Origin of the sequence: Micromonospora sp. CPM1 (genome assembly GCF_023896895.1) — a bacterium.
Lineage (GTDB): Bacteria > Actinomycetota > Actinomycetes > Mycobacteriales > Micromonosporaceae > Micromonospora > Micromonospora tulbaghiae.
Genome location: NZ_JAMHIU010000011.1, coordinates 171535 through 214204, shown reverse-complemented (window position 1 = coordinate 214204; position 42670 = coordinate 171535). Strand labels below are relative to the sequence as shown.

At 73.5% G+C, this 42670-nt stretch carries 46 protein-coding genes and 1 pseudogene (1 of these 47 cut by a window edge); 24 read left to right on the top strand and 23 right to left on the bottom strand.

Annotated features, from left to right (window positions below):
- The first annotated feature begins 60 nt into the window (after positions 1 to 60).
- Positions 61 to 1107, top strand: a complete 1047-nt coding sequence (locus M8C11_RS16205; RefSeq protein ID WP_120570768.1) for a zinc-dependent alcohol dehydrogenase family protein — start codon at positions 61 to 63, stop codon at positions 1105 to 1107.
- 62 nt (positions 1108 to 1169) lie between these two features.
- Here the strand turns inward: M8C11_RS16205 and M8C11_RS16200 are convergent, their stop codons facing one another.
- On the bottom strand, positions 1170 to 4400 hold the full coding sequence (locus tag M8C11_RS16200) for an Ig-like domain-containing protein (protein WP_252450164.1): 3231 nt from the start codon (positions 4398 to 4400) through the stop codon (positions 1170 to 1172).
- 255 nt (positions 4401 to 4655) lie between these two features.
- The gene (locus M8C11_RS16195) at positions 4656 to 5207 is read right to left on the bottom strand and encodes a winged helix-turn-helix domain-containing protein (protein ID WP_120570770.1); all 552 of its coding nucleotides are present in this window, start codon (positions 5205 to 5207) and stop codon (positions 4656 to 4658) included.
- Positions 5208 to 5465: 258 nt separating this feature from the next.
- On the opposite strand from M8C11_RS16195, the gene M8C11_RS16190 reads away from it, so the two are divergent.
- On the top strand, positions 5466 to 9863 hold the full coding sequence (locus M8C11_RS16190) for a S8 family serine peptidase (protein ID WP_252450163.1): 4398 nt from the start codon (positions 5466 to 5468) through the stop codon (positions 9861 to 9863).
- Positions 9864 to 10012: 149 nt separating this feature from the next.
- On the opposite strand, the gene M8C11_RS16185 is transcribed toward M8C11_RS16190, so the two are convergent.
- The gene (locus M8C11_RS16185; protein WP_120570772.1) at positions 10013 to 10504 is read right to left on the bottom strand and encodes a winged helix-turn-helix domain-containing protein; all 492 of its coding nucleotides are present in this window, start codon (positions 10502 to 10504) and stop codon (positions 10013 to 10015) included.
- Between the two features lie 242 nt (positions 10505 to 10746).
- Between M8C11_RS16185 and M8C11_RS16180 the strand changes: the two are divergent.
- Positions 10747 to 10980: pseudogene (locus M8C11_RS16180) on the top strand (hypothetical protein); the annotation flags it as partial.
- A gap of 30 nt (positions 10981 to 11010) precedes the next feature.
- On the opposite strand, the gene M8C11_RS16175 reads toward M8C11_RS16180, so the two are convergent.
- Positions 11011 to 12045 carry a sigma-70 family RNA polymerase sigma factor gene (locus tag M8C11_RS16175; protein WP_252450162.1) on the bottom strand — a complete coding sequence of 345 codons (1035 nt, stop codon included), beginning with the start codon at positions 12043 to 12045 and terminating at the stop codon, positions 11011 to 11013.
- Positions 12046 to 12141: 96 nt separating this feature from the next.
- Here M8C11_RS16175 and M8C11_RS16170 point away from each other — a divergent pair, with 96 nt between their 5' ends.
- Both M8C11_RS16170 and M8C11_RS16165 read left to right on the top strand, forming a co-directional pair.
- Positions 12142 to 12969, top strand: coding sequence for an alpha/beta fold hydrolase (locus tag M8C11_RS16170; protein ID WP_252450161.1), 828 nt, complete (start codon positions 12142 to 12144; stop codon positions 12967 to 12969).
- A gap of 68 nt (positions 12970 to 13037) precedes the next feature.
- Complete coding sequence (locus M8C11_RS16165) at positions 13038 to 13265, top strand: hypothetical protein (protein ID WP_120570774.1); 228 nt, start codon at positions 13038 to 13040, stop codon at positions 13263 to 13265.
- Between the two features lie 52 nt (positions 13266 to 13317).
- On the opposite strand, the gene surE is transcribed toward M8C11_RS16165, so the two are convergent.
- From surE to M8C11_RS16130, 7 genes are all read right to left on the bottom strand, one after another.
- Positions 13318 to 14148 carry a 5'/3'-nucleotidase SurE gene (gene surE / locus M8C11_RS16160; protein ID WP_252450160.1) on the bottom strand — a complete coding sequence of 277 codons (831 nt, stop codon included), beginning with the start codon at positions 14146 to 14148 and terminating at the stop codon, positions 13318 to 13320.
- A complete protein-coding gene (locus tag M8C11_RS16155; protein WP_252450159.1) occupies positions 14138 to 15079 on the bottom strand; it encodes a 1-phosphofructokinase family hexose kinase in 942 nt (313 codons plus the stop codon). The genes surE and M8C11_RS16155 overlap by 11 nt, the downstream gene beginning before the upstream one ends.
- 42 nt (positions 15080 to 15121) lie before the next feature.
- A complete protein-coding gene (locus tag M8C11_RS16150; protein WP_120570776.1) occupies positions 15122 to 15334 on the bottom strand; it encodes a hypothetical protein in 213 nt (70 codons plus the stop codon).
- Between the two features lie 155 nt (positions 15335 to 15489).
- Entirely contained in the window at positions 15490 to 16032 is a 543-nt protein-coding gene (locus tag M8C11_RS16145) for a hypothetical protein (protein ID WP_252450158.1), read from the bottom strand.
- A 54-nt stretch (positions 16033 to 16086) separates the two neighbouring features.
- The gene (locus M8C11_RS16140; RefSeq protein WP_308212751.1) at positions 16087 to 17040 is read right to left on the bottom strand and encodes an FAD-dependent oxidoreductase; all 954 of its coding nucleotides are present in this window, start codon (positions 17038 to 17040) and stop codon (positions 16087 to 16089) included.
- A 70-nt stretch (positions 17041 to 17110) separates the two neighbouring features.
- Positions 17111 to 18022 carry a CU044_5270 family protein gene (locus M8C11_RS16135; RefSeq protein WP_252450156.1) on the bottom strand — a complete coding sequence of 304 codons (912 nt, stop codon included), beginning with the start codon at positions 18020 to 18022 and terminating at the stop codon, positions 17111 to 17113.
- The gene (locus tag M8C11_RS16130; RefSeq protein ID WP_252450155.1) at positions 18015 to 18629 is read right to left on the bottom strand and encodes an RNA polymerase sigma factor; all 615 of its coding nucleotides are present in this window, start codon (positions 18627 to 18629) and stop codon (positions 18015 to 18017) included. The genes M8C11_RS16135 and M8C11_RS16130 overlap by 8 nt, the downstream gene beginning before the upstream one ends.
- 178 nt (positions 18630 to 18807) lie before the next feature.
- Between M8C11_RS16130 and M8C11_RS16125 the strand changes: the two genes are divergently transcribed.
- The 6 genes from M8C11_RS16125 to M8C11_RS16100 are packed head-to-tail and all read left to right on the top strand — an operon-like array spanning position 18808 to position 21640.
- The gene (locus M8C11_RS16125) at positions 18808 to 19221 is read left to right on the top strand and encodes a YbaB/EbfC family nucleoid-associated protein (protein WP_252450154.1); all 414 of its coding nucleotides are present in this window, start codon (positions 18808 to 18810) and stop codon (positions 19219 to 19221) included.
- Positions 19218 to 19547 (top strand): hypothetical protein, encoded by a 330-nt coding sequence (locus M8C11_RS16120; protein ID WP_091423449.1) that lies wholly within the window; start codon positions 19218 to 19220, stop codon positions 19545 to 19547. Before M8C11_RS16125 ends, M8C11_RS16120 begins: the two co-directional genes overlap by 4 nt.
- 3 nt (positions 19548 to 19550) lie before the next feature.
- Positions 19551 to 20045 carry a hypothetical protein gene (locus M8C11_RS16115; protein ID WP_252450153.1) on the top strand — a complete coding sequence of 165 codons (495 nt, stop codon included), beginning with the start codon at positions 19551 to 19553 and terminating at the stop codon, positions 20043 to 20045.
- Positions 20038 to 20565 (top strand): endonuclease, encoded by a 528-nt coding sequence (locus M8C11_RS16110; RefSeq protein WP_252450152.1) that lies wholly within the window; start codon positions 20038 to 20040, stop codon positions 20563 to 20565. The genes M8C11_RS16115 and M8C11_RS16110 overlap by 8 nt, the downstream gene beginning before the upstream one ends.
- Positions 20562 to 21107, top strand: coding sequence for an SUKH-4 family immunity protein (locus tag M8C11_RS16105; RefSeq protein WP_252450151.1), 546 nt, complete (start codon positions 20562 to 20564; stop codon positions 21105 to 21107). The genes M8C11_RS16110 and M8C11_RS16105 overlap by 4 nt, the downstream gene beginning before the upstream one ends.
- Complete coding sequence (locus M8C11_RS16100; protein ID WP_252450150.1) at positions 21104 to 21640, top strand: SUKH-4 family immunity protein; 537 nt, start codon at positions 21104 to 21106, stop codon at positions 21638 to 21640. The genes M8C11_RS16105 and M8C11_RS16100 overlap by 4 nt, the downstream gene beginning before the upstream one ends.
- A 2-nt stretch (positions 21641 to 21642) precedes the next feature.
- On the opposite strand, the gene M8C11_RS16095 is transcribed toward M8C11_RS16100, so the two are convergent.
- Together M8C11_RS16095 and M8C11_RS16090 are read right to left on the bottom strand one after the other, a co-directional pair.
- Positions 21643 to 22533 (bottom strand): hypothetical protein, encoded by an 891-nt coding sequence (locus M8C11_RS16095; RefSeq protein ID WP_252450149.1) that lies wholly within the window; start codon positions 22531 to 22533, stop codon positions 21643 to 21645.
- Between the two features lie 47 nt (positions 22534 to 22580).
- Positions 22581 to 23195: a dihydrofolate reductase family protein gene (locus M8C11_RS16090; protein ID WP_121683122.1), complete on the bottom strand. Its 615-nt coding sequence runs from the start codon at positions 23193 to 23195 to the stop codon at positions 22581 to 22583.
- Positions 23196 to 23355: 160 nt separating this feature from the next.
- Between M8C11_RS16090 and M8C11_RS16085 the strand changes: the two genes are divergently transcribed.
- Positions 23356 to 23718: an ADP-ribosylation/crystallin J1 gene (locus tag M8C11_RS16085; RefSeq protein WP_252450148.1), complete on the top strand. Its 363-nt coding sequence runs from the start codon at positions 23356 to 23358 to the stop codon at positions 23716 to 23718.
- Positions 23719 to 23766: 48 nt separating this feature from the next.
- On the opposite strand, the gene M8C11_RS16080 is transcribed toward M8C11_RS16085, so the two are convergent.
- On the bottom strand, positions 23767 to 24504 hold the full coding sequence (locus M8C11_RS16080; protein ID WP_252450147.1) for a VOC family protein: 738 nt from the start codon (positions 24502 to 24504) through the stop codon (positions 23767 to 23769).
- 143 nt (positions 24505 to 24647) lie between these two features.
- Here M8C11_RS16080 and M8C11_RS16075 point away from each other — a divergent pair, with 143 nt between their 5' ends.
- Positions 24648 to 25073, top strand: coding sequence for an iron chaperone (locus M8C11_RS16075; protein ID WP_252450146.1), 426 nt, complete (start codon positions 24648 to 24650; stop codon positions 25071 to 25073).
- A gap of 24 nt (positions 25074 to 25097) precedes the next feature.
- Here M8C11_RS16075 and M8C11_RS16070 read toward each other — a convergent pair whose 3' ends face one another.
- Positions 25098 to 26051 carry an FAD-dependent oxidoreductase gene (locus tag M8C11_RS16070; RefSeq protein ID WP_252450145.1) on the bottom strand — a complete coding sequence of 318 codons (954 nt, stop codon included), beginning with the start codon at positions 26049 to 26051 and terminating at the stop codon, positions 25098 to 25100.
- Between the two features lie 162 nt (positions 26052 to 26213).
- Between M8C11_RS16070 and M8C11_RS16065 the strand changes: the two genes are divergently transcribed.
- Positions 26214 to 27353, top strand: coding sequence for a zinc-dependent alcohol dehydrogenase (locus M8C11_RS16065; RefSeq protein WP_252450144.1), 1140 nt, complete (start codon positions 26214 to 26216; stop codon positions 27351 to 27353).
- Between the two features lie 17 nt (positions 27354 to 27370).
- Complete coding sequence (locus M8C11_RS16060; RefSeq protein WP_120570790.1) at positions 27371 to 27940, top strand: hypothetical protein; 570 nt, start codon at positions 27371 to 27373, stop codon at positions 27938 to 27940.
- Here the strand turns inward: M8C11_RS16060 and M8C11_RS16055 are convergent.
- Positions 27937 to 28659 carry a hypothetical protein gene (locus M8C11_RS16055; protein ID WP_120570791.1) on the bottom strand — a complete coding sequence of 241 codons (723 nt, stop codon included), beginning with the start codon at positions 28657 to 28659 and terminating at the stop codon, positions 27937 to 27939. The genes M8C11_RS16060 and M8C11_RS16055 overlap by 4 nt on opposite strands.
- Before the next feature lie 214 nt (positions 28660 to 28873).
- On the opposite strand from M8C11_RS16055, the gene M8C11_RS16050 reads away from it, so the two are divergent.
- The 3 genes from M8C11_RS16050 to M8C11_RS16040 are packed head-to-tail and all read left to right on the top strand — an operon-like array spanning position 28874 to position 30025.
- Positions 28874 to 29206: a helix-turn-helix transcriptional regulator gene (locus M8C11_RS16050; protein WP_252450143.1), complete on the top strand. Its 333-nt coding sequence runs from the start codon at positions 28874 to 28876 to the stop codon at positions 29204 to 29206.
- Positions 29203 to 29679 carry an SRPBCC domain-containing protein gene (locus M8C11_RS16045; protein WP_252450142.1) on the top strand — a complete coding sequence of 159 codons (477 nt, stop codon included), beginning with the start codon at positions 29203 to 29205 and terminating at the stop codon, positions 29677 to 29679. Before M8C11_RS16050 ends, M8C11_RS16045 begins: the two co-directional genes overlap by 4 nt.
- Positions 29657 to 30025 (top strand): nuclear transport factor 2 family protein, encoded by a 369-nt coding sequence (locus M8C11_RS16040; RefSeq protein ID WP_252450141.1) that lies wholly within the window; start codon positions 29657 to 29659, stop codon positions 30023 to 30025. Before M8C11_RS16045 ends, M8C11_RS16040 begins: the two co-directional genes overlap by 23 nt.
- On the opposite strand, the gene ftrA is transcribed toward M8C11_RS16040, so the two are convergent.
- Positions 29992 to 30993, bottom strand: coding sequence for a transcriptional regulator FtrA (gene ftrA / locus M8C11_RS16035; RefSeq protein ID WP_071095981.1), 1002 nt, complete (start codon positions 30991 to 30993; stop codon positions 29992 to 29994). The two genes, M8C11_RS16040 and ftrA, sit on opposite strands and share 34 nt — an antisense overlap.
- Positions 30994 to 31055: 62 nt before the next feature.
- On the opposite strand from ftrA, the gene M8C11_RS16030 reads away from it, so the two are divergent.
- Both M8C11_RS16030 and M8C11_RS16025 read left to right on the top strand, forming a co-directional pair.
- Positions 31056 to 31520, top strand: a complete 465-nt coding sequence (locus M8C11_RS16030) for a rhodanese-like domain-containing protein (protein WP_252450140.1) — start codon at positions 31056 to 31058, stop codon at positions 31518 to 31520.
- Positions 31521 to 31574: 54 nt separating this feature from the next.
- Positions 31575 to 32153 carry a dihydrofolate reductase family protein gene (locus M8C11_RS16025; protein ID WP_071095982.1) on the top strand — a complete coding sequence of 193 codons (579 nt, stop codon included), beginning with the start codon at positions 31575 to 31577 and terminating at the stop codon, positions 32151 to 32153.
- Here the strand turns inward: M8C11_RS16025 and M8C11_RS16020 are convergent.
- The 3 genes from M8C11_RS16020 to M8C11_RS16010 form a co-directional block, all read right to left on the bottom strand.
- Positions 32135 to 32845 (bottom strand): helix-turn-helix domain-containing protein, encoded by a 711-nt coding sequence (locus M8C11_RS16020; protein ID WP_071095984.1) that lies wholly within the window; start codon positions 32843 to 32845, stop codon positions 32135 to 32137. The genes M8C11_RS16025 and M8C11_RS16020 overlap by 19 nt on opposite strands.
- 72 nt (positions 32846 to 32917) lie before the next feature.
- The gene (locus M8C11_RS16015; RefSeq protein ID WP_252450139.1) at positions 32918 to 33292 is read right to left on the bottom strand and encodes a hypothetical protein; all 375 of its coding nucleotides are present in this window, start codon (positions 33290 to 33292) and stop codon (positions 32918 to 32920) included.
- A 27-nt stretch (positions 33293 to 33319) separates the two neighbouring features.
- Entirely contained in the window at positions 33320 to 34213 is an 894-nt protein-coding gene (locus M8C11_RS16010; RefSeq protein WP_252450138.1) for a sulfotransferase domain-containing protein, read from the bottom strand.
- A gap of 244 nt (positions 34214 to 34457) precedes the next feature.
- On the opposite strand from M8C11_RS16010, the gene M8C11_RS16005 reads away from it, so the two are divergent.
- Together M8C11_RS16005 and M8C11_RS16000 are read left to right on the top strand one after the other, a co-directional pair.
- Entirely contained in the window at positions 34458 to 37730 is a 3273-nt protein-coding gene (locus M8C11_RS16005) for a hypothetical protein (protein WP_252450137.1), read from the top strand.
- A gap of 45 nt (positions 37731 to 37775) precedes the next feature.
- A complete protein-coding gene (locus M8C11_RS16000; RefSeq protein WP_071095991.1) occupies positions 37776 to 38201 on the top strand; it encodes a VOC family protein in 426 nt (141 codons plus the stop codon).
- A 3-nt stretch (positions 38202 to 38204) separates the two neighbouring features.
- On the opposite strand, the gene M8C11_RS15995 is transcribed toward M8C11_RS16000, so the two are convergent.
- Both M8C11_RS15995 and M8C11_RS15990 read right to left on the bottom strand, forming a co-directional pair.
- Positions 38205 to 39194, bottom strand: a complete 990-nt coding sequence (locus tag M8C11_RS15995) for a BtrH N-terminal domain-containing protein (RefSeq protein ID WP_252450136.1) — start codon at positions 39192 to 39194, stop codon at positions 38205 to 38207.
- The gene (locus tag M8C11_RS15990) at positions 39191 to 40273 is read right to left on the bottom strand and encodes a hypothetical protein (protein ID WP_252450135.1); all 1083 of its coding nucleotides are present in this window, start codon (positions 40271 to 40273) and stop codon (positions 39191 to 39193) included. The genes M8C11_RS15995 and M8C11_RS15990 overlap by 4 nt, the downstream gene beginning before the upstream one ends.
- Positions 40274 to 40622: 349 nt before the next feature.
- On the opposite strand from M8C11_RS15990, the gene M8C11_RS15985 reads away from it, so the two are divergent.
- Both M8C11_RS15985 and M8C11_RS15980 read left to right on the top strand, forming a co-directional pair.
- Positions 40623 to 41564 (top strand): ATP-binding cassette domain-containing protein, encoded by a 942-nt coding sequence (locus tag M8C11_RS15985; RefSeq protein ID WP_252450134.1) that lies wholly within the window; start codon positions 40623 to 40625, stop codon positions 41562 to 41564.
- Entirely contained in the window at positions 41561 to 42307 is a 747-nt protein-coding gene (locus tag M8C11_RS15980) for an ABC transporter permease (protein ID WP_252450133.1), read from the top strand. Before M8C11_RS15985 ends, M8C11_RS15980 begins: the two co-directional genes overlap by 4 nt.
- Here M8C11_RS15980 and M8C11_RS15975 read toward each other — a convergent pair.
- A protein-coding gene (locus M8C11_RS15975) for a BTAD domain-containing putative transcriptional regulator (RefSeq protein ID WP_252450132.1) crosses the window boundary here: on the bottom strand, positions 42291 to 42670 show its 3' end. Its footprint extends 2758 nt past the window's final position; the window shows 380 of its 3138 coding nt (coding positions 2759-3138); its start codon lies beyond the right edge, outside the window; its stop codon occupies positions 42291 to 42293. The genes M8C11_RS15980 and M8C11_RS15975 overlap by 17 nt on opposite strands.

Below are 42670 nucleotides of genomic sequence, written 5' to 3'. Positions count from 1 at the left end.
GGGTGGGAGGCGCGGAGGGTGGGAGGAGGGCCGTGGGGTGGGGGTGTGAGGATCGGGGGCATGCGTGCGGTGGTGTTCGAGCGGTTCGGGGTGCGGCCGGAGGTCCGGGAGGTGGACGATCCGGTGCCGGCGCCGGACGGGGTGGTCGTCCGGGTCGGCGCGACCGGCCTGTGCCGCAGTGACTGGCACGGCTGGCAGGGCCACGACCCGGACATCCAAGTGCCACACGTACCGGGGCACGAGTTCGCCGGTGTGGTCGTGGCGGCCGGCGCGGACGTACGCGGCTGGCGGCCCGGCGACCGGGTGACCGCGCCGTTCGTCTGCGCGTGCGGGCGGTGCCCGTCGTGTCTCGCGGGCGACCAGCAGGTCTGCGAGCGGCAGACCCAGCCGGGCTTCACCGGGTGGGGCTCGTTCGCCGAGCTGGTCGCGGTGCGGCACGCCGACGTGAACCTGGTCCGGCTGCCGGACGAGCTGGACGAGGCGGCAGCCGCCGCGCTCGGCTGCCGGTTCGCCACCGCGTTCCGGGCCGTCGTCGCGCAGGGCCGGGTGGCGGCGGGCGAGTGGGTCGCAGTGCACGGCTGCGGCGGCGTCGGCCTGTCCGCGGTCATGGTCGCGGCGGCGAGCGGCGCGCGGGTGGTGGCCGTGGACGTGTCGCCCGGCGCGCTGGAGCTGGCCCGCCGCAGCGGTGCCGCGGTGTGCGTGGACGCGAGCACGCTGGGCGGTCCCGGCGACGTGGCCGCCGCGGTCCGGGAGGCCACCGGTGGGGGCGCCCACCTGTCGCTGGACGCGCTCGGCAGTCACGCCACCTGCGTGGCGTCGATCGAGGGCCTGCGCCGGCGCGGCCGGCACGTGCAGGTCGGGCTGCTGCCCGCCGCGCAGGGCCGGCCCGCGCTGCCGATGGACCTGGTGATCGCGTACGAGCTGGAGCTGCGCGGCAGCCACGGCATGCCGGCGCACGCGTACCCGGAGATGCTGCGGCTGGTCACCGCCGGGGTGCTGCGCCCGGCCGAGCTGGTCACCCGCACCGTCGACCTGGACGCCGCGCCGGATGCGCTGGCCACCATGGACCGGCCGGCCACGGCCGGGATGTGCCTGATCCGTCCCTGAACGGGCACGGGCCGGCCCGGCGCCGGGAGACCCGGCGCGGACCGGCCCGCGAGCCTGCCCGGTCAGTCGGTGACGGTCACCGTGACGGTGCGGGGCGGCTGCTGGTACTGCCCCCGGTTGTCCATGCCGCGGATCGTCACCGTGTACGTGCCGGCCGGGATCACCGGCGACGTGTACGCGAAGTTCGATCCCGGCGAGCCCGGGCTGGTGAGGAACGTGGCGATCCACGGCCAGCTGGTCGGCGTGCCCGCCCGGCCGAACGTGCCGGCCGAGTTCATGCCCTGCCCGGCGCTGTTGCCGATCTGCACCTCGACCTTCTGCATCCCGCCGTCGTCCACCGCCCGGCCGGTGATCACGATCCGGCCGCCGGTGTACGCCTGCCCCTCGACCGGCGTGATGCTCGGCTCCAGCGTCGGGTCGGTGTCACCCGGGTAGACGAGGTAGCGGGCGGTCGCGCCGTTCGTCGAGTTGTCCTGCTGACCCGCGGTGTCCACGGCCCACGCCTCGACGCTGTACGTGCCCCGGGTGGGCAGGTCGATCGACAGCGTGAACGCGGTGCTGGTCGCGCCGGGCGCGGCGAGCGTCGCGTCGACTGTGGCGAACGCGGCGGCCATGGTGCCGTTGGGCTGCACGTACCGGCCGGTGTCGAGGTCGCGCAGCGCGATCCGGACCGCCCGGACCCCCTTGTCGTCGGTGGCGGTGCCGGCCAGGTCCAGGTGCAGCTGGTCGATGTCCTGGCTGGTGCCGGTGAAGCTGAGCAGCCCGTTCGGGAAGGCGTCGCCTGGCACCTGGGCGGTGACGGTGAGCCGGCCCATGTTGGTGCTGGACGTGGTCAGGCCGAGCTCGTCGGTCGCCCGTACCCGGAAGTCGTAGACGCCTGGGGTGAGCGGCACCGTGGTGAACGACCAGTCGAACGTCGCGGCGTCGAGGTTCGTCGGGGAGATCCGGTGGTAGCCGGCGACCGAGTCGGCGCCCCACGTGCCGTCGCTGGCGAGCGCCTCACGGGTGGTGTTGTTGCGCAGGTAGATCTCGACCGACTTGAGGGCGTCGTCGTCATTTGCCGTACCGGCGAACGTGACCGCCCCGCCGGGCGCGACGGTGAACGGCGCCGGGTTGCCCGGCGGGGTCATCGCCACCGGCGAGGTGATCGCCACCGTCGGCGGTACGCCGTTGGCGGAGACGGTCCAGTCGCGGGTGTCGCCGCGCAGGTCGCTCTGCCCGGTCGTGTCGACGGCGGTGGCGGTCATCTTCCACTGCCCCTCGACGGGCAGCGTGACCTCGTACTGCCAGGACGTGGACGTCGCGCCGATCACGTCCGGCTCGCCGCGGAAGGTGTTGTAGACCGCGGCGACCGTGCCGTCGTCCTGGAGGTACCGGTTGTCCGCCGTGCGGAACGAGTAGATGAGCGAGTTGACGCCCTTGTCGTCGGTGGCGGTGCCGGAGGCCACGAACGTCTGCGTGGCGAGCAGGCCGGCCGCCGGCGAGCTGATCCGGGTCGTCGGCGGCAGGTCGTCGAAGCGGAACGCCTCGATCTTCTTGACCGCCTTGGTGGTGTCGCCGGCCCCGTTGCGGTCGAACGTCTTGGCCTGCAACTGGTAGACGCCGGCCGGCAGCGTCACCGGCAGGCTCCACGTGGTGGAGGTGGCGTTCGGCGCGGCGACCGTCGTGTTGATCGCCTTGAACGCGCCCCAGGTGGTCAGGTCGGCCTGGAGGTACTTGCCGCTGTTGCGGTCCTGGATCTCCAGCTGGACGCGGGCCACGCCGGCCGGGGCGAGCGCCTGGCCGCTGATCGTGAACGACTCGCCGGCCGGCTTCACCGCACCCTCGATCGGCGTGGTGATCGTGGTGTCCAGCGCCGCCGGGGTGGGCTCCTTGGAGAGGTCGAAGAAGGCCACCCGGCCGGTGGTCTTGCCGCCCTTGACGTTGCCGTCGCCGCCGACGAGCAGGCCGCGCGAGGTGGCGAGCATCGCCTTCTCGCCCTCGTACGAGTTGGAGCCGGGGTTCCACTCCAGCGCGGTGCCGGTGAGCGGGTCCAGCGCGCCCAGGTGGTCGCGACGGACCACCTGGTCGCCGAGGCCGTAGCCGCTGAGTCCCTGGCCGGTGCCGTAGCCGACGTTGTCCAGGCCGGGCCACGGCACGTTCGACGTGGGCGACTCCTGCCAGCTGAAGTGGCCGCCGACGTAGACGGCGGTGTCGGTGATCGCGACCGAGTAGATGCTGTCGAAGTGCCGGGAGATCCAGAGCGGCTCGACGTGGTCGTTCCCGGTCAGCGGGTACGCGATGGCGGTGTCGTTGATCGGCGGCCGGTCGCCGCCGGAGCCGCTGGTGACCACGAAGTACGAGTCGTCCGGCGCGATGTCACCGGCGAAGACCCGCTGGATGCCGCCGACGAAGGAGAGGTTGTCCTCCCACAGCCGGGTACGCCACGGCAGCAGCGCCTTGCTCGCCGTACCGATGAGGGCCACGCCGTAGCGGTCCTGGCCGGCGATCTGGCGGCCGGTGTGCACGACCAGCAGCTTGCTGCGGTCGTGGGTGAGCTTGAGCTGCTGCACGGTGAGCATGCCGCCGACGCCGATGCCGCCGGTGAGCGGCAGGTTGAAGCCGGTGTCGACGGCGCCGGTGGTGGGGTTGAGCGCGGCCAGGCCGCTGCGGGCGACCCCGTTGACGGTGGCGAACTGGCCGCCGACGTAGACGGCGTTGCCGCTGACCGCGAGCGCGGTGGCCCGCGCGTTGGCGGTGGCGGTGAACGCGGCGACCGGCGCGCCGGTGGTCGGGTTCAGCCGGGCGATCTTGCGCTTGGTGACGCCGTTGATCGTGTTGAACGAGCCGGCGATGTAGAGCGACGAGCCGTCCGGCGACGCCTCCACCGCGGCGACCGCGCCGTCGACGACCGGCTTGAAGCCGGTGTCCACCTTGCCGGTGTCCAGGTTGTACGACGCCAGGGACCGCTGCGCGATCGTGGACCCGCCGACGTTCGCGATCGAGGTGAACGTGCCGGCGATGAAGACGCGGTTGCCGATCACCTCGATGTCGGTGATCTCGCCGTTGTTGATCCGCGGCGTGTCGGTGCGGGGCGTGGTCGGCATCAGCCGGGTGTCCCCGGGGGTGACCAGCGCACGGGTCGCGGTGGTACGCGCGGCGCCCAGCGCGGCGCTGCTTCCGGTCGCCTGTGCGCCGGTCTGGCCGGCCACGCCGGCGTCCCGCACGGTGACGGTGGCGGCGAGCGCCGGCACTCCCGCCACCACGATCGCGCCGGCGGCGAGCACCGCCACCGCGCGAAGCCAAACTCGCATCGAGACAACTCTCCCTGTCCGCCGGGACGGCCCCCTCGGGTGATTCCCGGGTCCCCTCCGTCCGCGTGCCGGACGCCACCGTAGGAGGCAAAGACTTCTCGCGATACGTGCCGCACCGGTAATCGACCGGTCGCCATCAATTCCGGCCACACCGGCGGCGCGGCTCCACCGATCGGGTCACCGGCTGTCACCGTCCGGCGGTGCGCCCGTCCGGTCCGCGACGTGCGGTCTTCCACAGCGGAACCAAGGGGTGGGTCAGTCGCCCCGTACCCGGGGGTGGCGGTGGTCGGTGAGCCGCAGGCCGACGCCGCGTACCGCCGCGATGGTGACGCCGGTGCCCAGCTCGTCGAGCTTGCGGCGCAACCGCTTGACCAGGGACTGCACGTCGGCCCGGCCGTGCGTCGGCGCGTCGTGCCAGACCGTGTGGTGCAGTTCGGCGTAGCTCCACACCCGTACCGGCTCGGCGGTCAGGCAGGTCAGCAGGTCGCGCTCCAGCCGGGTCAGGGCGGTCTCGCGGTTGCCCCACCGGGCGGTCGACCGGGCCGCGTCGATCACCAGCGCGCCGTCCGGCGCGGGCCTGTCCCGGGGTACGGGCCGGGCCGGCGCGCCGGCCGGGGCCGGCGCATCCGTGATCAACTCGCGTAGCTCGTCCAGATCGGCGACCATCAGAAGGGGCGCGACGCCGTCCAGCAGCTCGGTCAGCCGCAGCCGCTCGGCCGGGGACGACGTCACCCCGATGACGAGCGAGAAGGGGTGCTCCGGCGGGTCGGTGCCGGAGTTCGCCGCGTTCGTGCCGTCAGTCGTCACCGCGCCCCACCGTGACAAAAACTGTCAACAGGCCGCTCGATCCGGGGGCCTGTTGGTGACATGTTGCTCACGTACGGTCATTGATCGTTCCTTATGTCGATCATAGTGTCCACTCAGGCGTCCGGCGCAGACCCGCACGGCGCCTAGGGGGCCTGGGGGGTTCTTTTCACACCGGTGTCGTAGTCGGGAGAGCATGTCTCCTGGCCCTTCTGCCATGGCTCGATCATCCGCGGGTCATCGGAACAGGAGGCAGCACCGATGCTGAGACGTCCACACAGATGGGGCCCGGCCCGGCGGCTGGTGAGCGCGGGCGCGGCCCTGGTGCTCGCCGCCACCGCGCTGGCCGCGACCGGCACGGCGGCACAGGCCGAGACCGGCGCGGGCGCGTCGGCCGGCGACAAGATCCGTCCCGAACTCACCCGCCAGCTCCAGGGCAAGAGCGAGGGCGACTTCTGGATCCACTTCGGCGCCAAGGCGGACCTGAGCAAGGCCGCCGCGATCAAGGACTGGAACGAGCGCGGCGCCGCCGTCGCCGCGGCGCTGAAGAAGACCGCCGCCGACAGCCAGTCGAAGATCCGCGCCGAGCTGGACCGCTCGGGCACGAAGTACCAGACCTTCTGGGCGACGAACGCCATCAAGGTCACCGACGGCTCGCTGACCATGGCGCAGAACTTCGCCGCCCACTCCGAGGTGGACGGCCTGTACGCACCGGTGGAGTACAAGCTGCCGGAGACCACCCCGGGCACCGACGAGAAGTCCGCGAACGCCCTGGAGTGGGGCATCGCCAACATCAACGCCGACGACGTCTGGTCCCAGTACGGCGTCAAGGGCGCCGGGATCACCGTGGCCAGCATCGACAGCGGCGTCCAGTTCAACCACCCGGCGCTGGTGAACGCCTACCGGGGCAACAACGGTGACGGCACCTTCGACCACGACTACAACTGGTTCGACGCGGCGGGCGAGTGCGCCACCGCGCCGTGCGACACCGACGGCCACGGCACGCACACCATGGGCACCATGGCCGGCGCCGACGGGGCCAACCAGATCGGTGTCGCCCCCGAGGTCAAGTGGATCGCCGCGAACGGGTGCTGCCCGTCCGACGCCGCGCTGATCTCCTCCGGGCAGTGGATGCTGGAGCCCACCGACCTCAACGGGCAGAACCCGGACGCCAGCAAGCGGCCCAACATCATCAACAACTCGTGGGGCACCACGGCGCCGTCCAACGAGCCGTTCATGGAGGACGTCACCGACGCCTGGACCGCCTCCGGCATCTTCGGCGTCTGGTCCAACGGCAACAACGGCCCGTCCTGCCAGACCAGCGGCTCGCCGGGCAGCCTGGCGAGCAACTACTCGGCCGGCGCGTACGACGTCAACAACAACATCGCCAGCTTCTCGTCCCGGGGCACCGGGCAGAACGGCGAGATCAAGCCGAACATCTCGGCGCCGGGCGTGAACGTGCGCTCCAGCGTGCCGACCAACTCGTACGCCAGCATCAGCGGCACCTCGATGGCGGCGCCGCACCTGGCCGGCGCGATCGCGCTGCTCTGGTCGGCGGCGCCCACGCTGGTCGGCGACGTCACGGCGACCCGTGCGCTGCTCAACGACACGGCGATCGACAAGGGCGACTCGCAGTGCGGCGGCACCACCGACGACAACAACGTCTACGGTGAGGGCCGCCTGGACGCGCTCGCGCTGCTCGCCGCCGCCCCCATCGGCGACAACGGCACGCTGGCCGGCAAGGTCACCGACGCCGCCACCGGCGCCGGGATCGCCGGCGCGACCGTCACCCTGACCGGCCCGGCGGACCGCACGCTGACCACCGGCGCGGACGGGACGTACTCCTCGCTCCTGCCGGCCGGCGACTATCAGGTGGTCGTCTCGGCGTTCGGGTACGCGACCCGCACGCTGTCCGCGACGATCACCGCGAACACGACCACCACGCTCGACGTCGCGCTCACCGCGGTGGCGAGCGTCACGGTGAGCGGGCAGGTCACCGACGGTTCCGGGCACGGCTGGCCGCTGTACGCGAAGGTGAGCGTCGAGGGCACGCCGATCTCCGACTACACGACGCCGTCGACCGGCCGCTACAGCCTGTCACTGCCGTCCGGGGCGACGTACCGGCTCACTGTCGAGCCGCAGTACGCCGGCTACCTGACCACCACCAAGGAGGTCACCGTCGGCACGGCCAACGTGACCGCCAACATCGCGGTGCAGGCGAACCCGGAGGCGTGCACCACCGCCCCCGGCTACACCGTCAGCTCCGACGGCGAGTACGAGACGTTCGACGGCACCGGTGTCCCGGACGGCTGGACCGTGGTGGACAACGCCGGCACCGGCCAGGTCTGGGAGTTCACCGACGCCGGTGAGCGTGGCAACCTGACCGGCGGCAGCGGCAACTTCGCCATCATCGACAGCGACAACTACGGCAGCGGCGGGCGGCAGGACACGTCGCTGGTCAGCCCGGTGGTCGACCTGACCGGCGTGACCACGCCGGTGATCCGGTTCAACCAGGACTACAACTGGCTCAACAGCGACCGCGCGGACGTCGACCTGAGCCTGGACGGCGGCACCACGTGGAGCAACGTGCTCCGGCAGGCCGCCGACGTGCGCGGCCCGCGGGTGACCGAGGTGCCGATCCCGCAGGCGGCCGGCCAGTCGCAGGTGCGGGTGCGCTTCCACTACTACGAGGCGAGCTGGGAATGGTGGTGGCAGGTCGACAACGTGCTCATCGGCAGCAAGCTCGTCTGCAAGCCGGTGAACGGCGGCCTCGTCCTCGGCCACGTCCGCGACAAGAACGACAACGGCTACGTCAACGGCGCCACGGTGACCAGCAAGGACCGCCCGGCGGAGAAGGCCACCACAGTCGCCACGCCGGACGACACCGAACTGCCCGACGGCTTCTACTGGATGTTCTCGTCGCTGACCGGGACGCACCCGTTCACCGCCAGCGCCGGCAACTACGTGAGCCAGACCAAGCAGGTTGCGGTCGAGGAGGACTGGGCCACCACGGCCAACTTCCAGCTCGCCGCCGGCCGGCTGTCGGTGAAGCCGACCTCGATCACCGGCACGGTCCGGATGCCCAGCGGGAAGGTCAGCAAGACCTTCACGGTGACCAACACCGGCGGGGCCCCGGTCACCGCCGAGTTCGGTGAGCGCGACGGCGGGTTCGTGCTGCAACGGGCCGACGGCTCCCAGCTGTCCGAGCAGGCGCTGCTGGGCTCCACCGGCGCGCCGGTCCAGCGGCTGACCGCCGCCACGTCGTTCGCGGCGCGCTCGTCCGGCAAGTCGTCGAACGCGATCACCGCCGCCGCACCCCAGGCGGACCCCTGGACCACCATCCCGGGCTACCCGGCGAACGTGATGGACAACCGGGTCGTCAACGTCGACGGCACCGTCTACTCCATCGCCGGTGGCGACGGCACCGCGTCGAGCGCCAAGAACTACAGGTACGACCCGATCACCCAGACGTGGACCGGCATCGCCGACCTGCCCGGCGCGCGTAACGCCATGACGGTCGGCGTGATCGACGGCAAGATCATCGCCACCGGTGGCTGGGGCGCCGCCGGTCCGGACGCCGCCACCTTCTCGTACGACCCGGCGGCGAACACGTGGACCCGCAAGGCCGACAACCCGGCGCCGCGCGCGGCGGCCGGCCAGGCGGTCGCGGGCGGCAAGCTGTACGCGATCGGCGGCTGCACCACCGCGAGCTGCACGCCGATGGCCAACTCGGTGGTGCGGTACGACCCGGGCGCCGACGCCTGGGAGACGCTGCCGGCGTACCCGAAGTCGGTGGCGTTCCTGTCCTGCGGCGGGATCGACGGCACCGTCTACTGCACCGGCGGCAACGACGGAACCACGTCGCAGAAGGTCGGTTACGCCTTCGACCCGGGTGCAGGAGCCTGGACCGCCATCCCGGACGCGCCGGCCGACAGCTGGGCCGCCTCGTACGCGGTCGCCAACGGCAAGCTCCTGGTCGTCGGCGGGTCGCAGGGTGGCGCCATCACCAACGCCGGCTTCGCCTTCGACCCGGCGACCGACTCGTGGGCCAACCTGCCCAACGCCAACGCCCCCCGCTACCGGGGTGGCGCGGCCTGCGGGTTCTACAAGGTCGGCGGTTCGTCGGGCGGCTTCACGGCCACCAAGGACAGCGAGGTCCTGCCCGGCTTCGGCGAGTGCGCCGAGGGCGCGGCCGACGTGAGCTGGCTGACCGTCGACAAGTCGAAGGTCACGCTGGCGCCGGGCGAGAAGGTCACCGTCACGGTCGGCATGACCGCGAACGTCGACCAGCCCGGCACGTACTCCGCGTCCGTGGTGATCAAGGAGAACACCCCGTACACGGTGGAGCCGGTGGCGGTCACCATGATCGCGCAGCCGCCGACCACCTGGGGCAAGCTGTCCGGCACGGTCTCCGGCAAGAGCTGCCAGGGCGCCACCGCGCCGCTGGCGGGCGTGACCGTGCAGGTCGACTCCTGGGCGAACTCGTACACGTTCACCACCGACGCCGAGGGCCGGTACGCCTACTGGATGGACCGGCGCAACAACCCGCTGACGCTGATCGTCGCGAAGGACGGCTGGAAGCCCCAGACGCGCCAGACGAAGATCAACAGCAGCACGCCCACCGTTGAGGACTTCACCCTCTCCCCCACCCGCTGCTGACCCAGCACCCGAAGGACGGCCCGCCCGGCACACACACCGGGCGGGCCGCTCCACGTTCCCGGCGATCTTGCACTTACCGCCCCGACAAGGCACACAAAAGCCCCACCCGAGGGGCCGCGACTGCAAGATCAGCGGCGAGAGGGGCAGGGTCAGGGAGTGAGGCGGAAACCTACGCCTCGCACCGCGTGGATCGTGGCGGGGGCGTCCAGGCGGCCCAGCTTGCGGCGGAGGCGGCGCACCACGGAGTGCATGTCGGAGCGCCGCCCGAGGTGGTCGTTGCCCCAGACGGCGCGGTGCAGCCGGGCGTACGTCCACACCTGGCCGGGCGTGCCGGTCAGGCAGACGATCAGGTCGTGCTCCAGCGGCGTCAACCCGATCTCCCGCTCCCGCCAGCGCAGCACCCGCCGGTCGGAGTCGACGGCCAGATCCCGTCCGGGCGGCTCGGCCGGCGCCTCGTCACTCGCGGGCGGGTGCGGCGCCGGGGCGAGCGCGGGCCGGCGTACCAGGTCCAGGAAGCGGCGGGCCTGATGGGCGCTGGAGACGATCAGGAACGACTCGGTGCCGCCGAGCAGTTGGGCGAGCTGCCGGCGCTCGGCCGACGAGGACGCGATGCCGATGACCAAGGACGGGAGCCCTGTCATCCGTTCCCACCTTTCCGGCAGGCCGAACCACAACGCCGGGCGGTCGCCAGGCACGACGTTGCGGAGGCACCTGGCTTGCGGAGTTCGACCCGAGGGGTGTGGGAGCTGCGGTTTCGTGAGGCTTCGGGGTGAACTACCGGGATCATATAGCCGAGCACCGATGATTGGTATAGCAGTTAACGTCGATGTAACTGCCTGCAACAAGGTGTTCGAGGCAAATTGCGCGGGCCGCGCGCGTACCGATGAGAGCCGGGACGTACGGCGGTCCAATGCGTGTGATCACGCACATGCTCTGCCTGGCCGACGGGACGCCGACCCGCGCGGACATCGCGGCCCGCTGCGCCGAACTGGCCGAGGCGCTGCGCGGCCGCGACCGGGGCGTGGTGGTGTGCGACGTGTCCGCGGTGACCGCGCCCGACCTCGTCACGGTCGAGGTGCTGGCGCGGATGCGCCTGACCGCCCGGCGGCTCGGCTGGCGGATGGAGGTACGCGGCGCGGGCGACGACCTACGCGAGCTGGCCGGCCTGCTCGGGCTGGCCGGCGCCCTCCTCCAGCCGGGCGGGCAGCCCGAACAGCGGGAACAGGCGGTCGACGTCGAGGAAGTTGTTGAGCGACGTGATCCGGCCGCCGGAGACGCCGATCACGATCAGCGCCCAGGGCACGTGGCCTGAGCCGTCGGGGTCGCGCCGGTAGTGCCCGAACGCCGGCATCCCGTTGGCCGCGGTCGGCACCAGGCGGGAGCCGCTGCAGCCGCTGCCGGTGCCGGCCATCCACGCCGCGATGTGCTCCGGGCCGCGCAGCCACAGCGGCAGCGGCGGCATCGACAACGTCGCGTCCTCGTGCAGCAGCGCGGTGAGCGCCGCCAGGTCGTACGCCTCGAAGGCGCGCACGTAGCGGGCGAGCAGCGCCTGCTGCTCGGTGTCCAGCGGCCGGCGCACGTCGGCCTCGGTGTCGGCCGAGGCGATCGTGGCGCGCGCCCGTTGCAGCGCGCTGTTGACGCTCGCCACCGACGTGTCGAGCAGGTCGGCGACCTCCTGGGCCGACCAGGCCAGTACCTCGCGCAGGATCAGCACGGCCCGCTGCTTCGGCGGCAGGTGCTGCAACGCCGCGACGAACGCCAGCCGGACCGACTCCCGGCCGGCGACCACCTCGGCCGGGTCGGCGACCTCGGGCAGCACCCGGTCGTCGGGCGCCGGCCCGAGCCAGATCTGCTCCGGGCGCGGCTCACCGGGGTGCGTGGCGGTGCCGCTGCCCGCCGGACCGAGGTCCATCGGCCGGATCCGGCGCTGCGCGCTGGTGGACATGGTGAGGCAGACGTTCGTCGCGATCCGGTAGAGCCAGGTCCGCAGCGCGGACCGCCCCTCGAACTTGTCGAAGTTGCGCCAGGCCCGGACGAAGGTGTCCTGCACCGCGTCCTCGGCCTCGAAGGCCGAACCCAGCATCCGGTAGCAGTAGCCGGTCAGCTCCGACCGGTACGCCTCGAGTTGCGCCTCGACGGGGACGCTCGCCACCTCGCTCACCTGGCTGAAACTAGCCCACATGCTGCGTCGACGCGAGCACGTTCGAGCCCGTGCCGATGAGTACGCCCCGCCCGCCCGGTCCAACAGTGGTCAGGTCACCACGTCCGAGGAGCACCGATGACCACAGCACAGCGCGACGAGACCCACGCCCCGGGGCGGTACGCCGACGTCAACGGCGTGCACCTCTACTACGAGACGCACGGCGAAGGCCGGCCGATGATCCTGCTGCACGGCGGCCTCACCTCGGGTGAGATGTTCGCGCCGATCCTGCCGGCGCTGACCACGAAGCACCAGGTGATCCTGGTGGACCTGCAGGGGCACGGCCGCACCGCCGACGTGGACCGGCCGCTCGACATGGCGCTCATGGCCGACGACGTCGCCGCGCTGATCGACCTCCTGGGCCTGGACCGGCCGGACGTGGTCGGTTTCTCCCTCGGCGGCGGCGTCGCCCTGCACACCGCGTTCCGGCACCCGGAGAAGGTCGGCCGGCTGGTCGCGGCGTCCGCGCACATCCGCCGCGACGCCGTCTATCCGGAGTTGCTGGCGCAGCAGGGCCAGGTCAACGCCGCGGCCGCCGAGTACATGAAGGGCACCCCGATGTACGAGCTGTACCAGCGGGTCGCGCCCCGTCCGGAGGACTTCCCCCGGCTGCTCGACAAGATCGGCGAGGCGATGCGGAAGGACTTCGACTTCACCGAGCAGGTGCGCGCCCTGCGGGTGCCGACGCTCGTCGTCGCCGCCGACGCCGACATGGCCCCGCCGAGCCACTTCGTCGAGGTGTTCGGGCTGCTCGACGGCGGTCGGCGTGACGGCGGCTGGACGGGCGAGGGCCGGCCCGCGGGCGGGCACGCGCTGGCGATCCTGCCGGGCCTGACCCACTACGACATCGACCAGTCGCCGCTGTTCGCCGCGGTCACCCTGGACTTCCTCGACCGGGGCCGCTGACCCCCGCGCGTGTGCCGCGTCCCGTACCGGGGTACCGCTTGCACAGGAGCACCGGTGAGGAGGACGAGATGACCGACCCCAGGTACGCACCGATCGGGCTGGCCGCCGCCGGGCAGCTGGTCCCCGACGACGGACAGACCGGCGGCGGTGAGGTCGTCGGCGCCGACGACGCGGCCGCCGACGCCGCCCGGGCCGGCGCCGACGTGGACCTGTCCCGGGCCGACCGGGACAGCGACGGCACCCCGGTGGGAGCCGCCGACGCCGAGGCCGACCGCAGGCGCGCCGCCGGCGAGTGAACGACCGGTTCCGCCCCGCCATCCGTACCACTGTGGCGGGGCGGAGCCGTCCTCAGCCGTCGACCGGCAGTTCCATGTCGGGCAGGTGCCCGAGCGCCCGGATCGCGGTCACCGCCGCGTACCCGTCGGCCAGCCAGGCGATGTCGGTGCCGGGGACCGCGCGGACCGCGTTCGCCTCCACCGCCGTACGCACGAAGCCCTCACCGCGCTCGGCGACCGACACCTGCACCTGACCGAACGGGGCCAGCGTCGCCTGGCGCAGCCCGGCCACCCGATCGGCCGGCAGGTCGGGCACGTTGAGGTTGAGCACGGTGCCCGGGTGCGCGCCGGCCAGCCAGGGCAGCAGCGTCCCGGCCAGCTCGGCGGCGGTCGACCAGTGGCGGGACTCGTCGTCCACGCTGTCCAGCACCGCGATCGCCGCGCCACCGCTGCCGGCGCTCGCCGCCGCCGCGGTGAGCACGTCGAGCGACACGGCGAGCGCGCGGATGCCGTTGTTGCCGGCGGTCAGCGCCGCGCCCACGGTGCCGGAGTGAAGGACCGCGTGGCCCGCGTTCGCGCCCCGGTTGATGCCGGACAGCAGCAGGTCCGGCACCGGCCCGAACACGCCCAGGCCGGCCAGCACCGCGATGTACGCCGGTGAGGCGGCCACCGCGTACGCGGGCACGCCGGGCAGGCCGTCCAGCTCGGTCTCGCGGAACACCAGACGCCCGTCCTCGGTCACCGCCGACAGCGCCGCGCTCATCCCGCTCGCCTCGGCCTCCGGCGCGGCGACCACCACGTCCAGCCCTCGTTCGTACGCGGCCCGGGCCAGCGCGCGGATGCCGGGGGCGTGCACGCCGTCGTCGTTGGTCACCAGCACCCGGGGCGGCCGGTCAGCCGTCATGGTCGCCGCCGTCCAGCGGGGTCAGCCGCACCCGGCCGGCCAGTTCGCGTACCGCCTCGGCCCGGCCGGTGCCGAGCCCGTGCCGGGTCACGTTCAGCGCGCCGGCGGCGGCGCCGACGTGCAGCGCCTCCCGCATGTCCCCGCCCCGGGCCAGCACCGCGGCCACCCCGGCGGTCATCGAGTCACCGGCGCCCCGGTGGTCGGCCAGCTCCAGCGGCGGGGCGTGCACCAGCAGCGGATCGCCGTCCTCCGGCAGCGCCAGCGCCGGCTCCCCCGCCCGGCTGATCAGCACCGTCCGCGCGCCGCGCTCCTGGCAGCGGCGGCCGGCGTCGCGCAGCGCCTCCACGCTGTCGTCCTTGGCCAGGCCGTCGTCGAGCAGCTCCTCGTGGCTGACCTTCAGCACGCTCACGCCGCCGTCGAGCACCGCTTCCAGGTACGGCCCGGACAGGTCGGCCACCACCGTCCCGCCGTTGGCGCTCAGGTCGGCGGCGAGCCGGCGGTAGATGTCCGGGTCCACCACGGCCGGGTCGGCCGGTCCGCTGAGCACGCTGACCGGGGCGCGCAGCCCTTCGGTCAGCGTCACCGTGTACAGCTCGTCGATGTCGTGCCGCACCATGGGCGCGCCCGGGTGCTCGGCGATCTCGGTCCGTTCACCGTCGCGCCGGTCGTGCACGTACCAGCCGGTGCCGGACTCGCGCCGCACCACCCGTACCGTGACGTCCTCGTCGTCGAGCAGCTTGCGGACCGCGTCGCCGACCTCTCCCCCGAGGCCCACGCACATGGTCACCGGTACGCCGAGCGCCGAGATCATCCGGGTCTGCCACACCCCCTGCCCGCCCGGGTGCAGATGCAGCTCGGTCGCCTCGCCCTGCTGCTCGATTGTCACCGTCAACAGCGGGGCCGGGGCGAACACCATCACCTTCTGGTCCATCCGCCAGTGTTGCCCGCTGACCGGCCCCGGTAATCCCCCAGGTCAGCGCGGACGTGCGGCGGCGCGGCGGCGCCGCAGGTACGGCAGCGCGAACAGGTAGAGGCCGCTGATCAGGAGCAGGGCGAGCGGGAGCAGCGGCACGTAGGAGACCCACACGATCGGGTCCTTCTGGGCCAGCGCCACGAACGTGACCACGACGGTCACGGTGAAGGCGATGGAGAACCAGCGGTGCAGCTGACGGATGCGCGTGTCCATGGGTCGACGACCTCTCCCCGGTGGCCGCCCCGGTGGGAGGCCCGTGCCGGAAACGCTAGGTCCGCCCACCCGCGCGACGCTTCTCGATTCCTGACCGGTCCACGCCGCGCTGATCCTGGTCAGTCAGCGGCCGGCTCGCGCGCCTGAGTGGCAGGTCACTCGCGTCCCGCCGGGTCCGCGGACCAGTCGTCCACCCGCATCCGCCGCGACGCCGGGCTCGCCGTGTCGGAGCGCCGCACGAACCCGGCGACCGCGAGCGCGCTCATCGTGGTGGCCACGGCGGCGGCGAGCACCAGGAGGGTGGTCTCCACCTGCACCGTACGCATGTACTCGCCGCCGTTCGCGGTCGCGGACGCGTAGCGCACGGCCGCGAGCGGGTTCAGCAGCACCGCGGCGATGCCGGCGGTCCAGGCCGCCCTCGGTAGCCGCTCGTCGCCGGGACGGACGGTCCGCCGGGCGGCCCAGCAGCCGAGGGCCGCAAACGTGACGAGCAGCGTGACCGGCAGCAGCCAGAGCACGACGGGCAGCAGGTCGCGCAGGGGCACCACGGCGTCGAGCAGCTCCACCGGGAAACTGGCGCCGTCGTGGGTCACCAGGCCGATCCGGTGGCTGTAGGCCGCGAGCGCGACCAGGGTGCAGCCGATGTGGACGGCGATCAGGGCGACGAGGGCGGACAGTGCGGCGCGGCGGGCGGACACCGGGCCGAGGCTACCGCCCCGCGCTCCGGCGGGGGGCCGCCCGCGCCGCGGCGGTCAGACACTCAGGGCGAGATCGGCGACCTCGGCGGCGCAGCCCCAGGACAGCGTCACCCCCGCGCCGCCGTGCCCGTACGCGTGCACCAGCCGCCGGTCCGCCGCGTCCACCTCGACCCGGGGGCCGCCGTGCCGGGCCGGGCGTAGCCCGATCCGCTCCCCCAGCACCGGCGCGTCCGCGAGCTGCGGCACCAGCGCCACACACCGGCGCCGGATCGCGGCCGCCTCCTGCGGGTCGGGGCGGGTGTGTCCCACTCCGGCCTCGTAGGTGCCGCCGAGCACCACGTCGTGGCGGCGCGGGTGCACGTACGTGACGCCGGCCGGGTCGTCCTCGTCGCGTACCGAGACGGTCAGGCCCGGGTTCGCCACCAGCAGGACGTGCCCGCGCGCCGGGTACACGGCCGGGTCGGCGGCGAGCCGGCCGGCGGCCAGGCCGGTAGCGTTCACCACGACCGGCGCGAACTCGTACGCCTCGGCGAGCGTGCCCAGCGCGCGGCGGACGACCCGCCCGCCACCGGCCTCCAGGCGCTGCCGCAGCCAGGCGAGGTAGCCGGTCATCTCCACCGACGGGGCGGTGAACCGCAGCAGCGCGGTGTACGGCGGCTGCGCCGGCTCGGCCGTCAGGTCGCCGCAGGCGTCGGCCCACCAGGGCGGCCCGGTGTAGCGGTGGCGCAGCCACATCCGGGTGGGCCGGTCGACCACCCCCGGCACGCCGTCGGCCGCCTGGCGGCGCAGCTCGGTGTGGGTGTCCCGGGCCCAGCGCAACACCCGGGGATCCTCCTCGATGTGGCTCGGGTACCAGACGGCGGCGGCCACAGTCGACACCGTGTCGGCCGGGTCGTGCGCGGTCAGCACGGTGACGTGTGCGCCCCGCCGCTGGAGCGTGAGCGCCGTCGTCATCCCGATCACGCCGCCGCCGACCACCACCACGTCCGCCTTCGTCATGACGCCCATGATGGCCCAGGCCCCGGACGCACGACCGGAGCGGGCGGGCCGCCCAGGGAGGCGACCCGCCCGGCGGGCGTCAGCCCTTCTGGCCGACCCGGTCAACGACCGCGACGGACAGCACCGCCGACGTGCCCGCCTCCCCGCCCACGCCGAGGAACGTGTACGTCCGCGGGTCGAACACCAGCACCATCAGGGCCGGGCTCCCCGGGGAGGACCAGCTGACGCCCACACCGGAGCGGCCCGCACCGTCGGTGGCCTTCTCCACCACCTTCAGGCCCGGCGTCGCGGCGGCGGCCTCGAACAGCGCGGCCCGCGACCGCGGCCGCAGGTACGAGTCGTTGAGCAGGTCTAGCACGTCCTTCGCGGCGGCGTTGACGTCACCGGGCTCGCCGCTGCGGTGCTTGTCCAGGTAGGCGCGCATCGCGGCGGCGTCGGTGGGCACGGCGGGGTCGTAGGCGGGCTCCGGCACGCACGGCTCGGTGCCCGGCAGGAGCTGCCCGCCCTTGTACATCTTCGCCCGGCCGTCCCGGCAGCCGGGGAGCACGAACTCCTGGCGGCCGCCCGGCGGGTACTCGACGACCAGACCGTCCCTGGTCCCGTCCACCGACGCCCAGCTCTCCCGCAGCTCCCGGCCGCCCTGCGAACGCGTGTAGACGAACTGGTCGGGCCGGGGCTCGACGTCCGGCAGCCGCAACGCCGCCACCGCCGCGTCGCGCAGCACCTGCCGGGCGTCGGCCCGGGCGGCCGGCGCGCTGCCGCCGATCCGGTCCGGCGCCAGCACCAGCACCGCCGCGAGCGACGCCGCCACCGACGCCGTCGCCACCCCGGCCAGGACCAGCCGCCAGGCGGGCCGTCGCGGCCATCGGGTGGGCGCGGCCTCCGTCGCGGTCATCGCGCCCACCAGCCGGGTACGCGCGGCGCCGAGTCGTTCGTCTGCAGGCAGCTCGGTCTCGTCGCCGAGCCGCTGGAGCAGTCTCATCTCATCCATTGCTCAGTACCTCCTCGATGGTGTCGGCCGGTTCGCCGCCGAGCCGTTCCCGCAGCAGCCGGCGCGCCCGGTTCAGCCGGGACCGCACGGTGCCGACCGGGATGGCCAGCGCGGCGGCGACCTCCTCGTACGTCAGGTCCTCCCAGGCGACGAGCAGCAGCACGTCGCGGTCGCCGTCGGCGAGCCCGGCCAGCGCGTCGAGCAGGTGCCGGCGCAGCGACCGCGCGGTCACCTCGCCGGCTACCCGGTCGGCGGGGGACGCCTCGGACGTCGCCGGGTGGTACGCCTGCCGCAGCCGGTACTCCCGTTCCTCGGTGCGCCGCTGCTGGGCGACGAGGTTGGTGGCGATCCCGTACAGCCACGGGCGGGCGTTCGGGCAGCCGGTGTCGAAGCGGTCCCGGCGCCGGAACGCGGCGAGGAACGTCTCCGCCACCAGGTCGTCAGCGGCCGCGGAGCCGAGGCGGCGCGCCAGGTAGCGGTGGATGTGCGGCGCGTGCCGGTCGAAGATCGCGGCGAAGGTCTCCGGTTCCCGTACGGACCGGGCGACGACCTCGGCGTCGGTGAGCGCGCCGACGTCGACATCCTTCGCCCGTCTCAGTCTTCTCATGCGCGGCCTTTCGGCGAGTGGGGACGTGTCACCTGTTGTCCGCTGCTCGCGTCCGGACGGTTCACGCCCGTGACGGTAGGCCGGTCTGGCGGTCCGTCGTGGACCGTGCGGTCGTACGGGGCGGAATCGCTTTGTCCCTCTCGGTTACGCTCGTGGCGTTTGGCCTTGGGGAGGGCTCATGAGTGCGGATCCTTCGATGAGCGGCGACTTCACCCGCATGCTCGACGCGACGATGGCGGCACTTCGGACGGTCGGTCCGCCGCCGGCGGAGGAGGCGGAGACGCCGGCGGTGGGCGAGGCCGCCGACGGGCAGGTACGCGCCGAGATGGGGCGCGACGGCAAGCTCCAGTCGCTGCACGTCGAGCCGCGGCTGATGCGGCTCGGCTCCGAGGAGCTGACCGCGCACGTCGTCACCGCCGTGAACGCGGCGATCGACGGGCTGCGGACCGGCCCGGCGCCACAGGTCGCGGACATGTCGCAGTTGCGGGAGCAGTTGCAGGAGGTACGGGACACCGCCGTACCCCGGCTCGGGTCGTTCCTCGACGCGCTCACCGAGGCGCAGGAGCGGCTGGCGCGCGGCGGGCAGCGATGAGCGGCGACGGCTTCGAGGTGCACCCGCCGCTGATCCGGGCCGCCGGGCGCGGCGTCACCGACCTCGCCAAGCGGTTCAACGGCGAGCTGGAGGCGTTCGAGGCGCGGATGCAGGGCTACGGCGAACCGTGGGGCGCCGACGACATCGGCTCGCTGATCGGCATCGCCTACACCGAGGTGGCGAACTACATCTTCGACTGCGTCGGCATGGCGGCCGACGAGTTCACCTCGGCGGGCGCCGACATCACCGGGATGGCCGACGCGTACGAGCGGGTCGACGAGGACGGCGCGGGCACCATGCGCTCGCTCGCCGGCGGGCTGGGGTGAGCCGTGGGACTGCAACTACCCGGTGAGCTGATCACCGCGCTCGGCTGGATCGGCTACACCTGGCCGCAGGCCGACGAGGAGAAGCTCTTCGAGATGGGCCAGGCGTGGCTCGAGTTCGGCGGCCGGATCGGGGCGGTGGCCGGCGAGGCGGACGCGGCGGCCGCGCAGGTCTGGACGCAGAACGTCGGCCCGGCGATCGCCGCGTTCCAGAAGTGGTGGGGCGGCGAGCAGAACGGGCCGCTGGTGCTGCACGACAGCATGCCCGCGGCCATGCTCCTCGGCGCCGGGCTGATCATCTGCGCGGCGATCGTGCTGGCGCTGAAGATCGCGGTGATCGTGCAGCTCGCCATCCTCGCGTTCCAGGTCGCCCAGGCCATCGCCACGGCCGTGGTCACGTTCGGCGCCTCGCTGGCCGAGATCCCGATCTTCCAGATCATCACCCGGGAGATCGTCGGCGCGCTGATCGACCAGGTCATCGGAAGACTGCTCGATGCCTAGCCCGAAGCGCGGCCGGGGCGCCGCCGCGAAACCGGCGGCCGGCAAGATCGTCCGCAAGGCGGTCGAGAAGCTGGAGAAGCCGATCGTCCGGGTCACCGGGCCCAACCACAGCCTGCCCACGAAGGTCGTGCGGGTGGAGCGCCGGGACTTCCACGCCACCGCCCAGTTCCGGCGCAAGATGGCCGCGCTGAAGAAGCTCAGCGACGAGGGCAAGCTCTACAAGGCCACCAACCCGGTGCAGCGCGACAAGAGCATCACCGACGGATACAAGGACCGGATCCGGCAGAAGATCTGGGACAAGTACTGGCCGCACGACAAGGACCTCGCCAACCGGCTCAGTCAACGGCTCAGCGACTACCATCCCGACCACGTGTGGGAACTGCAGCTCGGCGGGCCGGACACCGTCGACAACCTCAAGCTGCTGCATGGTAGAACCAACACGGACATCGGCTCCCAGATCTGGGGGCAGATCCAGAATCTGCCGGACGGAACCCCGATCCGAATAGAGGTAGTGGATTGACTTCCGATCTCGCGCAGCTTCTCGCCGAACTCCGCGCCGACCTGGCCGCCGACGAGCCGGCCAGTCTCGCGTACGGGCAGATCGGCGACCCGGCCGACGCCGGTGACGTGCCGGCGGAGCTGCCGGCGGGCCTGCGCGACCTGCTGCTCGCCGCCGACGGCCTGCGGGCCGGCGCGTTCGAGCTGGCCTCGGCCGGCCGGCTCGCGGGCGTGCAGTACTTCCTCGACTACGCGCCCGACTTCTCCCCGATCCCGCAGGACAAGACCGGCTGGCTGGTCGTCGGCACCCGCAGCGACGAGCCGATCTTCCTGGAGCGGGCGACCGGCGCGGTGTGGTACTTCCCGCCGACCGGCACCGAGTGGTTCATGGGCGACGCGTTCGAGGAGCTGGCGCCCGACCTCGACTCGTTCGTGCACTACTACGTGCTCGGCCCCGGCTACGCCGAGCTGGTCACCGACGACGACGGGTGGTACGCCTTCCTGGACCGGCAGGGCCTGCTCGACGAGTCGGACGACGTGGACGAGGACGAGGCGCAGCCGTGACCGTCACCCGGGAGCAGCTCACCGCACTCTGGGGTGAGCGGGGCGTCATCTACTTCCCCGACCAGCGTTTCGACGCGATCCTCGGGCCGCTCGGGCCGGAGGTGTTCCCGCCCGACGGGGCGCTTCCGGTCGAGGTGCCGATCCTGTTCACTGTCGACGTCTCGGTCCCCGACGTCGAGCTGTTCTCCACGCTGTCGATCGAGCTGGGCGACCAGGGCCCCCGCCCGTACGTCGTGCTGGGCGCCTCCCCGGAGGACCCGGCGCTGCTGTTCTGCCTGGACGCGGGCACCGGCGCGGTGATCCTGCTGGACCTGGAGACGCCGAACCTGGAGACGGTGAACAGCACGTTCACCGCGTTCGTGGAGTTCCTCTACCGGCTGGGGCAGCTCATCGCCACCGACCCGGGCGGGCGGGAGCGGGCCGCACGGGCGGCGGCGATCCGCGACGACCTGCGCCCGGTCGACCCGGTCGCGTTCGCGGAGCCGGAGTCGTGGTGGAACATGGCCTTCGACGAGCTGGAGTCGACCGCCTGACGTCAACCGGCCGCCGGCGCGGGCACCGCCGCCCGCTCCGGGCCGGTCAGGCCGGTGACGAGCAGCAGGTACGCGGTCAGCTCCACCACCACCGTCAGCGCCGCCATCGGTTGCGGCATGGCCGCCGTCGGCGTGATGGCGTACCAGGCGAACAGGGCGGTGGCGTCAGCCGATAGCGGCAGGTGTACGGCCTCGATTCCCGCGTCGAGCAGCGGCAACGCGAGCACCGCCAGCAGGGCCGCGCCGGTCGCGGCGAGCCGCCGGTCCCGCCCGGCCAGCAGCACGGCGAGCACCAGCGCGGCGAGCGCGAGCGCCAGCGGCGGCAGCACCGCGAGGACGAGCGCGGGCACGACATCGGCCTGGTCGTACCCCGGGCCGTCCACCCGGGTCAGCGTGGTCTCGGTGCGGACCTCCACGACCCGGGTGCTCGCGGCCACGGCGACGCCGACGTCGGCGACCCGGACAGCCGCGTACCCGACGACCGGGGCGGCGGCGACCGCCGCGGCGATCAGGTGCCGGAGCCGTCCACGACCCCGGTACGCGACCAGCAGCACCGCCACCGCGACCAGCGCCGCCCAGCTCCCGGCGAACGCCGCGTCGAAGCCGGCCGTGACGTCGAAGCCGCTGTCGCCGCTGCCGTACACCGTCCAGCCGAAGTCCCCGGCGCCCGGCTCGGCGGGCATGGTGCGGACCGCGTGCACGAGCAGCGGTACGAGCGCCACCGGCACCGCCCAGGGCGGAGCAGTCAGTCCGGCGGCGACGGCGTAGCCGAGCAGCAGCGCCAGGCTCAGCACCTCCGCGCCGCGCCAGATCGGTGCGGCCACCAGGACACCGACGACGTGGGCGACGGCGCACACCGCCGCGAGGATCAGCAGCAGCGGGGCGCGACGCACCGGCGGATCCTTTCACGACACACCGGCCCGCCGCGGCCCCGTGATCGTCAGCTCCCGGCCGGCACCTGGTCCTTGACGTCGTCGTAGCCGACCGCGCCCGGCGCCGGCGCCGGGGTGTAGATCACCCGGATCACGCCGGTCGGGTACGCCTCGGTCGCGGCCACCCGCAGGTGGTACGGCGCGTCGCCCTCGTCGAACAGCCGGCGGCCCTTGCGGGCGGCGACCGGGTGCACCAGCAGCCGCAGCTCGTCCACCAGGCCCGCGGCGAGCAGTTGCTGCACCACCGAGATCGACCCGGGGATGAGGATGCCCTTGATGCCGGCGTCGGCCTTGAGCGCACGCACGGCGTCCACCAGGTCACCCTGGATCAGCTCGGAGTTGCGCCAGGAGAACTCCAGCGGCTGGCGCGAGACGACGACCTTGCGCATGTCGCCGAGCTGCTTGGCGAACGGCGCGTCCTCACCGCCGGCGGCCTCCCGGTCCGGCCACGCGCCGGCGAAGCTGTCGTACGTCTCCCGGCCGATCAGCAGCACGTCGGAGGTGTCGTAGTCCTCGGTGACGGCGCGGCCCATGTTGTCGTCGAAGTACGGGAAGTGCCAGTCGGGGTCGATCTCGGCGACACCGTCGGCCGAGATGAACAGCGTGGAGATGACAGTGGCCATCGCGGTGCTCCCTACCTGTCTGTCTGGGGATGTCGACGGGTGGACCGCCGAGGCTTCGCGAACTCATCGCACCCGCTGTCGATTCTGCGGCCGAAACCCGATGGCCGGTCGCGGCGCGCCGCCGGTACCGTGCCACGACCGTGGCAGAAGGGGGTACGTGATGACGGAGACGACGACGCTGTGGCGCCCGACCGGCCCACGGGAGCTCGACCTCGTCCGCGCCTCCGGCTGGCGGGCCTGGCCGCCGCGGCTGCCGGACCAGCCGATCTTCTACCCGGTGCTCAACGAGCGGTACGCCGTCATGATCGCCCGGGACTGGAACGTGCCGGCGTCCGGCGCCGGCTACGTGACGCGCTTCCACGTCGAGCGCGCGTTCGCCGCCCGCTACCCGGTCCGGCAGGTGGGTGGCCGGGACATCCTGGAGCTGTGGGTGCCGGCCGAGGAGCTCGACGAGTTCAATCGGCACATCGTCGGGCCGATCGAGGTGGTCCACGAGTTCCGGGCGGAGAACCGGCCGGCCTGACCGGCGCCGGGCGGGCGGTCGTACCCGCCCGGCGCCGCGGTCCGCGGGTCAGCCCGGGGTGAGCAGGCAGAACTCGTTGCCCTCCGGGTCGACGAGCACCCGCCAGTGGATGTCGGCCCCACCCACGTCGGCGGCGGTGGCGCCGAGCGCCAGCAGCCGGGCCGCCTCGGCGTCCAGGTCGTCGCCCGGGTAGGGGCGGACGTCGAGGTGGACGCGGTTCCAGCCGGTCTTCGCGTCGGTGCTGCGGGCGAACCGCAGGTACGGCCCGACGCCCTTGGCGGAGCGCAGCACGGCCTGCCGGTCGGTCACCTCGTGCACGGTCCAGTCGGTGGCCCGGCTCCAGAAGCCGGCCATGGCGCCCGGGTCGGCGCAGTCGACCACCACCTCGGCGATCGGCCCGGTGTCCGCGTGCCGCGGGTCCGGCTCCCGTACGCAGAACTCGTTGCCCTCCGGGTCCGCCAGGACCGTCCACGGCACGTCGCCCTGACCCACGTCGGCGGGCGTGGCACCGAGCGCGGTCAGGCGCGCGACCAGCTCCGCGTGGTGCGCGGCCGAGGTGGTCGCGAGGTCGACGTGGACGCGGTTCTTCGCCGTCTTCGGTTCGGCGGAGACGACGAGGTCGACGTAGAGGAAGCGGGGGTCCGGGTAGGTGAAGCCCTCGGGTTCGAGGTTCGTCACGCCGGGGGCCTCGCTGGAGATCTCCCAGCCGAGCACCTTCGCCCAGAAGTCACCGAGCGTGATCTCGTCGTGGGCCTTCATGTTGATCTGCACGAGCCGCGTTGCCATGGCCGCGATGCTAGGGCCTGGGCCGTGCGGCGTGGTCCCGGCAGGTGATCAGGAATCGAGAAGCGCACCGTGACCGCCGCGCCATAGCGTTGTCCTCGGGCGGTCGGCACCACGCGGACCGCGAGTCACGAGGGGGAATCGAGATGTCGGACGGGTTCAGCGCCGAGGAGCGCGCCGCGATGAAGGAGCGCGCCGCCGAGCTGCGCGCCGAGGGCAAGAAGGGCGCGAAGAAGGCCGACGACCTCCAGGCGGTGCTCGACCGGATCGCGCAGATGGCGCCCGCCGACCGCGAGCTGGCCGAACGCGTGCACATGACCATCACCAGCACCGCGCCGGAGCTGGCCCCGAAGACCTGGTACGGCATGCCCGCGTACGCCAACGCGGCCGGCAAGATCGTCGTCTTCTTCCAGGATTCGGGGAAGTTCAACTACCGCTACTCGACGCTGGGCTTCCAGGACGCGGCCAACCTCGACGACGGCGACATGTGGCCGGCGTCGTTCGCGCTGGTGAAGTGGAGCCCGGAGGTGGAGAAGAGGATCACCGAGCTGGTGCGGGCCGCCGTCTCCTGACGGGGCCCCGGACCGGCGGCCCCGTCAGGCGGCGGGCGCCGCGCCGAGGGCGAGCGCCGCGGCGTCGCGGGCGCAGCCCCAGGACAGCATCACGCCGTTGCCCGCGTGGCCGTAGTTGTGCACGACGAGCGCGTCGCCACGCCGCTCGGCCTCCACGCGCGGCGCCGCCCGGCCGGGACGCAACCCGACGCGATGTTCGAGGATCTCGGCGGCGGCCAGGGCGGGTTCGATCGCGACGCACCGGGCGAGGACGTCGGCCTCCTCGGCCGGATCGGGGGTGGTGTCGTCGCTGCGCCGCTGGCCGCCGCCGAGCACCACGTGGTCGCCGTGCGGGAAGATCGACGCCCATGTCGGCGCCATCGGCGCCTCCATGAAGAACCGGTCCAGGCCGGGGTTGCGCACCACGATCCGGGGGCCGCGCACCGGGTGCAGGCCGGTGTCGCCGGTCAGCGTCCGCGCCGCCAGCCCGGCGCAGTTGACCACCACCGGGGCCGACGTCGCCGCCTCGTCGAGCGAGCCCACCGGCGCGACCCGCACCTCGCCGCCGGCGTCGCGGAAGCGCTCCAGGAGGTACGCGAGGTAGACCGGCATGTCGACCAGCGGCAGCCGGACGGTGAACGCGGTGCCGAAGCCGGCGGGGCGCTCGTCGTCGCCCAACTGCCGGAAGCCCGGCGTCTGGTCGGCGAACGGGGGCGTCGCCCCTTCCGGCCGGGCGGCGAGCGTGCCGTCGCGCCACGCCACGCCCGGCAGCGGCTCGGCGCCGAGCACCCGCAGCGTCTCGTCGGTCCAGGCGCGCTGCGGGTCGCCGGGTGGGGACAGATTGGGGCCGACCATCGCCCCGGCCAGCGCCGACGTCGTGTGCGCGGGCGGCGCCGCGGTGCGGACGAGCACCCGGGCGCCGCTCTCGACCAGCCGGATGCCGGTGCTGAGGCCGCTCACCCCGGCTCCGAGGACGACGACGTCCGGACGTGCGGTCATGGCGGGCTCCCATCGCGTCACGGCTGTGGCCGCCCACGCATTCTGCCCGGTGACCCCGCTCCCGTTTGTCCCTCATCGTCGGGGGTAGCCCTTCCAGTGCTCCGGACGATCCGGGGCGAGTCGAACAGGGCACGGGCATCCGGGAGGCGTCGAGTGCGAGCAATGGTCTACCGCGGTCCGTACCGGGTGCGGGTGCAGGAGAAGGACCGGCCCGTCGTGGAGCATCCCAACGACGCGATCGTGCGGGTGACGCGGGCCGCCATCTGCGGCTCCGACCTGCACCTCTATCACGGGATGATGCCGGACACCCGGGTCGGGATGACGTTCGGTCACGAGTTCGTCGGCGTGGTCGACGAGGTCGGGCCGTCGGTGCGCAACCTCAAGCCCGGCGACCGGGTGATGGTGCCCTTCAACGTGTACTGCGGGTCGTGCTTCTTCTGCGCCCGGGGCCTCTACAGCAACTGCCACAACGTGAACCCGAACGCCACAGCCGTGGGCGGCATCTACGGCTACTCGCACACCTGCGGCGGCTACGACGGCGGCCAGGCCGAGTACGTCCGGGTGCCGTTCGCCGACGTCGGGCCGAGCCCGATTCCGGAGTGGATGGACGACGACGACGCGGTGCTGCTCACCGACGCGCTCGCCACCGGCTACTTCGGGGCGCAGCTCGGCGACATCGCCGAGGGTGACGTGGTGGTGGTGTTCGGCGCCGGGCCGGTCGGCCTGTACGCCGCCAAGTCGGCGTGGCTGATGGGCGCCGGCCGGGTCATCGTCATCGACCACCTCGACTACCGGCTGGAGAAGGCCGCCTCCTTCGCCCACGCCGAGACGTACAACTTCGCCGAGTACGACGACATCGTCGTGCACATGAAGAAGATCACCGATCACCTGGGCGCGGACGTCGCCATCGACGCGGTCGGCGCGGAGGCGGACGGCAACCTGCTCCAGCACGTCACCGCCACGAAGCTGAAGTTGCAGGGCGGCTCGCCGGTGGCGCTGAACTGGGCCATCGACTCGGTCCGCAAGGGCGGCACGATCTCCGTGATGGGCGCGTACGGGCCGATGTTCAGCGCGGTGAAGTTCGGCGACGCGATGAACAAAGGGCTCACGCTGCGGATGAACCAGTGCCCGGTGAAGCGGCAGTGGCCGCGCCTGTTCGAGCACATCCGCAACGGCTACCTCAAGCCCAGCGACATCGTGACGCACCGGATCCCGCTGGAGCACGTCGCCGAGGCGTACCACATCTTCTCCGCCAAGCTCGACGGCTGCATCAAGCCGCTCATCGTCCCGAACGCCGCCTGAGAGGACCGGAGCCGACCATGCCGTACACGCCGGACAAGCCGAAACTCGCCGAGTCCCCGGACGAGCTGCGTGCCCGTATCCCCGGGTGGGGCGCCGACCTCGACCCGGCGGACCGGCCCGCCGTACCGAAGGAGCGGTTCGCCCCGGAGATCACCGGCGCGCACTGGGAGTTCCCCGAGCGGCAGCCGGAGAAGTGGCCGCGCGAGCGGTCGATCGAGCACAGGTTCCTCACCCCGGTCTTCGGCACCTCGTGCCCGCCCAAGGGGCTCTCCGGCGTGATCCGCCGCTACTCGTACCGCCGGTTCAGCGAGGGCCGCGCGGCGCACTGGCTGCTGCTGCTCGCCGCCGACCGGGTCGACACCGCGGAGAGCAGGCTGGGTTCGCTGTTCAGCCGTCACCCGGACAACCCGGTGGCCGAGACGGGCGTACGCAGCGAGTTCACCCACCACGGGCTGTCGTCGCGGCGCGGCAACCGGGTCGACCGCGTGCACCACCCGCTCGACCCGGTCGTGGTCGCCGCGCCCTGGGTGCTGGCCGGAGGCGTCGCGTTCCTGCTCGTACGCCGGGTGGCGCGCCGCCGTCGTTAGCGCTGCCAGGAGTCGAGGCCGCGGACCGCGGCCCGGGCGACGTCGTCGGCCAGGCCGGGGTCGTTGCTGGTGCCCTCCCAGCCCTGGTCGTGCACGACAGTGACCGCGTCGGCGACCCGGATCACGAGGATCTGGCTGGTGGTCCGGCCCTCGGCCGGGCTGCCGTCCAGGCCGGTCGCCGGCCGGCTCACGGTGACCAGCAGGGCCTCGTCCCCGGTACCGGCCATCGGCTGGGACCGGACGGTGACGGTGCCGCCCGAGGCCTGGAACGACCGGCAGTCCGCCACCGCGCCGCGGACCCGGCGCAGGTAGTCGGCCGCGCCGGTGCCCTCGAAGGCGAATACGGTCTGGTGCAGCGTGCCGTAGGGGACGTTCTCCGGCGGGTCCTTCGGCTGCTTGTAGGCGCTCATCATGGCGGCGCTCGCGGTGACCGACCGTCCGCCGCTGCGGAACTCCTGGTCGCACAACCCGGGCAGCGCGTCGGTGACCTCCATCGGTTGCGCGTCGGACTTGCGCAGTTCCGGCGGCAGGTCGGCGAAGGCGGACGTCGGAATCGTCACGCGCCCGCCGGACGACTGCGACGCCGACGGCGTGACGGCCGTGGGCGCCGGTGCCGCCGAGGTCGCGCCCGGACCCGCGTCGCCGCCGCCGTCGTTCTCACCGCCGTCGCCACACGCGCCGGCCAGCAGCGCGGTGACGAGCAGGGGTACGCCAAGCATCCGCCTACGGCGACCCGGTGTCCTCACGTCGACCTCCGTCCCGTGCCCGTCCCGACGACGTTCCCGATGCCACGCCGCCCGAAACGGCCGCTCCCGTCCCCTGCTTCCCCAACGCCCACACCCCCTGCCACGTTCCGGCGCGGAGGCCACCCGTCCACCAGCAATGAACAAAGAGTTGTTTGCGCAAACGCATGTTTGCGATAGCGTGCGGGTCATGCGCTCCGATCCGGACCTCGACCTCGCGTTCGCCGCCCTCGGCGACCCGGTCCGCCGCGCCCTGGTGACCCGCCTCGCCCGGGGTGAGGCCACAGTCGGCGAGCTGGGTGAGCCGTTCGACCTGACGCCGCAGGCCATCTCCCACCACGTCGGCGTGCTGCGCCGGTGCGGCCTGGTCGAGCAACGACGGGAGGGCACGCGGCGACCCTGCCGGCTGCGCGTCGACCGGCTCGCGCGGCTGAGCACGTGGATCGACGAGCAGCGCCGCGCCTGGGACGACCGTCTCGACGCGCTCGAAGACCACCTCGCCGAACCGGAGGCGGCCCGGTGAGGGCCCGTACCGAGCGGCACGGCGACGAGCTGATCGCCCGGCGCCACCTTCCGGCCGGGCCGGACCGGGTGTGGATGGCCTTCACCTCACCGGCGGGCATCGCCGCGTTCTGGGGCGGCTCGCACGCCACGGTGCCACGGGCGTCGGTGACTGTCGACCTGCGACCGGGCGGCGAGTTCGCGCTCGACACACGCGCGCCGGACGGCCGGACCGGACGGCTGCGGTTCGTCTACGTGAGCGTCGACAGGCCACGTGAGCTGGTTTTCGACGAGCCGGTCACCGGGCTGCGCACGACCGTCACGCTGCGGCCCGCCGGGGACGGCACCGACCTCACCGTGCACCAGCGCAAGCTCCCGCCCGAGTTGCGCACCGACCAGGCCGCCGACGGGCTCGCCTCGATCCTCGACGCCCTCGCCGCGCACCTCCGACACCACGACGATGGAGACGACAGTGACCCGAGCAACCCAGCGTGACCTGGTCGCCGAGTACTTCGCCGGCTTCCGGGTCGGCGACCACGCACGCATCCTCGCCACGCTCACCGACGACGTCGAGTGGGTCATCCACGGCCACCGGACCACGCGGGGCCGGGCGGAGTTCGACGGCGAGATCGAGAACCCGGCGTTCACCGGCAGCCCGCGGCTCGACGTCGAGCGCGTACACGAGGACGGGCCGGTCGTCGTGGTGACCGGCGAGGGCCGGGGCGTCAGCGTCGAGCACGGGCCGTTCCGGTTCGCCTTCAACGACCTGTTCACGTTCCGGGACGGGCTCATCGCCCGCGTCGACTCCTACGTCGTACCGCTGGGGGCCGCCGGGTCGTGAGCGCGGCGGCTGCCGGGCCGGGTGAAGGCCCGGCGGTACGCCGACGGCGAGGTCCGCATCGCGGCGGTGAAGTGGTGCCGGAACGTCGCCGCAGTCTCGAAACCGACGGTCGTGGCGACCTCCTCGATCGGCACGGTGGTCGTCTCCAGCAGCGGAAGGCTGGCCTGGACGCGCCGGTCGATCAGCCACCGGATCGGTGTGGTGCCGGTGGCCCGCGCGAAGTGCCGCAGGTAGGTACGCGCCGACATGTGCGCCTGCCGCGCCAGCCGGTCGACTGTGATCGGGGTGTCGAGGTTCGCCAGCGCCCACGACATGCTCGCGGCGAGCCGGTCGTCCTCCGGGTCGCCGGGCACCGGCGACTCGATGAACTGCGCCTGGCCGCCCTCGCGGTGCGGCGGCACGACCAGCCGGCGGGCGACCGCGTTGGCGATCGTCGGGCCGTGGTCGCGGCGTACCAGGTGGACGCAGAGGTCGAGACCGGCGGCGCTGCCGGCGCTGGTGAGGATGTCGCCGTCGTCGACGTAGAGCACGTCCGGGTCGACGCGTACCGCCGGGTGGCGCCGGGCGAGCAGGTCGGCGTACCGCCAGTGGGTGGTGGCCCGGCGACCGTCGAGCAGGCCCGCGCCGGCCAGCGCGAACGCGCCCGAGCAGATCGACACGATCCGGGCGCCGCGCCGGTGGGCCGCACGGAGCGCGCCGGTGAGCGCCGGTGTCGGGTCGGCGTGCACGTCGGCGACCCCGGGCACGATCAGCGTGCCGGCGGCGGCGAACGCGTCGAGGCCGTGGCCGGTGTGCAGGGTGGCGCCGCCGACCAGCCGCACCGTGCCGGGGGTCTCCGCGCAGACGGTCAGCTCGTACCAGGGCACGTCGAACTCGGGGCGGGGCAGGCCGAACACCTCGGTGACGATGCCGGTCTCGAACACCGACATGCCCTCGTACGCCAGCACCGACACGGTGGCGCGGTTCATGGCGGGATCTTAGCGAAGGGCGTCGCTCGCGCCACTGGAGCGGCCGGACGGCGGCCACCACGATGGGTGCCATGTCGAACGTCCTGCGCATTCCCGCCGCCCGCCCCGCCGACGCCCTCGCCCACTTCGCGGCCCGGCTCTCGTTCGAGGCCGACGTGAGCGACGTGCGCGCCGACCTGGAGGCGGGCGTCCCCGGCCTGGTCGTGGTCGACTCGCGCTCCCTTCCGGCGTGGCGGCAGGGGCACATCCCCGGCGCCGTGCACCTGCCCACCACCGAGATCGCCGCGCGGGCGGGCGAGCTGGTCCCGCCGGACGCCACAGTGGTCACCTACTGCTGGGGGCCGGGCTGCAACGGCGCCACCCGCGCGGCGCTGGAGTTCGCCCGGCTCGGCCGGCCGGTCAAGGAGATGATCGGCGGGTACGAGTACTGGGTGCGGGAGGGTTTCCCGGTACGCACCGAGGCGGGGCTCGTCCGGCGGCCCGCCGACGACCTCACCGCCCCGGCCGGCGTCTCGTGCGGCTGCTGAGGCGTGTCGGTTCCGTACAAGACAGCAGGTGGCGGCCGTTCCTAGCATGGCCGCATGCGTGATCTTGTGTACACCGGATTCATGTCGCTCGACGGCGTCGTGGACTCCCCCGGCGGCGGCCCGGGCGAGGAGCACCGCAGCGGCGGCTGGGTCGTCAAGGACGTCGAGTTCCTGCCGGAGGCGTTCTCGCTCAAGGGCGAGGAACTGACGCAGACCACGGCGCTGATGTTCGGCCGGCGCAGCTACGAGGCGTTCGCGCCGACCTGGCGCGACTCCGAGGACCACGCCGCCTACCGGGACCTGCCGAAGTACGTGGTGTCGTCCAGTCTGCCCGAGGACGCGCTGGTCGACGGCTGGGGGCCGACGACGGTCCTGCGGAGCACCGCCGACGTGGCCGCGCTCAAGCAGGGCGACGGCGGCGACGTCTTCATCCACGGCAGCGCGGAACTCGCCCGCCGTCTCGCCGAGGCGGACCTGATCGACAGGTACCACCTGCTCGTCTTCCCGGTGCTGCTCGGCGCCGGCAAGAGCCTGTTCAGCCAGGCCGACCGGGACCGGCAGACGCTGCGTCTGCGCGACTCCGCCGCCTACCCCAACGGCGTGGTCAAGCTGATCTACGACGTGACCCGCTGAGCCGGGTCCAGCGCTATCGCACCACCTGCGCCCGCGCGCAGCTCACCGGCCGTCCGCCCGACGTACCGGCGCAGCGCGCGGGCCAGGTGCGGTTCGTCCACGTACCCGAAGGTGGTGACCGCGTCGGCGGGCGGGCCGCCGGCGGCCAGCAGCACGGCGGCGCGGCGCGCGCGGTCGATCTGCCGCACCGCGCCCCGGGTCAGGCCGGTCGCGGCGCGGAACCGGCGTTCGAGGGTACGGGGTGAGGCCGGTGGGCGGCCGCCGCGCAGGGTCTCGGTGACGAGCGGGTCGCGGACCACCACGCCGGCGCGGACCAGCCGGTCGACCAGGGCCTCGGCGTCGTCCGGGCCGGGCGTGGGCCACCGGCCGCCGTCGAGCCGGAACTTCCGGCGGCTCACGTCGGGCAGCTCGGTGCCGCCGTCGACCAGCGCGGGCGTGGGTACGAGCCGCAGCGAGGTGCCCACCGCGAACTCGATGCCGACGAACGTGGCGCCCTCGGGCACCGGCGCGGTGCCGGTCGCGGTCTCGGGGCCGGAGACGGCCGCGTACGAGCGCCCGTCGCGCTGCCAGAACACGAGTCCCCAGCACGGGGTCGCCACCGACGTCATCTCGTCGACCCGATCGCTGGTGCAGGTCCACACGGTGTCGATCCAGTCCGAGTCGGACGTCCGGGTGGTGAACCGCAGCTCCACGGCAGGAGCATACGGCGGCCACGGGGCACGAGTGGTCGGGCGCCCGGAGAACGGCCGGTCCGGCTCTCCGGCTCAGTCGCGCAAACCTCCCAGCACACCCCGGTCCACGCCCTTGCCGATGACGTCCCATTCGTCGCGCAGCCGCACCCGGGCCCAGTGCGGCCCCGCTGACGGCTCTCCGTCGACCGGCCCGACCGAGACGAGAAAGCACCCCTCTTCGTCGAACAACCGGCCCGTGTACGCGAAGTCCCACCACGCCGCGTTGGCGCCCTCGATCAGGCAGGAGTCGTCGAACATGAACTCGACATCCTCCCTGCCGTCCTCGGTCGAGCACGCGGAGAGCATCCAGGCCGCCGAGGCCGGGAGCCCGGCGGAGTCCCAGTGGAAGTCGACCACCTCCACCCCGGCGGTTCCCAGGGAAGCAATGATCATCTCCCGGTCCGGCATTCTTCTCCCCCGGTCCTGTGTCCCGCTCTACCGTGCGGCGGACTCCTGCTCGTTCCGCTCGTCGTCCCGGGCGGGGTAGCCGAGGATCTCCGCGAGGTCACCGGCCGCCTTCGTGTACGCGGCGTAGATGTCGTCGTCGAAGTGGTTGCGCCAGTCGCCGGACGCGCCCTTGCGGTAGTGGGAGATCCGCCCGGGCGTCTCCTTCGACTTCTTCATCCTGGTGAAGCTGTAGCGGGCCAGCAGGGCCTCCAGCTCGGCCGGCGGCAGCGTGATGCCGCAGTGCCGCAGGAGCTGGTCGACCTCGTCGGCCTGCCGCTCGCCGGTCAGGTCCTCGTAGCGGAACAGCCGGAACGTCTCGTCGCTCGGCGCGACCGCCCAGGACCGCATCTGCCCGAACTGCTTCTTGTCGCGCAGGCGGTCGATGACGTAGAGCATGCCCTCCTTCTTCGGCAGTTCCTGGAGGGCCTTGCGTGCCTGCGGGATGTCGCCCATCGGGGCGTGCGAGTTGCGCAGCGAGAAGTAGCTGGAGACGACCACGTCGCGCGGGTCGCGGATCACGAAGAACGCGCGGTAGCTGCCGGCCTTGGGCACCGCCTCGAACCGCTTGTGGGAGAGGAAGATCGCCAGGCCGATACGGCCGGCCGGCACCGGCGCGGTCGCCCCGCCGGCGTAGAAGCGCGGGTCGTAGGGCAGCATCCCGCAGTGGCGGTAGACGGCCGGGTCGCTGAACAACGCCTTGATCCACTGGCTGCCGGTCTTGCGGACGGTGCAGTGGAAGATGTTGTCGAACTCGCTGTGTGCCACTACCGGAACGGTGAGTCGCATGCGGGCGTTGCGCGCTTCCATCTGCGCCCGCCGGGCCTTGACGCGCAGAGAATTCGGCGAATTGTGCTTGGCGAATTCGACGGCCCGATTAATCATTTCCCAACCTCATCCGGACCCCGCGGAGCAGGGGCAGCACGAACACCTTTCCGCACGTCACGCAGGTGAAGTCCGCAGACCTCGCCTGCTCCGCCCCGCGCCCCGACGCGCCGCTAGGAATATCCCCGACGGTCCGATTGATGTCAATCCCGGTCGGCTGAGAGAACGCTGAAAGTCTACAATTTCTCTAGGAATTGCAGAATAAGCGCCACGGGGCAGCAGCGCCCGCCCTCGCACCGGCACAATGAGCGCCGTGCTCACCCCCACCCGCGATCTGCTGACCGCCCTCGACCCGCTGTCCCACCAAGATCGGACGCGGCGCCTCGTGGCGTGGGCACGCACCGCGCCCGACCGTGCGCAGGTCTGCGCCGACCTGCGCCGGCGCGGCAGCTACGAGCGGCGTCTCGCGCTGCTCGCCGCGCTGGCCACCCGGGACACCGCGGCGGTCCTGGCCGCGACGTACGACCCGGAGCCCGCGATCGCCGCCACCGCGCTGACCGCCGCCGTGCGGGCCGGCGTGACGCCCGCCGACCTGACCGACCAGCCGGCCGGCGCGCGGCGGCGCGTCTACCGGGCGCTGCGCCGCAACCCGGTGCCGGCCGTCGCCGACGCGCTGATCATCGGGGTACGCGAGCGGTTCGGTGACCACGAGGCCGCCGCGTTGCTGCCGGCCTGCGGCCCCGAGACGGTACGGGCGTGGCTGCCCGATCTGGAACACGCGCTGAACCCGGAACGGCTGATGCGGTCGCACCGCGACATCGTGCTGGCGCGCGCCGGTGAACGGCTCGCCGCGGCCCCGCCCGAGGCGCGCGGGCGGATCTGGGCGGAGGTCGCCGGAGCGGTGCTGGGCGGTGATCCGGCGCGGGCGCTGGACCTGCTCGACGCGTACGCGCCCGAGGAGTCGCTGCCCGGCCCGCCCGTCGCGTACGGGCGGCTCGCCGCACACGACGCGCGCCGGGTCGTACGCCTGCTCACGACGCCCGGCCGCGCGGCCTGGCTGGCCCGGATCGTGCCGCCCCGGGCGCTGCTGCTCCGCGTCGCCACGCTGCCCACCGGCGAGCTGATCCCGCTCGCCGCCCGGCTGCGGGACCACGACCGGGCGCTCGCTGCGTTGCTCCGTGCCGTGGCGCCGAGCCGCCGCGCCGCGCTGTACGACGGGGCGCTGGCCGACACCGACACCACGGCGCTGCTGCCCGGCGCCCAGGTGATGGAGGTGCTGCCGGCGGCGGTACGGGCGCGCGAGGCGGCCCGGGTGCTGACCCTGCCGTCGGTCCGCGAGCGGGAGGAGCAGGTGCGGTTCTGGAGCGCGTACCTGCCCTGGCCGGAGGCGTCCGCGTCGGCGAGCGCGGCGCTGCGCTCGGGCGACGCGGACGAGCGGGCGGACGGCTGGCGGCTGCTGGTGGCGGCCGCGCGCCGGTCCCGCGACCCGCGCACGGTGGCCCAGGTGGTGGTCCGCCTCGGCCGGCTGCGCAACGAGCAGGACCCGGTACGCGCGGCCGCGCTCACCGCGCTCGCCACTGTGGCGCCGCTGCTCACCGCCACGAGCGCCGGTGGACTGACCGGGCTCACCACCGACGCGGTCGACGCGCGGGACGCCTCGGCGACCACCACCACCGCGTTGAGCCGGCTCGCCGTCGACGTCCTCACCCACCACGTGGACGTGCCGGAACTGGTCGAATGGGCACTGCGCACGATCGACGCGGTGAGCAGCGACGCGAACGTTCCGGTGCTGCGCCGGCTCGACACCGTGCTGCGGCACGGCCAGGAGGCGGTGGTGTTCGACCGGCTGCGCGGCCGGATCGAGGCGGGCATGGCGCGCGGCCGGTACGGACTGCTGTTCGCGTTCACCCACGCGCTCGGCCGGCGGGCCTGGCGTCTGCCGGAGCTGCAGGACCTGCTGCGCCGGACCATCGGGCCGGACACCCTGCCCGCTGTGGCCCGGACGGCGGCCGGGCTCTGGCTCGCCGATCCGCGTACCCGCTCGCGGCGCGTCGCCGAGGTGCTCGACATCGACGCGTCGGCGATCGCGATCGGCGAGGTGTGGGCGATCGTCTGCACGTCCCGCACCGACCTGCTCGACCGGGTGCTGGACCGGCCCCCGCGCGGCAGGTTCGTGGAGAACGGGAAACGGTGGGTGCCCGGCCCGGCGCCGCGCGCGCAACGGTGGCTCCCCCGCCACCAGGAACGCTTCGTGGCGCTCCAGGCGCGCGTCGTCGCCGACTCCGGTCACCGGGTGTGGCAGCGGGCGGCGGCGATCCGGGCCGCCGCCGGGGCCGGACCGGCCGGACGCGAGCTGGTGCTGCGCCACGTCGACGCGTCCGAGGTGCCGGTCGCCGAGGCGGCGCTGGGCGCGCTGGTCTGGACCGACCGGCCGGACGAGGCGTTCCCGGTGCTGCTCCGGTACGCCGACGGCGACCGGGCACGCGTCGCGCTGTACGCCGCCGGGCGGGCCGCCCGGTACGTCCCGCCGGCCCGGCTGGCCGAGCTGCTGGGCGGGGTGCTGACCGGCGCCGCGAAGGTCACCAGCCGCAAGGAGGCCGCCCGGCTCCTGGCCCGCTACGCGCACGTGGACGTGATGGCGGCGCTCGGTGAGGCGTACGCCGATCCGGGCACGCACCGCGACGTGCGCGCGGCGATCGTCTCCGCCGCCCGGCAGCGGCTGGGGACCGAGGCGGGCTGGGCGGTCCTGCGCGCGGCGGTGCACGCCAGCCGGGAGGAGCGGCGGGCGGTCCTCGGCGCGTACCCGTCCGGGATCTCGCAGCGCCACCGCCGCACCTACGCCGCGCTGGTGGTGCAGGCGTGCCGGGCCGACGACCGGGAGGTCCGCCGCGCGGCGTTCGACGCGCTCGGCGAGTGGTGGCAGTGGCTGACCGGCGTCACCGACCTGGTCGTGGACCGGCTCACCGACCCGGACGAGACGACGCCGGGCATCGGGGTGGCGCACCTGCTGCGGGCCGGCGGCGACGGGGCGTTCCGGGCCGCGCTGACCCGGCTGGTGGAGCGGGACGCCGCCGACGACGACCCGGGCGGTCCGGCCGCCGACCGGCCCGCCCGGCGGCGCGTCGAGCTGCTCGCGGAGGGCGCGGCCCTGTGGTCCGACAGCCGCCCGGCCGCCGCCGACCGGGCCGGGCTGGTCGAGGCCGCGCGGTGGCTCGCCGGCCGGGACACCTTCCTGGGTACGGCCACCGGGCTGCTCGTCGACCTCGGCCGCCTCGACGACCTGGACGAGGTCGCCGCGCTCTGCGCGGGCCGGCCCGTGGTCGCGGTGCGCACCGCGCAACGCGTCGGCGATCGCCTGCTCACCATGCGGCGGCGGCCCGACCCGACGGCCCTCGCCGGCACGGTGGCCCGCCTCGCCGGGCGCGGCGACCTGGCCGGTGGGCTGTTCGCGGTGGCGCTCGTCGCGCACGGGTCGGAGTTCGGCTGGAAGACGCCGTGGCGGGACCTGCTCGTCGGCTTGCGCCGTCATCCGGACGCCGACGTGCGGGAGGCCGCGTACACGCTCGACATGAGCTGACCGGGCCGGACGTCGCCCTATGCTCGGGGCGTGACGCTTCAGCGGATGGACCACGTCAGCGTCGTGGTGGACGACCTGCCGGCCGCGATCGCCTTCTTCACCGAACTCGGCATGGAGGTGGAGGGCGAGACGCCGGTCGAGGGGGCCTGGGTGGACCGGGTCAACGGCATGGACGGCGTGCGGGTGGACATCGCGATGATGCGCACCCCGGACGGCCACGGCAAGCTCGAACTGACGCGGTTCCGGGCGCCGGCGCTCGTCGCCGCCGAACCGTCGGACGCGCCGCCGAACACGCTCGGCCTGCGGTCGGTCATGTTCGCCGTGGACGACGTCGACGACACGGTGGCCCGCCTGCGGGCCCACGGCGGCGAGCTGATCGGTGAGGTGGCGGACTACGGCGACGTCTACCGGCTGTGCTACCTGCGCGGCCCTGCGGGAGTCATCGTGGCGCTGGCCCAGCAGCTCGGCTGACCGCTACCCGGCGTCCACGGCGGCCAGCACCGTCATCGCCTCGCGTTCGCGGACGGCCAGGTCGGCCAGGGCCTCCGAGGCGCGGGTCAGGTGGGTGGCGTCGCCGGTCCGCCCGGCGGTGGCGATGTGGTCGGCGACGGCGGTCCACAGCGGCGCGATATCGGCGTACATCCGCTGTGCCCGCCGCACCCGTGCGTCGCCGGTGACGGCGGCGGCCTCGGCGAGGAAGTCGCGGTACACGGCGCGGAACAGCGCGCCGCCCGTGCCGCCGCGTTCCATCAGCGTCGCGGCGAGCGGCAGGTCGCGGGCCGGATCGGCGGCGCGGTCCAGCCAGCGGGTCACCCGGGCGGCGGCGGTGGCGATCCCCCGGTGGCCGAGGTTGGCGATCGGCGGGTCGAGGAACGCCCCGGCGTTGGCGCGTACCGCCGCGCGGACGGCGGCGGCCAGGTCCGGCGGGCCGCCGGGCGCGGTGAGCGTGTACGACAGGTGGCGCGCGGTCATCGGTCCACGCGCGGCGCGCGCCCGCGCCAGGCTCTCCAGCGTGGTGGTCACCGCGCCGCCCTGCTGGGCGGTGTCGACCAGGTGGGCGTGGGTGTCGTCGTAGCCGTACACGGCGACCGTGTGCCCGCCGAAGTGGACCTTGGTGGTGAAGTAGTCCAGGTGGTACGAGTCCAGTTGCAGGCCGACCGGGTGCCCGGCGTCCAGCGCGTCGGTGACGTCGCGCCACGCCTTGGCCGCCGACGTCGTCTCGCGGACGCGCAGGTCCAGACCCAGGCGGCCGGCGGCGGCCCGGGTCACGCACAGCGGCTTGGTGCGCCCGCCGAGGAACGGCACGTCCATGCTCTTGGCGTCCCAGTAGAGGAAGCCGAGCCCTTCGCCGAGACCGAACAGCATGGGCTCGGACAGGTCCAGGCCGGCGTGCCGCGTCAGCACGCCGAGCGTCGTGGTCTCGCAGTGCACTCCGGCGCGCGGCGTCATGTCGTCGAGGATCACGTACGCTCCTGTTCCGCCGTCACGGCGTTCGGGTCGTGCGCCACGGCTGCGGCGCCCGCTTCGTGCGTCGCGACGACGGCGCCCGGGTCGTGGCCGGGAGCCGGGGACAGCAGCGGGCGCAGCGGCCCGTCGCCGGGGACGCCGGGCATCCGGCGGGCCACCCCGGCGAGCAGGTCGGCGGCCTGGACGCGCGGGTCGTCGCGCGAGTCGGCCATCACCAGCCCGGCCAGCGGCGACGGGCCGGCCGGATCGCCCGCGGCCAGCGCCGCCTGGAGGCGGCGCAGCCGGTCCTCGGTGAGCGCGCTCTGCTCGTCGTGGATCACCAGCACTCGCCACCGGCCGCCGCTCCAGTGCAGGACGGTCTCGGCCAGCGCCGGCAGCAGCGGCTCCAGCGGCGGCGGGATCGTCCGGTCGCCCGCGTACAACCGGGCCTGCACGGCTGCCACCCGGGCCGGGTCGAGCGCGTCGAGGACCGCGCCGGCCTGCGTGTCGTCGACGTGGCGGCGCAGCGCGTCCCGCGCGGCGAAGAACCGTGCCACGCTCCGGTCGTCGGCCCGGTCCCGCCGCTTGGTGCGCAGCATCTCGACCACGGCGGCGAGGAAGACCGGCCAGCCGGGTCCGGCCGCCCGCCCGGCCCGGTGCAGCGCCGCCGCGGCCGGACGCCGGTCACCGGCGAGGCGGGTGCCCGCCGCGTACGACGGCTCGGCCAGCAGCAGGTCGACGACCCGGGTGGCGAGGAAGAACTCCTTGTCGACCAGGTGCACGTGCGCCCGGCCGCGCAACGCCGACAGGAACCACTCCACCGCCTCGGCGGCTTCGCGGCGGCGCAGGAACTGCCGCGACTTGACCTCGTCGGGCGAGAACCGGAACCCGGACCGCAGCGTACCGATCAACGCGGCCGCCTCGTCACGGCTCAGGTCGACGCTGGCGTGGACGATCACCGGGGTGGCCGGGTCGAGCAGGTTGGTGCCGGAGAAGCCGGACTCGTCGCAGGCGATCTCCCGCACCGCGCCGGTCAGCGCCTCGCCGGGTGGCAGCCCGCCCTGGAGCGGCAGCCTCGCACCCGTCGACCCGGCCATGCCGACCATGCTCGCCCACCCGGCCCGCGGCGGACCAGCGGTTAACCCGGATCGGGTCGGCGGCGGGCCGTGACGCCTCATTCCACCGGCCGGTAGATCGCCGCCAGGCGCGGCAGGCGGGCGCGCATCTGCTCGTCGTCGCCGAAGTCGAAGTCCTCACCGGCCGGGTCGGCCGGCGCCGGGCCGGGGGGAGCAGCGCGGTCGGCGGCGTCGAGCGCGCCCGCTCCACGATGTCCCAGAACGTCTCCCGATCCACGGCGGGACCGTACGCCGCCCCACCGACAAGCTGTCAGCGGCCGTGTCAGCGCCGTGTCAGGGCGGTGGCGGTACGGCCGCCCATGGTGGGCGCATGACGAGTTCAGCGATAGCGGTCTCCGGGCTGCGCAAGGCGTACAAGGACCGGGTGGTGCTCGACGGCATCGACCTGGACGTCCCCGCCGGGACGATCTTCTCCCTGCTCGGGCCGAACGGGGCCGGCAAGACGACAGCCATCAACATCCTCACCACGCTGATCCGCGCGGACGCCGGATCGGTGCGGATCGCCGGGCACGACGTGGTCACCGAGGCCAAGGCGGTCCGCGCGGCGATCGGCGTGACCGGGCAGTTCGCGGCGGTGGACGAACTGCTGACCGGGCGGGAGAACCTGCAACTCATGGTCGACCTCGGCCCGCGCGACCGCGTGCCCGGCAAGCGGGTCGTCGCGGAACTGCTGGAACGGTTCGACCTGGTCGAGGCCGCCGACAAGCTCGTGTCGACGTACTCCGGGGGCATGCGCCGCAAGCTGGACCTGGCGATGACGCTGGTCGGCGAGCCGCGGATCATCTTCCTGGACGAGCCGACGACCGGGCTGGACCCGCGCAGCCGCCGCACCATGTGGTCGATCATCAGGGAGCTGGTGGCCGGCGGCGTGACGGTCTTCCTCACCACCCAGTACCTCGACGAGGCCGACCGCCTCGCCGACCGGATCGCGGTGCTCGACCAGGGCCGGCTGGTCGCCCAGGGCACGCCGGAGGAGCTGAAGCGCCGGATCCCCGGCACACACGTGCGGTTGCGGTTCGGCACCGTCGCCGAACTCGACGCGGCGGCGCTGGTGCTGCCCGACGCGGTACGCGACGAGGAGGCGCTGGCGCTGCGCGTGCCCACCGACGGCGGGACCGCGGCGCTGCGCGCCCTGCTCGACCGGCTCGACGCGCACGCGATCACCGCCGGCGACCTGTCCGTACAGACCCCCGACCTCGACGACGTCTTCCTGGCCCTGACGGGCCGCACCCCGGAGGTGGCCGCGAAATGAGCAGGAACCACTCGGTCGTCATGCTGCGCCGTAACCTGACGCACCTGCGCCGCAACCCCACCTCGGTGTTCAACGCGGTGCTGATGCCGATCATCGTCATGCTGATGTTCGTCTACATGCTCGGCGACGCGTTCTCCGTCGGCGTCGACTACGTCGACTACGCGACGCCGGGCCTGATGCTGCTGGCGGTCTGCTACGGCCTCGGCGGCACCGCGACGTCGGTCAGCTCCGACATGACCAAGGGCATCATCAACCGGTTCAAGGTCATGCACGTCTCCCGGGGCGCGGTGCTGACCGGCCACGTCGTCGCCACCGTGCTGACGAACGTCCTCGCGGTCACGGCCCTGGTCGGGGTGGCGTTCCTGCTCGGCTTCCGCCCGGCCGCCGATCCGCTGCACTGGCTCGGTGTGGCCGGCATGGTGGTGCTGCTCAGCGTCGCCGTCAGCTGGTTCACAGTCGCGCTGGGCCTGTTCGCCAAGTCGCCGGAGTCTGCGGGCATGGCCGCCGTGCCGCTGATCCTGCTGCCGTTCTTCAGCAGCGCGATCGTGCCGGCGGACAAGATGGGGCCGGGACTGCGGCAGTTCGCCGAGTACCAGCCGTTCACGCCGATCATCGAGACCCTGCGCGGCCTGTTGGGCGGCGCGCCGTCGGCCGGTGACGTGATCCCCGCGATCGCCTGGTGCGCCGGCATCGCGCTGGTCGGCTACCTCTGGGCGCGGTCCACGTTCACGAAGCGAGCGTGATCTCGACCAGCCGCTCCCAGCCGGTCTCCCGGCCCTGTGCGACCGCCTCGGCGAACCCCGCGTCGCCGAGGCGGTCGCGCGCCGCCGCCTCGATCCGGGGCACGTCGGGGTGGGTGCGGTCGGGCAGCCCACGTACCGCGTCGCCCGCGCCCAGCAGCCGCGCCGCCTGGTCCGGCCGGTCCAGCCGCAACGCCAGGTCCGCGACGCCGACGAGCACCTGCGCGGTCAGCGGCGCGTAGCCGCCCTCGCGCGCCGCCCGGCACGCCGCCGCCCGATGGGTACGGGCCTGCTCGACGTCCTCGGCCAGATAGCCCAGCAGATCCTGGGTGCCCGCCCGGACGCCGGCCAGGTCCGCCTCGTCGC

Excerpts from the sequence above, each read along its gene's own strand:
- M8C11_RS16155 (WP_252450159.1), bottom strand. The coding sequence starts at position 15,079 with ATGGACCAGAAGGTGATGGTGTTCGCCCCGGCCCCGCTGTTGACGGTG.
- M8C11_RS16190 (WP_252450163.1), top strand. The coding sequence starts at position 5,466 with ATGCTGAGACGTCCACACAGATGGGGCCCGGCCCGGCGGCTGGTGAGC.
- M8C11_RS16130 (WP_252450155.1), bottom strand. The coding sequence starts at position 18,629 with ATGAGAAGACTGAGACGGGCGAAGGATGTCGACGTCGGCGCGCTCACC.
- M8C11_RS15990 (WP_252450135.1), bottom strand. The coding sequence starts at position 40,273 with ATGGCCGGGTCGACGGGTGCGAGGCTGCCGCTCCAGGGCGGGCTGCCA.
- M8C11_RS16075 (WP_252450146.1), top strand. The coding sequence starts at position 24,648 with ATGTCGGACGGGTTCAGCGCCGAGGAGCGCGCCGCGATGAAGGAGCGC.
- M8C11_RS16080 (WP_252450147.1), bottom strand. The coding sequence starts at position 24,504 with ATGGCAACGCGGCTCGTGCAGATCAACATGAAGGCCCACGACGAGATC.
- M8C11_RS16170 (WP_252450161.1), top strand. The coding sequence starts at position 12,142 with ATGACCACAGCACAGCGCGACGAGACCCACGCCCCGGGGCGGTACGCC.
- M8C11_RS16085 (WP_252450148.1), top strand. The coding sequence starts at position 23,356 with ATGACGGAGACGACGACGCTGTGGCGCCCGACCGGCCCACGGGAGCTC.
- M8C11_RS16185 (WP_120570772.1), bottom strand. The coding sequence starts at position 10,504 with ATGACAGGGCTCCCGTCCTTGGTCATCGGCATCGCGTCCTCGTCGGCC.
- M8C11_RS16140 (WP_308212751.1), bottom strand. The coding sequence starts at position 17,040 with ATGGGCGTCATGACGAAGGCGGACGTGGTGGTGGTCGGCGGCGGCGTG.
- M8C11_RS16090 (WP_121683122.1), bottom strand. The coding sequence starts at position 23,195 with ATGGCCACTGTCATCTCCACGCTGTTCATCTCGGCCGACGGTGTCGCC.
- M8C11_RS16055 (WP_120570791.1), bottom strand. The coding sequence starts at position 28,659 with ATGCTTGGCGTACCCCTGCTCGTCACCGCGCTGCTGGCCGGCGCGTGT.
- M8C11_RS16005 (WP_252450137.1), top strand. The coding sequence starts at position 34,458 with ATGAGCGCCGTGCTCACCCCCACCCGCGATCTGCTGACCGCCCTCGAC.
- M8C11_RS16010 (WP_252450138.1), bottom strand. The coding sequence starts at position 34,213 with ATGATTAATCGGGCCGTCGAATTCGCCAAGCACAATTCGCCGAATTCT.
- M8C11_RS16135 (WP_252450156.1), bottom strand. The coding sequence starts at position 18,022 with ATGGATGAGATGAGACTGCTCCAGCGGCTCGGCGACGAGACCGAGCTG.
- M8C11_RS16150 (WP_120570776.1), bottom strand. The coding sequence starts at position 15,334 with ATGGACACGCGCATCCGTCAGCTGCACCGCTGGTTCTCCATCGCCTTC.
- surE (WP_252450160.1), bottom strand. The coding sequence starts at position 14,148 with ATGACGGCTGACCGGCCGCCCCGGGTGCTGGTGACCAACGACGACGGC.
- M8C11_RS16060 (WP_120570790.1), top strand. The coding sequence starts at position 27,371 with ATGCCGTACACGCCGGACAAGCCGAAACTCGCCGAGTCCCCGGACGAG.
- M8C11_RS16015 (WP_252450139.1), bottom strand. The coding sequence starts at position 33,292 with ATGCCGGACCGGGAGATGATCATTGCTTCCCTGGGAACCGCCGGGGTG.
- M8C11_RS16070 (WP_252450145.1), bottom strand. The coding sequence starts at position 26,051 with ATGACCGCACGTCCGGACGTCGTCGTCCTCGGAGCCGGGGTGAGCGGC.
- M8C11_RS15985 (WP_252450134.1), top strand. The coding sequence starts at position 40,623 with ATGACGAGTTCAGCGATAGCGGTCTCCGGGCTGCGCAAGGCGTACAAG.
- M8C11_RS16125 (WP_252450154.1), top strand. The coding sequence starts at position 18,808 with ATGAGTGCGGATCCTTCGATGAGCGGCGACTTCACCCGCATGCTCGAC.
- M8C11_RS16025 (WP_071095982.1), top strand. The coding sequence starts at position 31,575 with ATGCGTGATCTTGTGTACACCGGATTCATGTCGCTCGACGGCGTCGTG.
- M8C11_RS16120 (WP_091423449.1), top strand. The coding sequence starts at position 19,218 with ATGAGCGGCGACGGCTTCGAGGTGCACCCGCCGCTGATCCGGGCCGCC.
- M8C11_RS16200 (WP_252450164.1), bottom strand. The coding sequence starts at position 4,400 with ATGCGAGTTTGGCTTCGCGCGGTGGCGGTGCTCGCCGCCGGCGCGATC.
- M8C11_RS16110 (WP_252450152.1), top strand. The coding sequence starts at position 20,038 with ATGCCTAGCCCGAAGCGCGGCCGGGGCGCCGCCGCGAAACCGGCGGCC.
- M8C11_RS16175 (WP_252450162.1), bottom strand. The coding sequence starts at position 12,045 with ATGTGGGCTAGTTTCAGCCAGGTGAGCGAGGTGGCGAGCGTCCCCGTC.
- M8C11_RS16000 (WP_071095991.1), top strand. The coding sequence starts at position 37,776 with ATGGACCACGTCAGCGTCGTGGTGGACGACCTGCCGGCCGCGATCGCC.
- ftrA (WP_071095981.1), bottom strand. The coding sequence starts at position 30,993 with ATGAACCGCGCCACCGTGTCGGTGCTGGCGTACGAGGGCATGTCGGTG.
- M8C11_RS16030 (WP_252450140.1), top strand. The coding sequence starts at position 31,056 with ATGGGTGCCATGTCGAACGTCCTGCGCATTCCCGCCGCCCGCCCCGCC.
- M8C11_RS16165 (WP_120570774.1), top strand. The coding sequence starts at position 13,038 with ATGACCGACCCCAGGTACGCACCGATCGGGCTGGCCGCCGCCGGGCAG.
- M8C11_RS15980 (WP_252450133.1), top strand. The coding sequence starts at position 41,561 with ATGAGCAGGAACCACTCGGTCGTCATGCTGCGCCGTAACCTGACGCAC.
- M8C11_RS16205 (WP_120570768.1), top strand. The coding sequence starts at position 61 with ATGCGTGCGGTGGTGTTCGAGCGGTTCGGGGTGCGGCCGGAGGTCCGG.
- M8C11_RS16050 (WP_252450143.1), top strand. The coding sequence starts at position 28,874 with ATGCGCTCCGATCCGGACCTCGACCTCGCGTTCGCCGCCCTCGGCGAC.
- M8C11_RS16065 (WP_252450144.1), top strand. The coding sequence starts at position 26,214 with ATGGTCTACCGCGGTCCGTACCGGGTGCGGGTGCAGGAGAAGGACCGG.